General features: G+C 43.2%; 48 protein-coding genes (2 of these 48 cut by a window edge). 20 read left to right on the top strand and 28 right to left on the bottom strand.

What is annotated here, in order from left to right; all coding sequences use genetic code 11:
* Both folK and Q3W13_RS12095 read left to right on the top strand, forming a co-directional pair.
* Positions 1-376: the 3' portion of a 2-amino-4-hydroxy-6-hydroxymethyldihydropteridine diphosphokinase gene (gene folK / locus Q3W13_RS12090; protein ID WP_302864106.1), read on the top strand. It extends 104 nt beyond the left edge of the window; 376 of the gene's 480 nt are visible here — the last part of the coding sequence; its start codon lies off the left edge, out of view; the stop codon is at positions 374-376.
* 22 nt (positions 377-398) lie between these two features.
* The gene (locus Q3W13_RS12095) at positions 399-776 is read left to right on the top strand and encodes an Hpt domain-containing protein (protein ID WP_302864108.1); all 378 of its coding nucleotides are present in this window, start codon (positions 399-401) and stop codon (positions 774-776) included.
* Between the two features lie 84 nt (positions 777-860).
* On the opposite strand, the gene purS is transcribed toward Q3W13_RS12095, so the two are convergent.
* The 3 genes from purS to rho all read right to left on the bottom strand — a co-directional run bounded on the left by purS (position 861) and on the right by rho (position 3,594).
* Positions 861-1,115 carry a phosphoribosylformylglycinamidine synthase subunit PurS gene (gene purS, locus Q3W13_RS12100; protein WP_302864110.1) on the bottom strand — a complete coding sequence of 85 codons (255 nt, stop codon included), beginning with the start codon at positions 1,113-1,115 and terminating at the stop codon, positions 861-863.
* A gap of 35 nt (positions 1,116-1,150) precedes the next feature.
* A complete protein-coding gene (gene pssA, locus Q3W13_RS12105) occupies positions 1,151-1,894 on the bottom strand; it encodes a CDP-diacylglycerol--serine O-phosphatidyltransferase (RefSeq protein WP_302864112.1) in 744 nt (247 codons plus the stop codon).
* An 89-nt stretch (positions 1,895-1,983) separates the two neighbouring features.
* The gene (gene rho, locus Q3W13_RS12110) at positions 1,984-3,594 is read right to left on the bottom strand and encodes a transcription termination factor Rho (RefSeq protein ID WP_302864113.1); all 1,611 of its coding nucleotides are present in this window, start codon (positions 3,592-3,594) and stop codon (positions 1,984-1,986) included.
* 399 nt (positions 3,595-3,993) lie between these two features.
* Between rho and pyrF the strand changes: the two genes are divergently transcribed.
* Complete coding sequence (gene pyrF / locus Q3W13_RS12115; protein ID WP_302864301.1) at positions 3,994-4,824, top strand: orotidine-5'-phosphate decarboxylase; 831 nt, start codon at positions 3,994-3,996, stop codon at positions 4,822-4,824.
* 91 nt (positions 4,825-4,915) lie between these two features.
* Here pyrF and Q3W13_RS12120 read toward each other — a convergent pair whose 3' ends face one another.
* The 7 genes from Q3W13_RS12120 to trpS all read right to left on the bottom strand — a co-directional run bounded on the left by Q3W13_RS12120 (position 4,916) and on the right by trpS (position 13,417).
* A complete protein-coding gene (locus Q3W13_RS12120) occupies positions 4,916-5,452 on the bottom strand; it encodes a pyridoxamine 5'-phosphate oxidase family protein (protein ID WP_302864114.1) in 537 nt (178 codons plus the stop codon).
* 154 nt (positions 5,453-5,606) lie between these two features.
* Positions 5,607-6,974 carry an exonuclease domain-containing protein gene (locus Q3W13_RS12125; RefSeq protein WP_302864116.1) on the bottom strand — a complete coding sequence of 456 codons (1,368 nt, stop codon included), beginning with the start codon at positions 6,972-6,974 and terminating at the stop codon, positions 5,607-5,609.
* A 178-nt stretch (positions 6,975-7,152) separates the two neighbouring features.
* Entirely contained in the window at positions 7,153-8,991 is a 1,839-nt protein-coding gene (gene yidC, locus Q3W13_RS12130) for a membrane protein insertase YidC (RefSeq protein ID WP_302864118.1), read from the bottom strand.
* A gap of 21 nt (positions 8,992-9,012) precedes the next feature.
* Positions 9,013-10,623, bottom strand: coding sequence for a CTP synthase (locus Q3W13_RS12135; protein ID WP_302864120.1), 1,611 nt, complete (start codon positions 10,621-10,623; stop codon positions 9,013-9,015).
* A gap of 185 nt (positions 10,624-10,808) precedes the next feature.
* Positions 10,809-11,549 carry a 3-deoxy-manno-octulosonate cytidylyltransferase gene (kdsB, locus tag Q3W13_RS12140; protein WP_302864121.1) on the bottom strand — a complete coding sequence of 247 codons (741 nt, stop codon included), beginning with the start codon at positions 11,547-11,549 and terminating at the stop codon, positions 10,809-10,811.
* A 112-nt stretch (positions 11,550-11,661) separates the two neighbouring features.
* A complete protein-coding gene (locus Q3W13_RS12145) occupies positions 11,662-12,276 on the bottom strand; it encodes a deoxynucleoside kinase (protein WP_302864123.1) in 615 nt (204 codons plus the stop codon).
* Between the two features lie 145 nt (positions 12,277-12,421).
* Positions 12,422-13,417, bottom strand: a complete 996-nt coding sequence (gene trpS, locus Q3W13_RS12150; protein ID WP_302864125.1) for a tryptophan--tRNA ligase — start codon at positions 13,415-13,417, stop codon at positions 12,422-12,424.
* Positions 13,418-13,454: 37 nt separating this feature from the next.
* Here trpS and Q3W13_RS12155 point away from each other — a divergent pair, with 37 nt between their 5' ends.
* The 4 genes from Q3W13_RS12155 to Q3W13_RS12170 all read left to right on the top strand — a co-directional run bounded on the left by Q3W13_RS12155 (position 13,455) and on the right by Q3W13_RS12170 (position 16,116).
* Positions 13,455-14,225, top strand: coding sequence for a 1-acyl-sn-glycerol-3-phosphate acyltransferase (locus tag Q3W13_RS12155; RefSeq protein WP_302864127.1), 771 nt, complete (start codon positions 13,455-13,457; stop codon positions 14,223-14,225).
* Between the two features lie 36 nt (positions 14,226-14,261).
* Positions 14,262-14,993, top strand: a complete 732-nt coding sequence (locus tag Q3W13_RS12160) for a 1-acyl-sn-glycerol-3-phosphate acyltransferase (RefSeq protein ID WP_302864128.1) — start codon at positions 14,262-14,264, stop codon at positions 14,991-14,993.
* Entirely contained in the window at positions 14,990-15,280 is a 291-nt protein-coding gene (gene gatC / locus Q3W13_RS12165; RefSeq protein ID WP_302864130.1) for an Asp-tRNA(Asn)/Glu-tRNA(Gln) amidotransferase subunit GatC, read from the top strand. The genes Q3W13_RS12160 and gatC overlap by 4 nt, the downstream gene beginning before the upstream one ends.
* Before the next feature lie 110 nt (positions 15,281-15,390).
* On the top strand, positions 15,391-16,116 hold the full coding sequence (locus tag Q3W13_RS12170; protein WP_302864132.1) for an ABC transporter ATP-binding protein: 726 nt from the start codon (positions 15,391-15,393) through the stop codon (positions 16,114-16,116).
* Positions 16,117-16,144: 28 nt separating this feature from the next.
* On the opposite strand, the gene Q3W13_RS12175 is transcribed toward Q3W13_RS12170, so the two are convergent.
* Genes Q3W13_RS12175 through Q3W13_RS12185 form a run of 3 tightly spaced genes read right to left on the bottom strand, consistent with a single transcriptional unit; the run spans position 16,145 to position 18,594 of the window.
* Positions 16,145-16,768, bottom strand: a complete 624-nt coding sequence (locus tag Q3W13_RS12175; RefSeq protein ID WP_302864134.1) for a hypothetical protein — start codon at positions 16,766-16,768, stop codon at positions 16,145-16,147.
* A 53-nt stretch (positions 16,769-16,821) separates the two neighbouring features.
* The gene (locus Q3W13_RS12180; RefSeq protein WP_302864136.1) at positions 16,822-17,589 is read right to left on the bottom strand and encodes a hypothetical protein; all 768 of its coding nucleotides are present in this window, start codon (positions 17,587-17,589) and stop codon (positions 16,822-16,824) included.
* Positions 17,590-17,592: 3 nt separating this feature from the next.
* Positions 17,593-18,594, bottom strand: coding sequence for a chitinase (locus tag Q3W13_RS12185; protein ID WP_302864138.1), 1,002 nt, complete (start codon positions 18,592-18,594; stop codon positions 17,593-17,595).
* Between the two features lie 213 nt (positions 18,595-18,807).
* Between Q3W13_RS12185 and Q3W13_RS12190 the strand changes: the two genes are divergently transcribed.
* The 3 genes from Q3W13_RS12190 to Q3W13_RS12200 all read left to right on the top strand — a co-directional run bounded on the left by Q3W13_RS12190 (position 18,808) and on the right by Q3W13_RS12200 (position 20,061).
* A complete protein-coding gene (locus Q3W13_RS12190; RefSeq protein WP_302864139.1) occupies positions 18,808-19,359 on the top strand; it encodes a cob(I)yrinic acid a,c-diamide adenosyltransferase in 552 nt (183 codons plus the stop codon).
* Between the two features lie 215 nt (positions 19,360-19,574).
* Positions 19,575-19,796 (top strand): DUF2795 domain-containing protein, encoded by a 222-nt coding sequence (locus Q3W13_RS12195; protein ID WP_002996718.1) that lies wholly within the window; start codon positions 19,575-19,577, stop codon positions 19,794-19,796.
* A 115-nt stretch (positions 19,797-19,911) separates the two neighbouring features.
* Positions 19,912-20,061, top strand: a complete 150-nt coding sequence (locus Q3W13_RS12200) for a lmo0937 family membrane protein (protein WP_302864222.1) — start codon at positions 19,912-19,914, stop codon at positions 20,059-20,061.
* Between the two features lie 67 nt (positions 20,062-20,128).
* On the opposite strand, the gene Q3W13_RS12205 is transcribed toward Q3W13_RS12200, so the two are convergent.
* Entirely contained in the window at positions 20,129-20,848 is a 720-nt protein-coding gene (locus tag Q3W13_RS12205) for a 2-C-methyl-D-erythritol 4-phosphate cytidylyltransferase (protein ID WP_302864223.1), read from the bottom strand.
* Positions 20,849-20,914: 66 nt separating this feature from the next.
* Positions 20,915-21,964, bottom strand: a complete 1,050-nt coding sequence (queA, locus tag Q3W13_RS12210; RefSeq protein ID WP_302864226.1) for a tRNA preQ1(34) S-adenosylmethionine ribosyltransferase-isomerase QueA — start codon at positions 21,962-21,964, stop codon at positions 20,915-20,917.
* Between the two features lie 248 nt (positions 21,965-22,212).
* On the opposite strand from queA, the gene Q3W13_RS12215 reads away from it, so the two are divergent.
* A complete protein-coding gene (locus Q3W13_RS12215) occupies positions 22,213-23,460 on the top strand; it encodes an ABC transporter permease (RefSeq protein WP_302864230.1) in 1,248 nt (415 codons plus the stop codon).
* A gap of 22 nt (positions 23,461-23,482) precedes the next feature.
* Here the strand turns inward: Q3W13_RS12215 and Q3W13_RS12220 are convergent, their stop codons facing one another.
* The gene (locus tag Q3W13_RS12220) at positions 23,483-26,764 is read right to left on the bottom strand and encodes a PAS domain S-box protein (RefSeq protein ID WP_302864231.1); all 3,282 of its coding nucleotides are present in this window, start codon (positions 26,762-26,764) and stop codon (positions 23,483-23,485) included.
* A gap of 155 nt (positions 26,765-26,919) precedes the next feature.
* On the opposite strand from Q3W13_RS12220, the gene Q3W13_RS12225 reads away from it, so the two are divergent.
* A complete protein-coding gene (locus Q3W13_RS12225; protein ID WP_302864233.1) occupies positions 26,920-28,209 on the top strand; it encodes a citrate synthase in 1,290 nt (429 codons plus the stop codon).
* Between the two features lie 238 nt (positions 28,210-28,447).
* Here Q3W13_RS12225 and Q3W13_RS12230 read toward each other — a convergent pair whose 3' ends face one another.
* The 3 genes from Q3W13_RS12230 to Q3W13_RS12240 form a co-directional block, all read right to left on the bottom strand.
* Positions 28,448-29,464 (bottom strand): SusE domain-containing protein, encoded by a 1,017-nt coding sequence (locus Q3W13_RS12230; protein ID WP_302864236.1) that lies wholly within the window; start codon positions 29,462-29,464, stop codon positions 28,448-28,450.
* Positions 29,465-29,536: 72 nt separating this feature from the next.
* Entirely contained in the window at positions 29,537-31,132 is a 1,596-nt protein-coding gene (locus Q3W13_RS12235; protein ID WP_302864238.1) for a RagB/SusD family nutrient uptake outer membrane protein, read from the bottom strand.
* A 32-nt stretch (positions 31,133-31,164) separates the two neighbouring features.
* The gene (locus Q3W13_RS12240) at positions 31,165-34,137 is read right to left on the bottom strand and encodes a SusC/RagA family TonB-linked outer membrane protein (RefSeq protein WP_302864240.1); all 2,973 of its coding nucleotides are present in this window, start codon (positions 34,135-34,137) and stop codon (positions 31,165-31,167) included.
* Between the two features lie 349 nt (positions 34,138-34,486).
* On the opposite strand from Q3W13_RS12240, the gene Q3W13_RS12245 reads away from it, so the two are divergent.
* A complete protein-coding gene (locus Q3W13_RS12245) occupies positions 34,487-35,620 on the top strand; it encodes an alpha/beta hydrolase (RefSeq protein ID WP_302864242.1) in 1,134 nt (377 codons plus the stop codon).
* A gap of 118 nt (positions 35,621-35,738) precedes the next feature.
* On the opposite strand, the gene Q3W13_RS12250 is transcribed toward Q3W13_RS12245, so the two are convergent.
* Positions 35,739-38,975 carry an amidohydrolase family protein gene (locus tag Q3W13_RS12250; protein WP_302864243.1) on the bottom strand — a complete coding sequence of 1,079 codons (3,237 nt, stop codon included), beginning with the start codon at positions 38,973-38,975 and terminating at the stop codon, positions 35,739-35,741.
* A gap of 146 nt (positions 38,976-39,121) precedes the next feature.
* Here Q3W13_RS12250 and Q3W13_RS12255 point away from each other — a divergent pair, with 146 nt between their 5' ends.
* Positions 39,122-41,029: an ATP-dependent DNA helicase RecQ gene (locus Q3W13_RS12255; RefSeq protein WP_302864245.1), complete on the top strand. Its 1,908-nt coding sequence runs from the start codon at positions 39,122-39,124 to the stop codon at positions 41,027-41,029.
* 535 nt (positions 41,030-41,564) lie between these two features.
* Entirely contained in the window at positions 41,565-42,161 is a 597-nt protein-coding gene (locus Q3W13_RS12260; protein WP_302864248.1) for a DUF2807 domain-containing protein, read from the top strand.
* 101 nt (positions 42,162-42,262) lie between these two features.
* Here Q3W13_RS12260 and Q3W13_RS12265 read toward each other — a convergent pair whose 3' ends face one another.
* On the bottom strand, positions 42,263-43,354 hold the full coding sequence (locus tag Q3W13_RS12265; protein WP_302864249.1) for a PDZ domain-containing protein: 1,092 nt from the start codon (positions 43,352-43,354) through the stop codon (positions 42,263-42,265).
* Between the two features lie 655 nt (positions 43,355-44,009).
* On the opposite strand from Q3W13_RS12265, the gene Q3W13_RS12270 reads away from it, so the two are divergent.
* Entirely contained in the window at positions 44,010-45,344 is a 1,335-nt protein-coding gene (locus tag Q3W13_RS12270) for a hypothetical protein (RefSeq protein ID WP_302864250.1), read from the top strand.
* Positions 45,345-45,411: 67 nt separating this feature from the next.
* Here Q3W13_RS12270 and Q3W13_RS12275 read toward each other — a convergent pair whose 3' ends face one another.
* Positions 45,412-47,544 (bottom strand): tetratricopeptide repeat protein, encoded by a 2,133-nt coding sequence (locus Q3W13_RS12275; RefSeq protein ID WP_302864252.1) that lies wholly within the window; start codon positions 47,542-47,544, stop codon positions 45,412-45,414.
* A 329-nt stretch (positions 47,545-47,873) separates the two neighbouring features.
* Between Q3W13_RS12275 and Q3W13_RS12280 the strand changes: the two genes are divergently transcribed.
* The 3 genes from Q3W13_RS12280 (at position 47,874) to Q3W13_RS12290 (ending at position 50,586) form a co-directional block, all read left to right on the top strand.
* Positions 47,874-48,962, top strand: coding sequence for an aromatic ring-hydroxylating dioxygenase subunit alpha (locus Q3W13_RS12280; protein ID WP_302864254.1), 1,089 nt, complete (start codon positions 47,874-47,876; stop codon positions 48,960-48,962).
* Between the two features lie 337 nt (positions 48,963-49,299).
* On the top strand, positions 49,300-49,833 hold the full coding sequence (locus Q3W13_RS12285) for a YceI family protein (RefSeq protein WP_302864256.1): 534 nt from the start codon (positions 49,300-49,302) through the stop codon (positions 49,831-49,833).
* Between the two features lie 132 nt (positions 49,834-49,965).
* Positions 49,966-50,586: an L-threonylcarbamoyladenylate synthase gene (locus tag Q3W13_RS12290; RefSeq protein ID WP_302864258.1), complete on the top strand. Its 621-nt coding sequence runs from the start codon at positions 49,966-49,968 to the stop codon at positions 50,584-50,586.
* Positions 50,587-50,653: 67 nt separating this feature from the next.
* Here Q3W13_RS12290 and trpA read toward each other — a convergent pair whose 3' ends face one another.
* The 4 genes from trpA to trpD all read right to left on the bottom strand — a co-directional run bounded on the left by trpA (position 50,654) and on the right by trpD (position 54,309).
* Positions 50,654-51,424, bottom strand: coding sequence for a tryptophan synthase subunit alpha (gene trpA / locus Q3W13_RS12295; RefSeq protein WP_302864304.1), 771 nt, complete (start codon positions 51,422-51,424; stop codon positions 50,654-50,656).
* A gap of 90 nt (positions 51,425-51,514) precedes the next feature.
* Complete coding sequence (gene trpB, locus Q3W13_RS12300; protein WP_302864259.1) at positions 51,515-52,696, bottom strand: tryptophan synthase subunit beta; 1,182 nt, start codon at positions 52,694-52,696, stop codon at positions 51,515-51,517.
* Entirely contained in the window at positions 52,697-53,320 is a 624-nt protein-coding gene (locus Q3W13_RS12305; RefSeq protein ID WP_302864261.1) for a phosphoribosylanthranilate isomerase, read from the bottom strand. It lies immediately after the preceding gene.
* Entirely contained in the window at positions 53,320-54,309 is a 990-nt protein-coding gene (gene trpD, locus Q3W13_RS12310; protein WP_302864263.1) for an anthranilate phosphoribosyltransferase, read from the bottom strand. Before trpD ends, Q3W13_RS12305 begins: the two co-directional genes overlap by 1 nt.
* A gap of 292 nt (positions 54,310-54,601) precedes the next feature.
* Here trpD and Q3W13_RS12315 point away from each other — a divergent pair, with 292 nt between their 5' ends.
* Positions 54,602-55,576 (top strand): ion channel, encoded by a 975-nt coding sequence (locus Q3W13_RS12315; RefSeq protein WP_302864264.1) that lies wholly within the window; start codon positions 54,602-54,604, stop codon positions 55,574-55,576.
* Positions 55,577-55,586: 10 nt separating this feature from the next.
* Here Q3W13_RS12315 and Q3W13_RS12320 read toward each other — a convergent pair whose 3' ends face one another.
* Both Q3W13_RS12320 and Q3W13_RS12325 read right to left on the bottom strand, forming a co-directional pair.
* On the bottom strand, positions 55,587-56,753 hold the full coding sequence (locus Q3W13_RS12320) for a response regulator (RefSeq protein WP_302864266.1): 1,167 nt from the start codon (positions 56,751-56,753) through the stop codon (positions 55,587-55,589).
* 263 nt (positions 56,754-57,016) lie between these two features.
* Positions 57,017-57,671: the 3' portion of a hypothetical protein gene (locus tag Q3W13_RS12325; RefSeq protein ID WP_302864267.1), read on the bottom strand. 590 nt of this gene lie beyond the right edge of the window; the window shows 655 of its 1,245 coding nt (coding positions 591-1,245); the start codon falls outside the window, past its right edge; it ends in the stop codon at positions 57,017-57,019.

Genomic DNA, 57,671 nt, shown 5'->3' on the forward strand with positions numbered 1-57,671 from the left:
AACCTCATCAATATACGAAACACAATCGTGGGGTAAAAGCGATGCTCCGGATTATTTAAACCAGGTGATTGTTTTGGAAACTGAAGCGACTGCGCAGGAAGTGCTGGATAAGATACTGAACATAGAGTTAATGCTGGGCAGAAAACGGGAAGAGAAGTGGGGCTCTCGCACGATTGATATCGACATATTGTTTTATGGGGATGAGATCATTAATGAAGAAGGGTTACATATTCCCCACCCCGAACTGCATAACAGGCGGTTTACACTGGAACCGCTGAAAGAAATTGCTCCGGACTTACGACACCCTGTTTTTGGGAAAACAATAACTGCAATCAAAAATGAACTTAAAGATAACTTGATTGTAAAAAAATTATAATTTTGAAAAATACAACCGTTATATGCCACACGTATTTCCCGAACATGATTTAGACCTAACCTTTCTATTCGAAATTGCCGACGGCAGCGACGAGTTTATCGTTGAGTCAATAGACATGTTTCTGCAACAGACGCCGGACCTGCTTAATACCATAACATCCGCCATAGGCAGCAATGACTGGACATTAGCCGCGCAGGCATCACACAAGCTAAAACCTAATCTGGGTTTCTTTGGTATGCCGCAAAGCCAGGCCAACATTCAGGAGGTTGAACTTATGGCTAAAGCCGGCGCACCGGATCCTGACTTGCTTCTGTCTAAATTTAATGATGTGAAAGGCGTAATCAATGGTAATCTGGACAGACTCGTAAAAATTAAAGCCGATATTGAAGCCGGTTTGTAATAAATAGCCGGGTGAAAAGAGCTGTTAAACACAAAAGCATCCTTTTTTCAGGATGCTTTTGTGTTTAGGGTATATCTTAGAAAATCAGATTGCCTTTAAACTAAACGTATAACTTTCCATAATCAAATTGGCCAAAAGGCTTTTGCAGGCGCTGTCGACTTTACTGTGCGCCGCTTCTTCATTTTCTGCATCAATCTCAAGTGTAACGTGCTTGCCGATGCGTACATTATGAATTTCGGATAAGCCAAGGTTTTTCATGCTACCGGTTACTGCCTTACCTTGCGGGTCGAGGATCTCTTTTTTTGGCATTACGTCAATTTCAGCCTGGAATTTTTTCATTAGTTTTACTTGAGTATTATTTCTGCTCCGCAGCGCTATCCGTTTTTTCGGGAAGTGTCCATGAAGCCTGGATTTAAAAATTTAAATTGAATAACAGACAGGGCGATATAAAATAGTATTACGACCGGAACTGCCGCAAATTTAAAAAATAGTATCAGTATTGCCGAAAAAAGCAGCAGCAAATAGCGTGAAATATTTTGATTGAAATCCGTGCTCTTGAATTTTAGCGACATCATCGGAACCTCGATAACCAGTAAGGTGCACATCACGACAATCAGAATTGAAAGTATCCATGGATTTTGCAGCGGGGCCGAATAAAACTGGTTATGGTGATCCAGTATAAGCGGAAACGAGGCGATAAGAATGGCGTTGGCAGGCGTCGGCAGGCCGATGAAATTCTCCGCCTGACGTGTATCCACGTTAAACTTAGCCAGCCTTAAAGCCGAAAACACGGGAATAAGAAAAGCTATGAAATTCAGGTAATCGCTGATTTTGTCTATCTGACGCGCCTGCAGCATTATCTGGTACATAATTACTGCTGGTAAAACCCCAAAGCTAACCATATCTGCCAGCGAATCTAAATCCTTCCCGATACCTGAAAAGGACTTAAGCACGCGCGAGGCGAGTCCATCAAAAAAATCAAAAATAGCCGATAGAAAAATGGCGTACGAAGCGGCAATCATTTCGCCTTTAAAGGCTAAAACTATACCTATGCAACCACTAAAGAGGTTTGCACAGGTAATAGCATTGGGCAAGTGTTTTTTAACGCGGTTCTTCATTCGGCTATGAAGGTATCAACTATTTATTAAATAAATATGAAGATGCTATATTAACTTTATGCTAATATAACTTCATAAACACTTATTTATTACGAATTCATTGAAATCAAAAACTCTTCGTTAGTTTTAGTGCCCCTTATTTGTGCCTGTAAAAATTCCATCGATTCCTGAGAATTCATATCAGCCAGGTGATTGCGTAAGATCCATATGCGCTGTAAGGTCTCACGGTCAAGCAACAAGTCGTCGCGGCGGGTGCTTGAAGCCGTAATATCAATAGCCGGGAATATACGTTTGTTGGACAGCTTACGGTCAAGCTGAAGCTCCATGTTACCTGTGCCTTTAAATTCCTCGAAGATAACCTCGTCCATTTTAGAGCCGGTTTCAGTTAACGCAGTAGCGATAATGGTCAATGATCCCCCATCCTCGATGTTACGTGCTGCACCGAAGAAACGTTTCGGCTTATGCAGGGCATTTGCATCAACACCACCAGATAAAATTTTACCTGATGCAGGCGCTACCGTGTTATAAGCGCGTGCCAGGCGAGTGATAGAATCGAGCAAAATAACTACATCGTGACCGCATTCTACCATACGTTTTGCTTTTTCAAGTACAATGTTGGCGATCTTAACGTGACGCTCTGCCGGTTCGTCAAATGTTGATGACACTACCTCGGCACGTACGCTGCGGGCCATGTCTGTAACTTCCTCCGGGCGTTCGTCAATCAGTAATATGATCAGGTAAACTTCCGGGTGGTTTTTGGCTATTGCGTTAGCAACATCCTTCAGTAACATCGTTTTACCGGTTTTAGGCTGTGCAACAATCAAACCGCGCTGACCTTTACCAATTGGTGAGAACAGGTCCATAATGCGGGTGGAGTAGTTATTGGGGTCGGTAAACAGGCTTAATTTTTCTGATGGGAAAAGCGGTGTGAGGTGATCGAACGGCACACGATCACGCACTTCGGCGGGAACACGGCCATTGATGGCTTCCACACGCACCAGCGGAAAATATTTTTCGCCTTCTTTCGGCGGCCTGATACTACCGCGAACAGTATCGCCGGTCTTCAGGCCAAACAGTTTTATCTGTGATTGAGAAACGTAGATGTCGTCGGGAGAAGTGAGATAATTATAATCCGACGAGCGAAGGAATCCGTAACCATCAGGCATAATTTCCAAAACGCCTTCGTTTACAATCACATTGTCGAAATCCATGTTAACAACAGGCTCCTGTACTTTCGGCTGACTGGGTTGGTTGTTCACCCGGCGTTCAAACTTTTGAGGGCGGCCTTCGGTAATCACGTCATCGCCTTTTTCAGGATCCTCATTTTGTACTGAGGATGCGGCTGTTATTTCTGCATTTTCAGGCTCGTCCTGGGCGGTTTCATCATCGGGCATATCAAACAAACTGGCGTCATCCAATGGAACCTCAACGCGGGGTGGTTTGGCTGCGCCCTTAACTACCCTTGTACGTTTACGTGCTTTCTCGCCAGCCGGTGCTGCTACAGACGGCTCAACAGCTGCATAATTGCTGTTCACAATATCCTGCTGCATGCGGGCTGCCTCAATTAGCTGCTCCTGTTCAACAATTCTTTCTATTAATGATGCCTTTCTAAGCTCATCGGCTTCGGCAACGCCTAAATTTCTTGCAATTTCTCTTAACTCTGAAACGAGTTTATCGTTCAATTCGTTCGTATCAAACATATTATGAATTATAATTCAATGGGGTTTTAATATTTATCTGGTCGCAGTTGTTTTTCAATAGTATCGTGGTAGTCGCGGCATTTATAGTCGGGCTTTCAAGCTATAACCCAATTCAGGGTAATATTATTTTAGCTAATTCTATTTATATTATTAATGGAGATGTTTTCTGTGAAATAAACTAAAATGCAACTTTGTTATGCAACATCTAAACCCAGGTAATAATTTACTAAAATAACGTGGAGTTTTAAATTGTTTCTTTAGTACAAGAAAAATTCATCTGAAAACACTGCAATGTTAGTCAATAAATTCAATATTTCAAATTATTTAAAAAAATATCCCCGGCTGGTAGCCAGTTCGTTTAAATTTTAGTTTTTTTGGTGTTTAAAACTACCGCACATGATATCCCGCAAGTATCTTATTGAACAAATCAAACAAAAAAAATCATTTTTATGTGTTGGACTCGATACAGATGTCGACAAGATACCCGCATTTTTAAAAGAATATCCCGATCCGATATTTGAGTTTAACAAAAGGATAATTGATGCCACCCAAGACCTGTGTATATCCTACAAACCCAATGCCGCATTTTACGAAAAGCATGGCGTAAAAGGGCTTCAGAGCCTGATAGCAACCTGGAAATATCTGCCTGAAGAATGCCTGAATATCATCGACGCCAAACGCGGCGATATGGGAAATACCTCCGGTATGTATGCAAAAGCTTTTTTTGATGAATCGGCGGCGGGGATGAGCTTCGATGCTATAACCTTATCGCCATACATGGGCCATGACGCTATATCGCCGTATTTGGAATATGAAGATAAATGGGTAATCATCCTGGCGTTGACCTCCTCAGCCGGGAGTGAGGATTTTCAATACTTAACTACCGAAAACGGGCTGCTTTATGAAGCTGTAATAAAAAAAGCCAATACCTGGGCCAACGCCGACAGAATTATGTATGTGGTTGGCGCTACAAAAAGCACCGAGTTTACCAATATACGCAAATATGCGCCTGATAACTTTTTGCTGGTACCTGGTGTCGGCGCACAAGGCGGTAACCTGGCCGAAGTTTGCCATTATGGAATGAATAGCGATTGCGGCCTGATTGTAAATGCATCGCGCTCCATCATTTATGCCTCCGACGGAGAAGATTTTGCCGATGCCGCCCGTGCAGAGGCTCAAAAAGTCCAGCAGCAAATGCAGGAAGAACTGGAAAAAGCAGGAATTATTTGAATGACGATTTACAATTCTATCATTATAGATAAGGGCATACAAATAATCATTCGTAGCCCTTATTTCCTTCCACGAGTTTCTGATATCTAACTTAAACCTCCAGTTTTCCTTCAACAGAATCATCCAGCGTTTTGCCAATGGCGGCTCCGGCCAGCATTTTTACAAAAGCAATTGCGTTACCGTGCTTGTTATCCCAATAATATCCTTCTATGGGTTCAACTTTTACTATCGATATGCGCGGGTCGTCTTCACCTTCGGTAAACCATGTTTTCATTATTGGCTCCCAAAGCTTTTTAATTTTTTCTTTGTCCTCGCTTACAGAAGCTATTCCGTAAATATTAAGGAAATCCGAATGCGCCGAACCCTGGAACAGCAAGTGCACAAACGGGTCGTGCGAGACTTCGTCATTTTTATGACTGTCGTTCGCGCTCAGGAACCAAAAATTCCCTTCGTCGTCAATCTCCTGCACCGCCATGGGCCGGGTGGTTAAAGGCACGCCTGTTTTTATGTTGGTGCAAAAAAAGCAGGTTTTGTTTTGATAAGCCAGTTCCCTGATCTTTTCAATAGCTTCGGGGCCGTTAAGGTCTTTAGTATTATCTTCTGGTTGTTGTTTGTTGATGCTGTCCATAACAATGTTTTTAATAGGTATGTATGTTAATAACCACCGGCTAAAACTATTGTTTAGGAAAATTAATTAGAATGATAAAACATGTAGTTGTGTGAAAGTTTAGGAGCAGTGCAACACAATACGTAGTTTTTAAAAACTTCTTAAGTCTTAAAGGTCAACCCGCAAATATCATTTTTCTGTCCGGAAACTTAACTGCGTAATTATCTACCATGTTCCTGATGTAATCATTCCCGGGGTAAGGTTTCAGCTGTTCTTTTAGCTGCTCCAGGGAATCGCCATTGTAATAGTGAGAGATATAGCCCATACCATAAAACTTCCCTTTTTCAATCAGCAGGCAGCTGTGCTCATCGTCGGTACGACCGGCGTCGCGGATAGCAAAGGTTGGAAGCGCTTTATTTAGCTGGCTGATGGCCTGGCCTACACGCTCATTATAGTCCTGTACACTCTCGTGTCCTTCGCATGCGCAGTTTCCGGTATTGGCCCCTGTGCAACTGGCGCTGTTGTTTTGTATAAAGCAGAGCTTAGGACAAAGCCGGAAAGTATCGATTAGTTGCATTAAAATACCTCGCCCTTCAAACAAAGTATTGCAGCTGTAAATGGCGCCGGTCATTTTCCGGTGTTTGTCAACAGCCAGGCGGATATAGCCCCGCTGGTCTTCAAAGGCGTAAAGACTGAACGCGTGCTCAAATCTTTTAAGTGAGCGGTTGTATTTTGGCCACAGGCGCTTTATTTCGACGGCTTCAAGCACAAAAGCTACAAGCTCTGTCCCGCAAGCTTCGAAAGTAATGTGATGTATATTTCTTAAAAACTCCTGCCGTTGCGGACCTGGGTTATTGCCGGTAAAATGGCTGCAAACCCTTTTTTTCAGGTTTTTAGCTTTTCCGACATAGATGACTTTTCCTTTTTCATTGTGGAAATAATATACACCGGGGCATTGCGGCAAGGCATCCACATCCTGTTTTGGCAGATTGGCTGGCAGGACCTGTTCCTTCGAGTTTTGTTTTAAAGCGGCTGTAATGTGGTTATTAGTATCTTTTTGCAGCAGCAGCGAAAACAATTGTGCGGTTGCCTCAGCGTCCCCCGCGGCCCTGTGCCGGCTTTCGTTATCGATATTTAAGTGCCTGCATAGTTTGCCGAGGCTGTAGGAGGGAAGGCCGGGCATGATCTTACGTCCGAGTCTTACTGTGCACAGCTTATTGCAGCGCAGATCATACCCAGTAGCAGCCAGGTGGTGCCGCACAAATGAATAGTCGAAATTAACATTATGCGCAACAAATATTTTATTATTCAGCAAGTGATAAATGTCATGCGCCACGTCTTCAAACGGCGGCGCATTTTGAACCATATCATTAGTGATGCCGGTTAGCGCGCTGATATAAATGGGAATATCCCGGCCGGGATTGACCAACGTAGTGTAACGCTCAACCACTTTTTTGCCGTTATGTATGCAAATAGCTATCTCCGTTATGCCGTTTGCGCTGGCATGCCCGCCCGTGGTTTCTATATCGACTATCGCATACATCGATGTAAAATTAGAAAAGTTTTTGCTAATAAAATTAGTTTAATTGAAAATTGTTGTAGTGTTGGAAAGTCGAAACGTCGTAAAACCTGGCAGAAAGGAGAGGCCAAAAAAATAACCCGGCAACATTTTACCGGGTTATTTTTCCTGTTAATAGGGTCAATATTTCAACTTTAAAAAATCATTTCTTCTTCTGTGCAGCTGCCGCTTGTTGCTGTTTCATCATTTCTTCCATACGGGCCTGGAAACCTGATTTCTTTTTCTTTACTTCCGGTTTCTTTTTGTTGTCCTGTATTTGGGCATGAATTTTCTTGTCGTCAACCATCAAACGGATAATATATTGCTGAAGGAAAGTCATCATGTTGGCCAGGAAGTAGTAATAATTCAAACCTGAGGGGTAGCTGTTCAGCGCCCCAAGGAAGATAATAGGGGTGATGTACCCTATATATTTCATCTGCCCGCTGGCGCCTGATATCTGGTTGTTGAAATACGTGTAAATTAATGTCGACACGGTCATCAGCAAACACATTAAGCTGATGTGGTTACCTATAAATGGAATGTTTGTGCCGAATGTGATTACCGAATCGTAGGTGGAAAGGTCATGCATCCAAAGGAAGCTTTGACCGCGAAGTTCGAACAAACTTGGGAAAAAGCGGAAGAATGCGAAGACAATCGGCATTTGTATCAGTAAAGGCAAACATCCGCCTAACGGATTTACGCCGGCCTGTTTATAAAGTTTCAGGTATTCCTGTTGTAACAGTGTTGGGTTATCCTCGCCAACTTTTGCCTTGATCTCGTCCATCTCCGGCTTTAAAATTCGCATCTTAGCCATCGAAAGGTACGATTTGTAAGTCAACGGCGATAAAACAAGCTTCAGGATAAGTGTTAGAGCCAATATGATAATACCATAGTTACTGGTGAATTGGCTCAAGAAGTTGAATACCGGCAATACCGAAAACCTGTTGATATAAGCCAGGAAGCCCCAGCCCATATAAACTTGTTTTTCTAAATGGTAGCCCTGTGTCTTCAGGAAGTTGTATTTATTGGGGCCGAAGTAAAATTCCATCGGATAACTGCCATCGCTGCTTTTGGGGATAATCACACCGGCCGTCATCTGTTTAGAATCTATTGTGTCCTGAACGTTAGTAACAACGCTCAGCTTCGATCTGGTAAAGCCTTCTTTAGCAATCAAAACGCCCGAGAAAAAGTGCGCCTGGAACGATACCCACTGCATCTTTTTGTCGGTTATCTCTTTCGAATCATCTTTTCCTTCACTCAGATAGTCAACATCATTATCGGTGTTCATGTAATATACGGTAGAATACCGGCGTTCCTGGTCGATATCTTTTTCCTGCCTGCGCATACTGGCCGACCAGTCCACATTTAATGAGCTTGTATTGGCAATTACCTGGTCCAGCCCGGTTGTTTTAACAGTGAGGCCAACTTTATAGCCGGTACCTTTCAGCGAGTAGATATAATCCACGTACTGGGTAGGACTGTAGTTCAGTCGCATGGTGAGCGTTGACGAATCTTTTTCAGCCACCTGTAAATCACCGCTGGTGGGTGTAAAATATAGCTTATCGGTGTTAATGCTGTTATTACCTGCGGTGAAATTTAAGCCGAAACGGTTCTTATCACCATCAAATAATATAAGCGGCTTTTTGTTAAAGGTTTTGTAGTCTTTCAGTTCAACCGAATAAACTTTACCGCCCTGCGTGCTCAGTTTTACACGGATGTCTTTATTTTCAAGTGTAACAAATTTCTGCGTGCCGATGGTTGCTGCACCAAAAGGGCTTTTCAAAACTGCCGAGTCAACAGGCTTATTAGCAGTTTTAGCACCAGAAGTGTCGGCTTTGGCGGCAGTTACAGCAGGTGATTTTATCTGGCCTCTTTTTACAGAGTCGGCATGGGCTTGTATTTTTTCTTTTTTAAGGTCAGCCTCACTTGGCTTCATAAAAAAGAATGAAGCTCCCATTATCACCATGATCAGGAATAATCCTGTGAATGTATTCTTATCCATTTCTAAGTATCGTACAAATAATTATTGCTTACGGGCATAGGCCATCGAAGCGGCGACAAAGTTAATAAAAAGTGGGTGCGGATTAGCAACTGTTGATTTTAATTCAGGATGGAACTGCGCGCCGATAAAAAACGGATGGTTTCTTAGCTCAACTACCTCAACCAGATTATTTTCAGGGTTGAAGCCGGTTGGCAGCAGTCCTGCATTTTCGTAGTCCTTCAAATAATCGTTATTAAACTCATAGCGATGCCTGTGGCGCTCACTGATGTGCGTTTTGCCATAAAATTTTTCGGCCTTGCTGCCTTTCTTTAAATCGCATGCATAAGCGCCCAAACGCATGGTGCCGCCCTTGTTTACTACCTTTTTTTGTTCCTCCATCATGCTGATCACAGGGTGGACGGTATCAGGGTTCATTTCGGTACTGCTGGCGCCTGAAAGGTTCAGTACATTTCGCGCAAATTCAACTACGGCACATTGCATTCCAAGGCAAATACCAAAGAAAGGAATGTTGTTTTCCCGTACATAGCGTATGGCTTCAATCTTTCCTTCAAAACCGCGTTCGCCAAAGCCGGGGGCAACCAGCACGCCGTGCAGACCCTTCAGTTTTTCAACGGCATTACCCGGAGTAAGTGTTTCCGAAGGAATATATACGACCTTCACCTTCGCTTCATTTTTAGCGCCGGCATGAATAAACGCCTCTGCTATAGATTTATAGGCGTCAGGCAATTCCACATATTTACCTACCAGGCCAATTCGCACTTCGAAGGTCGGGTTTTTCAGCCTGCCTAAAAAGTCTTTCCAATGTTCCAGGTTTGGCTCATTTTTATGCGGAAGCTTTAGCTTGGCCAAAACGGTTTTATCCAGCTGTTCCTTCAGCATCAGCAATGGCACGTCGTAAATGGTTGAAGCATCAATCGACTCTACAACAGCATTCACGTTTACGTTACAGAACAAGGCTATTTTCTTGCGCAGATCGGTATTTAAATGATGTTCGGTACGGCACACCAGGATGTCTGGCTGTATACCGTACTCCAAAAGCATTTTTACTGAGTGCTGTGTTGGTTTGGTCTTTAACTCGCCGGCAGCCGCAAGGAATGGAATAAGTGTTAGATGTATCACCAGCGAGTTACCAGAACCCACTTCCCACCTGAACTGGCGCACAGCCTCGATATATGGAAGCGACTCAATGTCGCCCACAGTACCGCCTAATTCGGTTATAACGATATCAAAATCGCCGCTTTCACCCAATATCCGGATGTTGCGTTTAATCTCATCAGTAATGTGTGGTACAACCTGTACAGTTTTGCCAAGGAACTTGCCCTCGCGCTCAGCATTGATCACATTTTGGTAGATACGGCCGGTGGTAATGTTATTTGCTTTGGAGGTAGGGGTATTCAGGAAGCGCTCGTAGTGGCCAAGGTCCAGGTCGGTTTCGGCGCCATCTTCGGTAACATAACATTCGCCGTGTTCATAAGGGTTCAGTGTTCCCGGGTCGATGTTAATATAGGGATCGAATTTTTGGATGGTGACGCGATAACCGCGCGATTGAAGGAGTTTAGCTAGTGAGGCAGAGATAATACCCTTGCCCAATGACGATGTAACGCCGCCCGTAACAAATATGTATTTAGTCATGTTTTTTTTTGTTTGACCGGTGTTTTATACCGGATCAAATTCTTTGTGTACGGGATACAAAAGTAAGAAAATTTTTTGGGGTTGAGGGGGAGATTTGAAAATTTGACGATTAGAGAATTTGCCGATGCGGAAGAACTGGAAATCAGGAAGGATAAGCTTCAGATTCTTAATTATAACCGATTTGATCATTCCGAAATCTGCGAAATCACCTTTTCCAAATCCTCCGGTGTATCTATCGCATGCGTCTCTAATTCCGTTTCAGCAACTGTTATACGATAACCGTTCTCTATCCAGCGTAATTGCTCCAGGCTTTCGGCTTTTTCTAGTGATGATATGGGGAGGGTGGTTATCTGCTGCAAAATGTCTGCGCGATAACCGTAAATGCCAATGTGTTTAAAATAAGTAAAGCAACTAAGCCAATCTTTCTGCTCCTGTCCACGGATATGCGGCAGGGGAGATCGTGAAAAATAAATGGCTTCGGATAGCTTATTGATTACCACCTTTGGCGAGTTAACATTAAACAACTCCTGCTCAGTTGCAACGCGCTTAATTAAAGTAGCAATTTCCGTATCAGGATTGTTAAAACACGCCGCCAGCTTGCTGATCTGCTCCGGGTCGATAAACGGTTCATCACCCTGAATATTGATGATGACGTTATATTGCGGATGCTGCCGGGCCACTTCTGCACAACGGTCAGTGCCGCTTTGGTGGTCGGGCAAGGTCATTATCGCATTTCCTCCGAAACCCACCACATGGTCGTAAATGCGGGTATCGTCTGTGGCGACAATAACTTCGGTTAAATGAACGCATTTTTTTGCCTGCGCATAAACCCGTTGTATCATACTTTTCCCGGCAATGTCAACCAGTGGCTTACCGGGGAAGCGGGTAGAAGCGTAACGGGCGGGGATGATGCCGAGGACTTGCATAAGTATTATAGTTGTATGAGTTGTAGTGGTTGAAAAGGTTGTATAAATTTAAGGAAGCCATATGCGATTATCTGTCTAATTACCTACAACACTTACAACCTTTTCAACAGCGCTAAAACAACCCGTGTATATCCCTTTCAATCATCTGCACGATGGTCGCCAGGTCTTCGGTGTTATTGGCAAAATCAATGTTATCTTTATCGATTACCAACAGCTTTCCTAAACGATATCCTTTAATCCACTTGTCGTATTTCTCGTTCAGTTTGGATAAATAATCCAGCCTGATGCCGCTTTCATATTCACGGCCCCGGCGCTGAATATTATTTACCAATGTGGGTACCGATGCTTTTAAATAGATCAGCAAATCGGGCGCTTTGATAAACTCGGTAATGTTTTCAAATATGGCGGTATAGTTTTCGTAATCGCGGGTAGTCATCAGCCCCATATCATGCAGGTTCTCTGCAAAAATGTGAGCATCCTCGTATATGGTACGGTCTTGTATAATGTTTCTGCCGCTTTTCTGTATGTCTATGATCTGTCGGTAGCGGGTATTCAAAAAATATATCTGCAGGTTAAAGCTCCAGCGCTTCATATCGCTGTAAAAATCCTCCAGGTAGGGGTTGTTATCAACAGCCTCATACAGCGGATCCCAGCCGTAATTTTTTGCCAGCAATTCGGTAAGGGTGGTTTTACCGGCGCCTATGTTTCCTACAATAGCAATATGCATATTCTGTTTAGTTCGTTGTTAATAGTTCAAGGTTAGTTCATAGTTTATGGAAGATCGTTCATAGTCAAATCTGCATATACCACTTGTCTAAAAATGAAGTCACGCCTAATATACACCATGAACCATGAACTATCAACGATGAACACTAAAAATTTCGGAAGCCGATAATTTCCCTTACGTCCCTGATCGTTTTTTGGGCGCTTTCGCGTGCCTTTATGGCGCCGTGACGGGCAACCTGGCGCAGGTAAGCAGCATCATTCGAGATATCGTTTATCTTTTCTCGTATCGGCGCAGTTGCTATCGTAATATCTTCTGCAAGCTGCTTTTTTAAATCGCCGTACCGGATCTGGCAGGTATTATAAAGGTTGTCAAAATGCTCGTAGGTATCGGCTGAGGATACTACTTTCATAATATCGAAAAGATTCTGAATTTCAACCGGTTTTTCTGAGTTTTCTTCTGTCGGGCCACTATCGGTAACAGCCTTCATCACCTTTTTACGGATAACTTCCGGCGAATCCGACAAGAAGATCGCATTTCCTTCTCCTTCAGATTTGCCCATTTTCCCTTTTCCGTCAAGCCCCGGTATTTTAACCAGGTTTTCGCTGAAGTTGAAGGCGTAAGGTTCAGGGAAATATTCGTTATTGTAAAGCCTGTTGAAGCGATTGGCAAAGGTGCGCGCCATTTCCAGGTGTTGTTCCTGATCTTTACCAACAGGTACTTTTGTTGCGCGGTGCAGTATAATATCAGCGGCCATTAAAACCGGGTAAGTTAATAAACCGGCGTTAACGTTATCTGGATTGGCCCTTACCTTATCTTTAAATGAAGTTGCGCGTTCAAGTTCGCCCAGATAGGCGTTCATATTCAGGAACAGGTAAAGTTCAGCGGTCTCGGGCACATCCGACTGTAAATATATAGTAGCTCTTTCCGGATCGATGCCTGCAGCCAGGTACTCTACCAAAACCTGTCTTACATTTCCATGCAAGTCGGCAGGGGTAGGGTGGGTAGTTAATGAATGAAGATCGGCGATGAAAAAATAGCAGTTATATTGATGCTGCATTTTTACAAAATTTTGTATCGCGCCGTAGTAATTTCCTAAGTGCAGGTTCCCGGTTGAACGGATGCCACTAACAACAGTTTCCATGGTGCGAAAGTAAGTAAATTTTATATTTTTGGTGGCGATGAAATTAATCTTGAAGAAGGCGCACGTTTATCTTTACGTGTTCAGCGTTGCCTTATGTTACTTTGCGCTCTGGCCTGCATTCTGGTATTTTTCACGCAAGCCATCAGGTTACCGCAAGCTTAATGCTTTAAGGCGCGCATGGGGCTTCATAAGTTCAGGCGCTGTCGGGTTTATTTATAAATTCGACCACGAGGAGCCGATAGATTGGAGCCGGCCATATATAGTTTGTCCGAACCATACATCGAACCTCGACATCACGGCGATGTGTGTGCTGGTTAACGCTAACTGCAGCTTTATGGGTAAGGAAGAGTTGAAAGATGGCCTGGTAACTGGCTTGTTTTTCAGGACGGTTGATATACCTGTAAACCGCGATAGCAAAATGTCATCTTACAGGGCGTTTAAAAAAGCGTCCGAGAGATTAAAAGAGGGAGTTACGCTGATCATTTTCCCCGAGGGAAAAATCAGTGATGATTATCCGCCCACACTGCACGAATTTAAGAATGGCCCATTCAGATTAGCCATCGAACATAAAATACCGGTCATCCCGGTATCATCTGCTAACACATGGAAACATCTGTGGGACGATGGCACTAAGTATGGCACCAGGCCCGGCGTCTGCAAATTTCGGGTACATAAACCGATAGAAACGGCAAATTTGACAGTCGGCGACGCGGACTTACTGAAGGACAAGGTTTATGAAATAATCAGCAGCGAATTAAACCGTCCTGCAAAGCGAAAGACCGTAAGCGTTACGGCCAAAGCAACTTAACTCAACTCAATCAACTTTTTTATAAATTTGGCGCCGATGATACGCGCTTTAAGGAAATTTCACACGCATTTTTACCGGATCAGTGTCGCCCTGTTTTTTGTACTGGTTAAGCCCATTCTGTATTTTCTATCCTTAAAACAATCGCGGTATAAGTACATCAATGGCTTCAGGCGCTTCATTATCTTTTGCAGCACTACCATTTCCGGAATATTTTTTAACATCGATTACGAGGCGCCTGTAGACTGGAAACGCACTTATATTATCGTAGGTAATCATACCTCCAATCTTGACATATCAGCTATTAATCTTGCGGCAAAGAACAACCATTGTTTTATAGGTAAAGAAGAATTGTTAAGCAATTTCGTGTTAGGTTATTTCTTCAGAACAATCGATATCACCGTTAATCGCGACAGTAAAATATCTTCTTTTAAAGCTTTTAAAACAGCCGGCGAAAGATTGAAGAATGGCGTAAGTGTGGTTATCTTCCCTGAAGCGACCATTCCCAAGGACTATCCGCCCGAGATGATCCCTTTTAAAAACGGGGCATTTCGCCTGGCTATCGACCTCAAAATACCTATATTGCCCATAACATCGATGAATACCTGGAAAGTTTTGTGGGATACCGGCAGCCAGTTAGGCAGCAGGCCGGGTATTTGTGATATATTTGTACACAAACCTGTGGAGACAGCGCACCTGACATTGGAAGATGCCGAAGAACTGGAACAGCAAGTACACCATTTAATTAAACATAAATTGGAATCGGCATGACTATAGACAAAGAAACAGTTGATAAAATAGCGCACCTCGCCCGCCTTGAACTAACCTCCGAAGAAACGGACGATATGATGAAGGATATGAGCAAGATTCTTGACTTTATGGCCAAACTGAACGAAATAGATACCTCGGGCGTTGAGCCGCTGGTTTACATGACCGACGAAGTAAACGTGCTTCGCGAGGATGTTGTGAAACAAGAAATAACGCACCAGGAAGCCCTGCAAAATGCGCCTAAGCATGATGATGATTATTTCCTGGTTGCCAAAGTGATAGAGAAATAAGGATCAGTCCGGGGGATTTGAAGCAAAACTCACCATACAGTTTCTTTGTTTACTTTTACGACTTCTTGTGTAACAAACCTACCACTTCGCAGTCAAACGACAAAAAACACATGCAACCACTCATTACCCTTAAAGATATCGGACGGAAATATGTTATCGGCACTGAAATAATTCATGCGCTTAAATCTGTTTCGTTAACTATCAACAAGGGGGAGTTTGTGGCATTGATGGGGCCGTCAGGCTCGGGTAAATCCACCCTGATGAATATTTTGGGTTGTTTGGATACCCCGACTAAAGGGGAGTATATACTGAATGGCATTAATGTTAGCCACATGACCGACAACCAGCTGGCCGAAGTAAGGAATGAGGAAATCGGGTTCGTATTCCAGACCTTTAACTTATTGCCGCGTAATACTGCACTGGATAACGTGGCCCTTCCTTTGGTTTATGCGGGTGTTAGTAAGGAGAAACGCCTCGAACGTGCGAAAACCAGTTTAGAGAATGTCGGGCTTGGCCATCGTGTAGACCATAAGCCCAACGAGCTTTCGGGCGGCCAACGCCAGCGTGTTGCAGTGGCCCGGGCGCTGATCAATAATCCCTCAATTATCCTTGCCGACGAACCTACCGGTAACCTCGACACCAAAACATCGATTGAGATTATGGGCCTGTTAGAGGACATCCACAAAAAAGGCAATACCATTATCCTGGTGACGCACGAAGAAGACATCGCCATGCACGCACACCGCATCGTACGTATGCGCGACGGTTTGGTAGAAAACGACTACGCGAATACCAATATTATTACTGTCGACAGAAGTAAGGCAACGGCTGAGTAAAGGAGTTTGTCTGGGGTTAATCAGATAATCAGCAATTTGAGCATGTCCGCGTGATAAACTCCGCCAGGTGGATAGCTTTTTCGGGTGATAGTGGATCGTGATTTCCTGCAATAAGCGAGTGTTCTACTATCTCAATTAAAAAATTATCGCCCCTTGTATCCATTACAGCATTGCGGAAGCTGCGGTTAATACCTTTTTGGGCTTTGTCATAATCGTTTACTAAAACATAAAAGGTATCACTAAACGGTTTATCTTCCGGAAAATCCAGCTCAACCGGATGAACTAGCTCAATGATTTTATCGCTTAGCGTCTCGCGTCGTATTAAAACACGGCCGAAATCTTGTTTCAAATAAGCTAATGCCCAAATATGATATTCAAGACCAGCGGATAACTGTATTGATTTGCCATAACTTCTTCGTTCCCTTTCAACAAAAAGAATATAGCAGTCGTTATTGTTATCTTGTTTTATAACAAATGACTCACGTACGTTAACGCTCAGGCTGCCGTTAAATACCTCAAACTGCTCCAGGTGAAAATCAATCTGTCCTGTAAACTCAACCGGGAATCTCGATTTTAAGGCTGTGTAAACCCCATTAAACGTGTCTAAATCTGCACTGCAAAGGCCGGTGGTATCAAAGGGGTAGTCAGTCATTGCTTCCAATTGAATCAAAAATAATTAATGTGACCTAAAAACAGAAATTAAAGCTATTTCCACCATTTTGCATTCTCGGTTTCTTTTGCATTTTGATAGGCCGGTGAATCATGTGTCAAAAGATCCCTAAGGGTTTGCCAGCCGTTTTTCAGATATTTTGTATTTGGCGAAAATTCTCCGGCGCCTATATCCAGGTCGCCACTCTGGGGTATCCGGAAGTCGCCCCAGTTACAGGCTTTAGTGATGTGGCTGGTGTAAGATGTCCATTTACCGGTAAATTCGTTATTCGAAAATCCGTCAGCTTCAATTTCAAGGTTGTCATACTTAATGTTGTTGTTCCGATCGACATAAAAGTCGGTCTTAAATTCACCCGAAAATATTCCTGAATGCAGTTGTCGTCTGTCTTCCCTAAGTATATATCTTCCGGTTAGCCGGTACTCCCCTTTGATGCCGGCGTGGGTGTACTTACCGTCAACGCCCATTGCTATGCGTGGATATTGTTTGATGGAAATTATTTTGAGCTTACCATTAAATTTACACATCGTACCCTTTACCATTGATTTCCCATAAACATCAAAAGTTAATGGCATTTCACCTTTCTTTACCGTGATAAATTTAATGCGCAGCCGCTGGTAATCACCTCCAATAAAACCATAAACAGAAGAGTTTTCCGTTTGGACAAATAATGGTGAAAAATCACTCTTCATTAGCGAAGCAATTGAAGGCGCAGGCTGCGATATATTATGCTTGAGAGGTATAGTTTGCGCAGTCACCAAAAAAGTCGTAAAAGTTAAGATATAGCCTAGGATGATTTTTTTCATTTTTTAGTTAAACGGCCTCATTTTTCCACATGAGCAGGCACAATTATCGTCAGTGATACCAAATGCCTTTAAAAAGTGCTGATAAAAGCCTATGCGGTCGTTCATGCTGAATATGTTTTCGCCTTTATTACATTCTACTTCCCCGTTAATAATATTGATGGTCATGCCAAATCCGGGCAAACGGTTGGCGGCTTTGTCGGCTGCGGTAGGCTGCCATTTGCCAATCATTACATCGTGTGCTGATGGCTTGGCGGTTTGCGGTGTCATCCAGAAATAAATTGCAGTTTTAAATGCTGTAACTGCGTCGTTCTCCACCTTTTCAGGATTTTCAAGTAATATTTTTTTATCGCCAAAGATACAATCGGAGGCATAACCGTAGTTGCCGTTGTAGCTTAATTGCAATGGCCCGCGTCCATAATATTTTTTGCCGGGCACTGCTGGGTACGCGTCATTTTCAGTTACATAAGGAAGCGAGGTGTTGTTCTCGTGGATAAACATCAGGCCGTCGTTATACTGGCCATTTTCGCCGTGACGGGTTTCATGGGCTATATTGGCAAAAAAGGCCGCCAGCTCTCTTTTATTAGTTTGCAGGTCCTTTTCGTTACAAAAGTTACCGTAGTCAATAACGTAACTGCTATCGGGTTTCTTTTTGGCCCAATCTTCGTTCCAGTCCTCGTCCTGGCGTACGGTGGAAGATTTACCGGTAGCCTTATCTGTGCGAATAAACTGGTACACAGATACTGCCCGGCGGGTTATCTTAACCGAAACCTGGCCCAATTCATTTACTGCCTGTGTAAAAGCAGTATAGGTATAAAATTTATCGCGCATCGGAAAGAGATCATTAAACTGCTTTTCGGTCAGCAACCTGGTGATCGATCCCTTCTGTGCGGCGGAAGGTGTATAATCTGGGGCGGTTTTACTGTTATTGCTGCTGGCGCATTTGAGGCTTAATAAGAGCGCGGCGCCAATGACAAACGTGGATGTTATAAACAGGGGCTTTTTCACGGTAGAATGTTTTTAAGTATCAAAGTTGAGAATAAAATTTTTATAATCATCAGTGCCTGGAATGTTTCTGTTTTATAACGTTGAGAACTTTTACAGATCAACCCCTCGCATCTGAAATCAAAATCATAACTTCGGTAGCTTGTCGTTTTCCTTTGCAATAAATAACTATTCTGGCTTTAATAGGAGAAATTTTTAAACGTTTTTTAATCTTAAATGAAAATATATACTAAAACCGGGGACAAGGGCCTTACCTCACTGATAGGCGGCGCCCGTGTGCCTAAGCACCACATCCGCATTGAAAGCTATGGCACCGTTGATGAACTGAACTCTTATATCGGCCTTATCGCCGATCAGGAGATCACCTGGCATGATAAAGAAATTTTAAAACAGGTACAGGACAGGCTGTTTACCATCGGTTCGTCACTGGCTGCCGATCCTGAAAAATCCAAAATGGTAATTCCCGATCTCTACCAGTCAGACATAGAGTTGCTGGAGAAGGAAATGGATGATATGAACCTTCAATTGCCCGAACTCCGGCATTTTATTTTGCCGGGAGGCAGCAATACGGTTTCTTATTGTCATATCGCGCGTTGCGTGTGCCGACGGGCTGAGCGCATAGCCGTACATCTTGCAGAAGAAAGTACTGTAGACGAAAAGGTGATTATCTACCTGAACAGGTTAAGTGACTATCTGTTTACGCTTGCCCGGAAAGTAGGTCACGAAAACAATGTTCCGGAGAATAAATGGATGCCGAGAGGATCATAACGGGTGAGTCAGGGCTTCCTAGTCACCCGTCATTAGTAATGCCGTTTGAAGCGTAATCTGCACCATTCTGCCTATGATACAGCCGCTTATTGCGAGCCATCAAATATGAGCCATGAACTGCTACAATTAAATGAAAAAAAATGTTGATAATCGACTGAAAAATATTATACTTTTGCCAAAATTGTAAATTCACCAATAAATTAAATTATATAGATATGTATTGGACACTTGAACTTGCATCACACCTTGAGGATGCGCCCTGGCCTGCGACTAAAGATGAACTGATTGATTATGCTATCCGCTCCGGAGCTCCGGTTGAGGTTATTGAAAATCTTCAAGCTCTGGAGGATGATGGTGAGCCGTACGAAAATATAGAGGAAATATGGCCTGATTACCCTACAAAAGATGACTTCTTTTTTAACGAAGATGAGTATTAAAAAACTTTAAATCGATAAAAGACCCCGCTCAACGGGGTTTTTTTGTAGGTATTCTTTTTTGGAATGGTTTTGGTTACCGGTGAAATAACATTTATCAACTAAAACTTTTACAAAAATGAGAAGCTTACTTTATTTAATCGCAGTAATCCTGGTAATCGGCTGGATCTTTGGATTTTTTGTTTATCCGGTAGGCGGCGGCCTTATTCACGTTCTTTTGGTAATTGCCGTTATAGCAGTACTTTTAGGAATTATACGCAGGGCATAGGTAATAGTCCATACAAACGGTCTATAGCGGTTGGTTTTATAAAATCAATCGCTATAGACCATTAGAATTAACTACAGTCTCTTAAAAGCATTTCTGCAATCGCAATATCTTCCGGGAATGTTATTTTAATGTTCCTGTGGTCACCCTCGGAGAGGTTAATTTTGATGCCCAATTCTTCAACTACGCTGGCATCGTCTGTAAATTTTACATTGTATGCCTGCCGGTAAGCTTTCTTTAACTGTGCCGATTGGAACGTCTGCGGGGTTTGTACAAGGTAAACGTTGTCTCGTAGCAAGCTCTTTGAGACGCCGTTTTCCATCAGTCTCACCGAGTCACGGCTTTTTACGGCTGTTATCGCATTGCCCAATTCCGCGGCGATTTGATAAGAGTTTTCAATTATAAATTGGCTGGTTAACGGACGTACCGCGTCGTGAACGGCGATCAAAGCATGAATGTTATCATCAATTGCATCAAGTCCGTTTTTTACAGAATGAAAACGGGTTTCTCCCCCTGCGACCAATTGATGCGGGGTAATAAATTGACGCTCAACGCAAAGCTGTTTCCAAAAAGCATGATAGGCTGACGGAAGAACCAGAATAATTTCCGGCGTAACGGCCGATGTGGAAAACGCATTGATTGTATGCATCAAAACCGTCTTGCCACTAAATGGTAAAAACTGTTTCGGAACGATTGATTGCATACGCGTGCCCGTCCCCCCGCCGACAATAATGACGTATTTTTTTGATGCGAAATACGGATTGTGTAATGTGGGATCTGCGGACGTCATATTGCTAAAATAAAAATGTGAGATACGATTTTATTCATACCTCACATCTAATATCTCAAATCTATTTTAGATTAACAGCATGGCATCGCCGTAGCTGTAGAAACGATATTTTTCCTTTACAGCAATCTCGTAAGCATTCATTACATTTTCGTAACCTCCGAACGCACAAATCATCATCAGTAATGTTGACTCAGGGGTATGGAAGTTGGTTATCATAGAATTGGCTATGCTGAAATCGTATGGAGGGAAAATAAACTTACTGGTCCAGTCGTTAGCCGGCTTCAGTGTTTTATTTGCTGATACGGCCGATTCTATGGCACGCATTGAGGTAGTACCGACAGCGCAGATCCTTTTTTTGCGTTCGATGCCCCGGTTTACAATATTTGCCTGCTTTTCTTCAATAATAAACTGCTCAGAGTCCATCTTATGTTTAGTAAGGTCCTCAACCTCAACCGGGCGGAAAGTACCTAAGCCAACATGCAGCGTAACTTCAGCAAACTCAACGCCTTTAAGTTCCAGGCGTTTCATCAGTTCGCGGCTAAAGTGCAAGCCTGCGGTAGGTGCGGCAACCGCGCCTTCATGCTTGGCAAAAATTGTCTGGTAACGCTCTTTGTCTTCGGCAGTAGCTTTCCGTTTGATGTACTTAGGAAGAGGGGTTTCTCCTAATATTTCAACATTCTTACGGAACTCCTCGTCGGTACCGTCAAATAAAAAGCGAATAGTACGGCCGCGTGAAGTAGTATTATCTACTACCTCGGCGATTAAAAGGTCATCGTCGCCGAAATACAGCTTATTACCAACACGTATTTTACGGGCAGGATCAACCAATACATCCCATAATCTTAATTCTTTATTTAGCTCGCGCAGCAAAAAAACCTCGATGGTAGCGCCGGTTTTTTCCTTGTTGCCATACATGCGGGCCGGGAATACCTTGGTGTTGTTAAGGATCATTACGTCCTTATCATCAAAATAGTCCAGGACGTCTTTGAATATTTTGTGCTCAATTTTGCCTGTCTCACGGTGTAAAACCATTAATCTTGATTCGTCTCGGGTACCGGCTGGAGTGTGGGCAATCAAAGATTCAGGCAGATTAAATTTAAATTGAGATAATTTCATGTTAAAATATACGAATTTTCAAGGGTGCGAATGTACGATTTTTTTTTGTGATTTTATTGATTTTTTAACAGATTACACGGACAGCCTTATCAATACAATTGATAATTAATAATAGTTTGAAATAATGTAACTAAAATTAAATGCGGTAGTCTAAAATTATCGGGTCTTGATATCGGCAGGGATTTGCGGAAATCAAATTTTTTTAGTCGGTGAGATCAATTTTACACAATCGGTGAAATCATAGAATCATGATAATCTTGAAACTTATAAGGGAGAGTTTTTTGTTTGCCCTGGATGCATTGCGGCAGAATAAGCTACGTACCTTCCTGTCATTAACAGGCGTTACCATTGGTATTTTTACTATCATAGCCGTTTTTTCGGCGGTGGATACACTGAAAAACAATCTGCAAAAAAGCGTTAACAAACTGGGCAGCAATAGTATCTACGTTCAGAAATGGCCATGGGTTGGAGGTAACGACTTCCCCTGGTGGAAATATATGCAATGGCCCGACCCGAAGCTGCGGGAGTTTGATGCCCTTCAGAAGCGCAGTCAAACCGCTCTGGCCATATCGTATGAGATTAATATTGACAACCGTATCGTTAAATATAAAAGCAACACTGTTGAGGGTGCGCAGATAGATGCCGCCTCGCAAGACCACGATAAGACATGGAATTTTGATTTTGAAGACGGACGTTATTTTACCGAGCTTGAATCGAAATCAGGCAGCCCGGTAGTAGTAATAGGCCATGACATTGCAACTGATCTTTTCCCGGATGGGGGCGCGGTCGGTAAGGAGTTGAAAATAATGGGCCGCAAAGTTAATGTCATCGGCGTATTTAAAAAAGAAGGGAAAGATATGCTGGGTATTTCGAGCGATAAAGAAATACTGATGCCGCTGAACTTTGCGAAGAACGTTATTGATGTGCAGAGCGGAAATTATGGCCCGCAGATAGTAGTACGCGGCAAACCCGGCATTAGCGATGTAGAGGTTGAAAGTGAAGTGCGTGGCATTATGCGTTCTGTACGGAGGCTGCGTCCGGGTGTAGAGGACAATTTCTCGTTGAATAAAACCACATTATTGTCCAATCAGCTGGATATTGTTTTCGGTATACTGAATAAGGTAGGGGGCTTCATTGGCATCTTTTCAATATTGGTTGGCGGTTTCGGTATCGCTAATATTATGTTTGTTTCCGTTAAGGAGCGTACGAATATAATCGGCATACAGAAATCACTTGGTTCAAAAAACTATTTCATATTACTGCAGTTCCTGATCGAGTCAATAGTACTTTGTTTGATGGGTGGCCTGATAGGGCTTGCGATGGTTTACGGGGCCACGGCCGCGGTAAAAGCCGCGACGGGTTTGGCCGTGGTGCTTGACATTGCCAATATTATACGGGGCATATCCTATTCAGTAATTATCGGGATGTTATCCGGCATTATTCCGGCTTATTTTGCAGCCCGGCTTGACCCGGTTGAGGCGATAAGGTCTAATTAAGCAACGAGCGGATTTATTGCATTCATTCAGCCTGGTCAACTATTTCGCCAATAGTATAATGCCTGGCTATTTTGTCATATAGTACATCCGGCACAAATGGCTTGGTTAAGTAGCCATGCATACCTGCGGAAAGCGCTTTGCTATGGGTTTCAGGCATGGCATCTGCTGTAAGTGCAATTATGGGTGTTGAGGCATCGGTTTGCCTGATGATTTTAGTTGTTTCAAAACCGTCCATCTCCGGCATTTGTAAGTCCATTAATATCAGGTCGTAAAGGTTTGTTTTTAATAAATTTATTGCCGCTTCGCCACTAATAGCTTCATCCACCTCAATCATCCATTTTTTAAGGAACTTTGACGCTATCATCAAATTCATTTTGTTGTCATCCACAACCAAAACGCGCATGCCCTGCAAATTGCGCCGGGATACTGCCGGTGCAGAAGGAGCAGCAATCGCCTCATTATTTTGTGACTGTAATGCGATATCAAATTTGATGGAGAACGAAAATTCGGTGCCTTTGCCGGGTTCACTCGTTACCGATATTGTGCTTTTATGAAGTTCTATTAACCGTTTGGTAATTGCCAATCCTAAGCCCGTTCCTCCATAGTCATTTTCGTGGCTTTGTGACTCCTGCATAAACGGATCGAAGATCATTGCAAGGTTTCCCGGCTCTATGCCTATGCCGGTATCCGCAACACTGAATTTGATAGTTACATTTTTTTCATTTATGGCTTCTTTTATAAGCTGCAGGCTTACTTTGCCTTTATGTGTAAATTTAACTGCATTGCTTAGCAGGTTATTTAACACCTGTCCAAGCCTCACCGGGTCGCCAATTATGTTTTCAGGTATGTTGTTGTCTGTAAATAAGTCCAGTTCAAGGCCCTTTTCAGCTGCCTTCGCATAAAACGACTGTTTTATTTTCTGTGCGAGATTTAACAGGCTAAATGATTGGGCATTCAGATCAAGTTTACCGGCTTCGATTTTATTGTAATCTAAAATATCATTGATGATAGCCAGCAGGTTCTCACCCGAAAACTTCAGTATGTTCAGGTACTCCAGTTGCTCCGGCAGCGGGTTTTCACTGAGCAGCAAATTGGTTGTACCAATAACAGCGTTCATCGGCGTCCGTATCTCATGGCTCATAATTGATAAAAACTCTGATTTGAAATGAGATGATTTTTCAGCCTGTTCTTTCGCCGATATCAACGCCTGGGTTGCTTTTTGCCTGTCGGTTATGTCTTCGCCTATTCCGGTTATTTCTTTAATTCTTCCATAATCATCATAGCTCACTGTATTTTGCCAGCTGATTATGCGTTCGTCGCCATTGCGGCAAATTACGGGGCTGATAAACTGGGCCTTGAAAGAATTATTGATAAACGCCTGGTATAATTCTTCGCGTTCCCGCCGGGGCACGAATTTATCCAGCCAGTTTAAGCCCATTAGCTCATCTTGCAAGTAGCCGAGCGTTTGCGCCATTTGCCGGTTACAAAAAATAATATTCCCTCTTTTATCAATCGATATAGCAGGCATTTTTATCGTTTCCAGAACCAGCTTGTATTTGTTCTCAGAGCGTTGGTATTCTAATTCTGCCTGCTTTCGGTCTGTTATATCCTGGATTGTTCCTATCACTTTCCGCACGGTACCGTCATCGCGTCTTAATAGCTTACCTACTATAATACTTAAATATTTTACATTTCCGTTAGGCGTAATGATCCGGAATTCGTAGGATGTATGGGTAATATTTGAAATATTCTTTAACTGCTGCTTAAGTATGTGCCTGTCATTAGGATGGGCATATTTAACCAGTAACTTAACAATGCTGTCTTCTTTTACTTTATCCGGATCAATTTCGAAAATGTTATTTATTTCGTCGCTCCAGGTGAGCTTGTTTAAGGCGATATCCCAATTCCAGTTCCCTAATTTGGCAATAAGCTGTGCCTCGAGCAACTCGGTCCTGCTCAGCTTAATCTTTTTTTCCGTTAGCTTGGTTTCGGTTATGTCCTGTAAAACCCCGGTTATGCGCCTCAAATTGCCGTTTTCGTCTTCTACCAATTCGCCTTTTAATACCTTGATATATTTCAGTTTACCAGAAGGGGTTATCAGCCTGTGCTCAAATGCATTTTTCCCGATATCCTGGATGTTTGTAAAATAAGCGTGCGCCACATCGCGGTCGTCAGGATGAATCAGGCTAAGGTAATAGTCAAAAGTTTCAGCGCCTTCAGGAATCCGGTCAATCTCAAGTATGTTATATAAGCTTTCTGACAAATAAGTTTCCCTCGCAGTAATATCAAAGTACCAGTTGCCAATTTTTGCGATAGATTGCGCCTCAAGTAACAGGGTCTCATTTTCTTTAAGAGCATCGGCATATTTTTTTTGTTCAGATATGTCTGTTACAGATGCAGACAAGCGGTGAGTATAATTGCCGGCCCTGTCAAAAACGGGGGTTATCCGGGCTACAAGCCATTGCCCGGTACCAAAGTCCGAAGGATAAGTTATTGAAGCAGGCTGGTGCGTCTTGATAACGTAATCCATAGCATTATTAAACTTTTCTGCCTTTTCATCACCTAAAACGTCATTTAACGTTTTGCCGATCAGGCTCGCCGGATCAATTACTCTCCCCTCAATACGTCTGAACCACGCATTCAAACATACTCTGCTTTCATCAAATTCAAAAATTATGTCGTTCAGCGAATTAATCAGGGCGTCGAGTTTTTTACTGCTCTGCCGTAGCTCTTCATCATTAATTATCAGGCTTTTATTAAGGTCGATCACGTTACTTAAAGCCTTATCGAATCGCGCCTTATAAGCGGTCGTTACCAAAAACGATACATAAGCTATAAGCGTAAATGTTATCAGCAAAACCACCAATACGCTCATGGATATATATAGCTGCCGGGCCGTTATGTATGCTGCAACAATGGCCAATAAGTTAAAACAGCATAGCGCTATAAACTCCCGGCGTTTCCGGCAAAACAGCGTGAGCGCTATAAAAATAGTTATAGCACTAAAGAGGTAAACGTGGTTAAAGCCATTCCGGCTTAACAATATGCCGTTATTAATTACCAGGAAGGCGGTGATGGTTAAATATTGGCCCGCAGCACTCAAAAACTTCAGATTCAATAGTGAGAAAGTCAGCGCTGCAAGACAGATGGTACTGCAAATCAACCGAAGCCAGATAGGATCGTAAGAGTTGTAAAAGCAAAGGTAGTGGAGCGCCGGACTAGCGATAAAAAGTCCAATCAGCAGCAGTTGGATGATGGTATTGTCGTTTTGTGTAAATGATAAAAACTTGCTTTTAAACGACATTTTGACCGGCTTTTATTAAACGTGATAATTAGTTTCTGTAAAATGTATCAAATTCTGACAATGATTTAACATGAAATTTTTACAATTGTCATAGGTCTTAAAGGCCATTAATACGCGGATTTAGTTACATTTGTTGCAAATAAAAATATTTTCCTATGTCGGATACAGCACAATTAAAGATTGGCGATAAAACTTACGACCTTCCCGTAATTGAAGGTACTGAAGGCGAGAAAGCGATTGATATTTCTAAATTAAGAGACCAAAGCGGCTATGTTACCTTTGATATTGGCTATAAAAATACGGGTGCTACCAAAAGCGCTATCACGTTTCTGGACGGTGAGCGGGGAATATTAAAGTATCGCGGGTATCCGATAGAACAGCTTGCGGAAAAATCGAGTTTTATTGAAGTAGCTTACCTGCTTATCCATGGCGAATTGCCGACTGAAACACAACTGAAGCATTTTCAATACGAGATCAGCAGGCATACGCTGGTACACGAGGACATGAAGAAGTTTTTTGATGGCTTTCCGTCAAAAGCTCATCCGATGGGCCAGTTATCATCACTGGTATGCGCATTGTCGGCCTTTTATCCGGAATCTCTAAAATCGATACAGTCTGAAGAAGAACTCCATTTAAGCATTATAAAAATGCTGGCAAAAATGGCTACCATAGTTTCGTGGATATATAAAAAATCGCTAGGGCATCCTTTTATTTACCCGCAGAACAAATATGATTATGTGACCAATTTTTTGCACATGACATTCGGCCAGCGTACTGAGCAGATTGAGATTGATCCGGTAATTGTAAGCGCGATGAATACGCTTTTGATCCTGCATGCTGATCATGAGCAAAACTGCTCAACTTCTACTGTGCGCATCGTAGGATCGTCGGAGTCCAACCTTTACGCATCTGTTTCGGCGGGTATTTCTGCACTTTGGGGGCCACTGCACGGCGGTGCAAACCAGGCGGTGATAGAAATGCTGGAGAAAATAAAGGCCGATGGGGGAGATACCGACAAATGGATAGCCAAGGCTAAAGATAAAAACGATCCGTTCCGTTTGATGGGGTTCGGTCACCGTGTATATAAAAACTTTGATCCGCGCGCTAAGATCATCAAAAAGGCATGCGACGATATTTTGGAGAAATTGGGTATAGATGACGAGGTGCTGGATATTGCTAAAAAGCTTGAAGAAGTAGCGTTGAAGGATCCTTACTTTGTTGAACGCAAACTTTATCCAAACGTCGACTTTTATTCAGGCATTATCTACCGTGCGCTTGGTTTCCCGACAGATATGTTCACTGTGCTGTTTGCGCTTGGCCGCCTGCCAGGCTGGATTGCGCAATGGAAAGAAATGAAAGAAAACAAAGAGCCGATCGGCCGCCCGCGCCAGATATTTGTTGGCGCTACAACAAGAGATTATGTGGAGATGAAAGACCGTAAATAATCGAAGGTTCAAAGTTCATAGAAGAGAACAAATTTTATAAAAGATGGTCCGTAATTCAGGTGAGTTACGGACCTTTTTTTTGGGGATGTCGTTGATTGGGGTAATGAATGATACAGACTTATTATCCATATGCAAACCGGAGCGATTTTTTTTAAAATCGTTGAATCATAAATCCAATAAAAAAGCCCGCCGGTTTTTAACCGGTCAGGCCTTTCAATCAATCCAATCAACTCTGTTTTTACAGTTTCGTTAACGTATAAGTATTATTAACCACGTCTAAAACAATTTTATAGTTGCCGGTAGCGGTGATGCTTATGTTGTCGCCGCCCTGGGTTAAGGTTCCGTTGCTCCCGCCAAGATTCACCCCCCAGTCATGCTTAAACCTGAATTTAATTGCACCACCGGCAGTTAAAGGAACAGTGCCCTCCCACAGATTGGTGGTATTGTTATATTTTAAATCGGTGTCGCCGCCCCAGCCGCCTGGTGATGCGTCGCCAATAACGCTCCATTGTGCGTAGGCGAATGCAATTGTATTCTTATTTTCATCAAGTGTGATTTGGTATGAACCATCACCTGGCGCTGTTAAATTGCCGCCAGACAGGCTTACATTGCCGCCACCGGCATCGCCGTATGCGTTATTCCAGTTTTTAGCTGTTGTAATTTTAAAGCCTAAATCAGCACCGGTAAACAAGATGATGCCAGTATAAATGCCGTCACCTTTAGCAGATGTCAGGCTATCGGCCACGGCCGGGTTCCATCCCTGGTAAGCGCCGGGAACATACACGTATGATACCAATGCAAAAGGCGTTACAGTTATCGACATTGTATTTGAATAGACCGGCGCAAGGCTGGCGCTCAACTGAGATTTTAAGCGTACGCTAACATCTGACGCAGAGCCGGTTGGCAAGTGTAATGCCAGCATCAGAGCATTAAAATCAACGGTAGTAAAGCTTTGTGATAATTTTCCGGCGCCGATCACAAATTCTTTTGGCGCAGCAAAGTTGTCGCTTTTAGCATCGATTTGTAATGTATTTGACACTGCTGCTTTGTAACCAAAATCAGCCGAAGTGAAATTGAATGTCACCGCAGTTTTGTCGAGATCAGCTTTTGTCAGCACGATTGCGTTTGATGAAGCTTGCAACGTGCCGGCTTTTCCGCTCGTCGCCACAACCTTCATCTCATCCTTTTTACAGGATGCCAGCATCAGCAGTGCGATGCTGCCAATTGCTAAAGATTTTGTAAAAATCGTTTTCATATTTTCTTTTCTAATTAAATTTCGTCTTAATTATTTGAGCAGGGCGTAGTATAAAACGCCCTGCCTGATTTTTTATTTATAGCCGGGGTTTTGAACCAGGGTAGGGTTGTTAATGATGTCGGTTGAAGGGATCGGCATTAGTTTCAGGTTATCAGATACACCAGTACCATTTTTAACGCCGCCTTTCCACTGCCATACATAAGAGTCGCCGGTAAATTTACCAAAACGAATAAGGTCGGTCCTTCTCTGACACTCAAACAGTAACTCACGGCCACGCTCGTCAAGTATAAAATTTAATGACAAGTCATTTGTAGAGGCAAGATTACCAACCACGCTTCCGTCATAAGCCCTTGTTCTAACCTTGTTTACGTATAATAATGCCTTGGCTAAATCACCGCCGCCGCGAATAGCAGCCTCAGCATAGATCAAATACACATCAGCTAAGCGGAACATCGGAAAGTCAGTGTCAGGAAAGTTGCCAGTATTATCTGTACCTGCCACCCCGGCCGAAGTTACGTTCCTGAATTTCTGGATAGCATAGCCATCGGTAAAGGTATATTCATCGTCGATGTCCAATTTCTGTCCGTCAGTGAAAAACATTGCCCTTTTATCGGTGTTGCCGCTGATATCGTTAAACAAAGCCACGTATTGTTTAGTAGTGCGTAAACCGGCCCAGCCACCGTTGATACCAAAAGCAGCGGGGTTCATGTTGCCGCCAACAGAAGCGTGAATTAAATAAGTCATACCACCATATCCTTGGGTATGAATACCGTCAGACTCGATCGGGAAAATGATCTCTTTCGAGTTGTTATTGTCCGCCAAAAACAAATTTTTGAAGTGTGGTTCAAGAGAGTAGGCGTTTGAATTAATTACTTTGTCGGCATAGGTTGCAGCATCCGCGTAACGGGCAGTGCCGGTGTAAACTTCGGCGTTCAGGTACAATTTCGCCAACAAAGTCCAGGCGGCAGCTTTATCTGCACGACCATACTCAAAGCGTGGAGCGCCTAAATCGCCATCGATTGCCTTTAATTCGCTTTCAACATAGGCAAACAAATCTTTACGGGATTTTTGTTTTGGGAAAAATACGCCGACATTGTCGTCTTCAGTAACAAACGGAACGCTGCCAAATAAATCTATAGCATGATAATAAGCTAACGCTCTTAAAAAACGTGCTTCAGCGCGATACTGTTTAGCCGTCGTCGCATTCTGTCCGGTAATACCGTTTTCTGCCAGTTTGGCATCGCTTGTTTGGCGGATAAACTCGTTATCCAAAGATATTTCGTAGAAAATACGGTCATACATTGCACGGATGAACTCATTTTGCGAATTCCAGGTCATATCATGCAGGTTGTGAACTGTACCGTCATTCCAGACAATGTGGGCTTCGTCAGTAGTCAGCTCTTCCATATTGAACAGCTCACGGAGGTAATTTGAGAAACCTTCGTCAATACCTGCCACATCCGGGTTACCGGCGGGGCCCTGCTGGCCGCTTAAGGCAAAAGCTGTATAAAGCTTGGCCAATACGCTTTTGTAGTTATTAAAGTCCTTGTATACGCTTGCCGTAGTTAGCTGTCCCTGTGGCGTCAGGTTTTTCTTACATGATGTAAGAGTGACTGCAACGCTCAATACTGTAACGAACGTTAGCCTGGTTAATAATTTAAATCTCATGTTGATATTATTATTCATAATATGTTAATATTTTAGAATGACGCGTTCAGACCGAGTGAGAACACACGCGGACGCGGATAAATATTGTTATCTATGCCTGATGAAATTTCAGGGTCAAGGCCGGTATATTTGGTTACAACGAATACATTCTGTACGTTGAAAGTCGCTCTCAGGTTGTTTAAGCCAGCCAATCTTCCAAAGTTATAAGTAAGGTTAGCGTTATCCATTCTAAGGAATGACGCGTTCTCAACATAGTAGTCTGAATATAGTTGATAATTCGAGAAACCGGTTTTCAAAATGCTGTTTGGCAGATTGTTAAGATATCCCTGGAATTTCAGGCCTGCATAAGCGCCGTTGCTTGCCTGCACCGCGTTATAAACATAGTTATCAATATTGGCACGTAGCGTAAAGCCCAGGTTCCATTTGCCGTATTGCAGATTTGAATTAAAGCCCATAAATACGGTTGGGTTCGGATGCTTGTACAGATATTTATCATCAACTGTGCTGCCGTTGCCATTTCTGTCGACATATACACCGTTCAGCGGCATACCGTTTTGGCCGTAAACCTGCTGATAAACATAGAACTGGTAAGGGGTGTAGCCAGCTTTGAGCAGCTGGATAGTGTTACCCACTCCGCCTGGAATACCGCCAACAGCGATAACCTGGTTAGGGTCTTTCGTTGCAGAGATATTATCAACCACAATTTTATTGAAAGACACGTTATAACCGATATTCCAATTCAGCTTATCGGTTGTAATAACCTTTGCGTTAATATTGAAATCAACACCTTGGGTGTGCAGGTTGCCGATATTTGCATAAACGTGGTTAGTTAGGTTTGTGCCGTCTGCAACCGGGGTATCAAATAATAAATCCTTAGTCTTTTTGTAATAGTATTCAATGCTGCCATTGATTTTACCGTTAAGAAAGCCATAATCGAAAGCTACGTTGGTGGTCGCAGTTTGCTCCCATTTAATTAAAGTATTGTAAGCGTCGGCGCGTAAAGTATTTATAAAAGCGCCGCCAAATTGGTATTGGGCGCTGATGTTACTTGGATCATACACTGCCAGGTAAGGAAACAGCGGACCGATATCCTGCTGACCTGTTACACCATAGCCAACACGGAATTTAAGATCGGAAAGGCTTGTCATGGCCTTAAAGAAAGGCTCTTCTTTTAATCTCCAGGCGAATGAAGCTGATGGAAAATAACCATTCCGGCGTAGATCAGAGAATCTTGATGATCGGTCGTCGCGGATTGTGGCGGTTAAAATGTATTTGTCATCAAATGTAAAAACTAAACGGCCGAAAGGAGATTCAATGTAATATTGGCCGGGAAAGATATTTCCCGCGGCAGAAGTTACATGCGTTTTGTCAGCTGCATAAGTGTCATACGGTTTGGTGTAAAAATGAAAATATTGGTAAGAATAACCGACTTGGAAATCAAGGTGGCTTTTAATGCTTTTGAAATCTTTCACATATCTCAGGTAGTAGTCATTATTGTAGGTGTAATTTTCACTGAAATATTGGCTATACAAACCTTTATAAGTTTGGTTAAAGTTCGATGCAGCGGTCGCTGGGATAAAAGTATTGCCCATACCATCGGTTATATCGCCGCCGAAGGTTGCATTAAATTGTAGTTCTTTAAGGAATGGAAAGGTATAGTTTGCTGATATGCTACCTAATGTCCTGGTGGTATAACCGTTACCAACCTGTTGGTTTAGCAGCCCGAGCGGATTACGCGGCGCCAAAGTACTTGGGTTACCGTTACCGCTTGCATCAAGCCACTCAAAGTAACCGCCATATTTATCATTACCCGAGTATACAGGCTGGGTAGGGTCGAAGTTAACGGCAGCGCCGATTGCTCCCTGATTAGCGAAACGCCTGTCGGTATATGTTTCTTTAATGTTGAAGTCCAGTTTTAGGCTTTCTCTCAGGAAGTTATGGTTCAGATTTAATGCAGCAGTTGTTCTTTTAAGGTTATCTCCTTTTAATACCCCATCCTGGTCTAAATAGCCAATTGACAGGCGGTATGGTAAACCTTTAATGCCGCCGGTAAAGCTTACGTTGTTATCAGTGGTAAAGGCAGTACGGTAAATAAGTTTTTGCCAATCAGTGCTGGCCGCTCCTACCAAACCCTGTTGCGCCGGGGTTAAACCTGCCTCGGAACTGCTGGTGACCTGGCGAAATTCATCGGCGGTCAGGGAAGGTGCTTCCTTGGTAATTTTTGCCAAAGAATTCAGCGTGCTTAAGTTGACGGTGAATTTATCACTTCTGCCTTTTTTGGTAGTGATAATAATAACACCGTTAGACGCCCGCGAACCATAAATTGCAGTAGCCGATGCGTCTTTTAAAACAGTGAATGATTCGATATCATTTGGGTTGATCGTAGCAAGCGCATTGTCGATACCCGCGATGCCCGAATTGCTTACGGGAACGTTATCGATAACGATCAAAGGGTCGTTGCTTGCACTAATTGAAGCACCACCCCGGATACGGATTGTGCTTCCTGCGCCGGGCGCACCGCTGTTTGAGGTGATCTCAACACCAGAAACTTTGCCGGTTATAAGGGCTTCAGGGGTTGTTAAAGGTCCCTGGTTGAAGTCTTTAGAGGTAACAGACACAACAGAACCGGTAAGGTCCTTTTTGCGTTGTGTACCATAACCAACTACAACTACTTCGTTCAAGGCAGTGTTTTGCGCTTTTAATGCGAAATCAACGGTAACTACGGAATTTCCTACAGTCACGGTTTTGGTTGCGGTGTTGTATCCCAGGAATTTAACTGAAACGGTGTAATTACCGGCTTTCAGACCCGTGATAACGTAATCACCATTTGGGTCGGTAGTGGCGCCTAAGGACGTACCATCGATGGTAACAGAGGAGCCGGGTACAGGCAGATTGGTTTCATCAATCACCTTACCTTTTATGCCGCCTGTCTGCGCAAATGCAAATACTGATAACATCAGAAATGCGCACAGGAGAACATACTTTTTTGAGTAATTTTTTCTCATATACTTCTTTAGTTTAAAAATTAAATTGGGGCAATATATGCCGGGTACAATTGGTTTGTTATTTTTGCTTTAACAGCTCGTGCCTAATTTACACTAAGATGTAACAATTGCAAATGTTATATAAAAGATAATTTTAATGACCATAATTCAAGAGAAATTAACTTTTAGGAAATAATAAATTAAGGTAGTTTATTTGAGAAAGTTTTTAATTTTTACCGTTGCTTGAATAAAAAACGACGATTTTAATTTTTCATGGTGTCAAAATTACACAATTAGTCATTTTACTTTTATGCAACCATTTTCCGGGAACGTTCCCGGAAAATAAATGTATGTAAAACATTTATTCCGGATGAAAAAAAAAATTTTCTGCGCGTTTTTACTTTTTGGCCAAACTTTTTTGCTTTTTGGCCAGCAAAAAACGGTCTTTAAAACAGGCAGCTTACCGGCGTCCAAAGCGGCGCCGGGGAGCCTTTTCCTGGCGGGTGATTTTAATAATTGGAACCCCGGTGATAAGGCGTGGGAATTGACGCCTGTTATGGAGGGAAAATATACACTTTCGAAAGACCTGCCCAAGGGCATTTACCACTTTAAGATAACCCGCGGCACCTGGCAAACGGTGGAGTGCAGTCCGGACGGAAAGGCAATTGAAAATCGTACTCTAAAGATTGAAAGAGATACGACGATCACTATCGATATATCCGGCTGGCAGGACAATTTCCCTGAAAAACCGAAAGCGCACACCGCCAGTGCGCAAGTACATATTGTAAGTGACAAATTTAAAATCCCCCAGCTTGGGCGCGAAAGGAGGATATGGATTTATCTTCCGGCAGACTATCAAACGTCAGCAAAAAAATTCCCGGTTATATATATGCACGACGGGCAAAATCTTTTTGATGCTTATACTTCCGGTTATGGCGAATGGGGTGTCGATGAAATAATGGATAAACTTGCAGTGCAACATGAATCCATTGTTGTTGGCATTGACCATGGCGGTGATAACCGTATTACCGAGTATGATCCATATGATTCGAAATATGGAAAGGGCAGGGGGGATGACTACACAGAATTCTTAGTGAAGACACTTAAACCATACATCGATGCACATTATCGCACAAAAAGAGGCGCAGCAAATACAACCATGGCCGGCAGTTCGATGGGGGGCCTGATCTCTATGTATGCTGCAATAAAATATCCGAAGGTGTTTGGTAAAGCCGGAATATTTTCACCGGCGTTTTGGATAGCCCCTGAAATTTACAAATATGCTGAAACACATAAAATTCCCTCAAAATCAGGATTTTATTTCGTATGCGGAGATGCAGAGAGTGACAGTATGGTAACTGATATGAAAAAGATGGCAGATATTGTCCGCTCGAAAAATCCCAATCAGGAAAATTCACCAGTTGTAATAATTAAAGGCGCCAGTCATAATGAAAAGCAGTGGAACGGCGATTTTCCGGCGTTTTATGAGTGGCTCTTTAAATAGGTGTGCGATGTGCGAATTTTTGATGTGCGGATGTTTTGCAATCGGGTCGGCTTGTAAACGTCTCAATACAATCCTATTTAATTTTCATCCGCACATTCGCACATCAGGCATTCGCATATCAATTCCCGTCCTGCACGGTAAACTGGTATGTCTCAGTGTTTCCAACGGGTAAATCAGACACTGAGCCGCGATTGAGCTGCCACCAGAAACGTTGCCTTGGTTTTTCGCGGTTGCCTATTTCATTCATCGAATCTGCGTCGTACAGGCGGCCATTAACCATTACATATTTTATTTTAGTGCTATTATGGATATCTTCCAGCGGGTTTGCATTTAACACGATCATGTCGGCAAGCTTACCGGTTTCAAGCGAGCCGATTTCTTTATCCATGCCCAAATAAGCAGCCCCGTTCAGGGTAGCACAACGGATCGCCTGTATCGGTGTCATACCGCCCTGCGTGAGCATCCATAATTCCCAGTGTGCACCGAGTCCCTGCAGCTGCCCATGTGCGCCCAGGTTTACTTTAGTACCACCATCGGCAATCTGCTTTACATATTTAGAAACTTCAATATGCCCGTAATCGCCATATTCCGATTCGCTACGCCGGCGGGAACGTGCATCTACAATGCTTTGAGGTGTGAAGTTCAGCAAGTGCTCGTTCTTCCATACCTCAGTACGGTCATACCAAAAGTTTTCGCCGAACTGCGTACCGTAGCTAACAATTAATGTTGGCGTATAAGCCGTTTTGCTTGCGTTCCATAATGCCTTTACGTCTTTATAAACAGGCCAAACCGGTATGTTATGCTCGATTCCGGTATGCCCGTCCAATATCATGTTCATATTGGTAAAGAAAGTTGAGCCTCCTTCAGGAACAACCTCCATTTGCAGCTCACGGGCAGCTTCAATTATCTGCTGCCGTTGCTCACGGCGCGGCTGGTTATAGCTTTTAACAGAAAACGCCCCTACGTCTTTTAGCCTCCTGATATTTGAACGTGCATCGTCAAGGCTGTTAATCACAGCTTTAAAGTCGCCATCTGCACCGTATAGTATCGTACCGGTGGAGTAAACCCTCGGCCCGACCATGTTCCCGGCCTTCAGCATTTCATTCTGGCTGAATACCATTTCGGTATTGCTGGAAGGATCGTGCGCAGTGGTAACGCCAAAAGCAAGGTTGGCATAATAGCGCCAGTCCTGCTGCGGCGAAATGCCGTCGGGACTTGTGCCCAGATGACCATGCACATCGACAATGCCGGGCATTATGGTTTTACCTGCAAGATCGTATACTTTGGCGCTGTCGGGTATTGCAATGGCTTCGGCTTTACCTATCGCTGTAATTTTATTTTTACTGACGATAATAGTTCCGTTGTCAATTACTTCGTCGCCTTTCATGGTAATGATGCGGGCATTTTTGAAAACGATAACGCCTGTTGGCACGTCTGTTTTTAATTTCAGGCCAAGATCAGTGCCAATAGTATCTGCTACCGGAGTCTTGTCAGTACCGCCTTCAGCGAACGGGAACGCATTACGGATATCCCTCACAAAATATTTTGGCCCCAATGTCCACATTAGTTTTTGGCTGTCTTTACTCCAATGCAGGTAAGTACCCGCATCCCTGGTAACCTTACTAAGCGGAATGGCTTTATTAGAGGCGGATAAGTTTTGGGCGCTGCCGGTGTATATCATTGGCGTAATGTAGCAGTTATATAATTCCGTAAACGCCATCCATTTACCATCAGGGCTTGGGTTGAATTGCGTTGCATATTTGGAAGTGTACAAGGTGCGCTGATTAGCGCCGGTTGTATCCATCATTTTATAAGCCTTATTTTCGCCCTCGTAGCTTTGATAGTAAATTTTAGAATCGTCGGCAGAATACTGCGGATAGATACCATTATCGATGACCATCTTTGGAATACCACCAGCTGCCGGCATCACATATATACCGGGATTTTTACCGAACGCATATCCCGAAGTACCGTTGCCCTCGCCCTTCCTGAAAACTATCTTGTCACCCTTGTTCGAAAATTTAGGCGAATAATAGTAGCCTTTCTCGGCCGTAAGACGGGTTACCTGGCAGGTAGTCAGGTCAATCTTGTTAACAGAGGCTTTTAGCTCATCCGTCCAGTCAATATACACAAGGGATTTACCGTCCGGGCTAAATGAAGGCTCGTACTCAAAATCAGTCGTTGCTGTTATACGTGTGGGTTTACCGTCAGGCAATGCTTTGGTATAAATATAGCCGGCCGCATTAAAAGCCACCGTTTTACCATCGGGCGAGGTGGTTAGCTGGCGTATCATTTTTACAGTAAACTCATCCTGGAAAACTTTTTGCTGAAAGTGAAGCGCCTCTGTAATTGATTGTGTTGACGTAACCTCAAAAGGAATTTGTGTTGCGTTTAGCGTCGTGATATCCAGGTTCCATATCTTCCCTTTGGCATAGAATATAATCTCGTTGCTATCGGGCAGCCACGCAAAATTGGGATAGACACCAAAAATAGCCCAGGTCTCCTGCTGGTCATGCGACAAGCCGTCGTAAACCGGCCATTCCTCGCCGGTTTGCAGGTCGTGGATGAAAAGCACGGATTTCAGTCTAACGCGCTTCACAAAAGCCAATAGCTTCCCGTCAGGAGAGATCTGGGGACGGCATGCCCCGCCAGCGCCGCCGGTTACAGTTTCTATATCGCCGGTTTGCCGGTTTAACCTGCGAATGGCATAAATGCCTTTATAAGGATCCTTATTATATTCAAAAGAAGGACCGGGCGTCATGTCTTCACTCCAGTATACATATTTTCCGTCGGGCGAGATAATCGGTTCACCTGCGTCCTGCTGATCGTTCTTGCGTTTCGTAAGCTGTATGCCTTCACCGCCGGTTTTGTGATACAGCCACATCTCGCCCGCGCCCAAGGAGCGTGTTGCAGTGAAGTGCTTACGGGCAACCAGGTACTGCCCGTCAGGCGACCATGAGGCGTTATTTAGCAAACGGAAATTTTCTTTGGTGATGGAGTGTTTTGCGCTGCCATCACTGTTCATTACCCAAATATTATCACCGCCTTCCTTGTCGCTGGTGTAAGATATAAGTTTACCATCAGGGCTGAAACGCGGTTGCACCTCCCAGGCCTTTCCGCCGGCCAGCAGCGTAGCTTTGCCACCAGTCACCGGAATGGTATAAATATCGCCCAGCAAATCAAAAATAATTGTTTTGCCATCCGGACTAACATCAAGATTCATCCAGGTGCCTTCGTCAGTATTAATAGTGACTTTTTTTTGCGGCGCACCCGGAGGGCTCTCGACATTCCATTTTTGCGCGGATAAACTAAACGAAAGAGACACCAAAAAGAGCGAAGTAAAGATTGCTTTCATATGCAGGGAAATTACGCCGCGAATTTAATTAAGATTTAACAGGATTTTTGATATTGCCGGGATTAATGACAAATTCAGGATTATCTTTACCGCTTTTAATTTTGCATTAAATTAAAAATCGAAAATCGGGAACCCCAAATAAAACAATGACGCTTCACGAAATATTAAAACAGTATTGGAATCATGATACCTTCCGGCCAATGCAGGAGGAGATCATCAGGTCTGTTTTATTGGGGCATGATACACTGGCCCTGTTACCTACTGGCGGCGGTAAGTCGGTTTGCTTCCAGGTACCGGCATTGGCGAAGGAAGGGATCTGTATCGTGGTGTCGCCGCTTATTGCCTTGATGAAAGACCAGGTGGAAAACCTGAAAGCGAAAGGTATCGAGGCGGTTTCTATTGTTTCCGGCATGAGCAAGCGGGAGATAGACATCGCGCTGGATAATTGCATTTACGGGCAGGTTAAGTTCCTTTATCTTTCGCCTGAGCGGCTGTTGTCGGAATTGGCCCGTGAACGCATCAGCTATATGAATGTTAATCTGATCGCAGTTGATGAAGCTCATTGTATTTCGCAGTGGGGATATGATTTCAGGCCCCCTTATCTGCATATCGCCGATTTGCGGGAACTACACCCCAATGTACCGGTGTTAGCACTTACAGCCACTGCCACAGCAGAAGTACGGCAGGATATTCAGCAAAAGTTGTTGTTTAAAAATGCACAGGTCTTTCAAAAATCCTTTGAGCGTAAGAATATCAGTTACGTGGTTCAAAACACCGAGGATAAGTTTCGTAAGTTGCTTGATATACCCCGGGGCGTAAAAGGCAGCGGGATCGTATATGTACGTACGCGCAGGGAGACGGCTGATATCGCTAAGTTTTACCTGGATAATGGTATAAGTGCTGATTTTTATCACGCGGGTTTGGAGGCTGGTCAGCGCTCGAAAAGGCAGGAGAGCTGGAAAAATAATCAAACTCAAATCATCGTAGCCACCAATGCCTTTGGGATGGGTATTGATAAGCCGGATGTTCGGTTTGTTATACATAAGGATATGCCCGAGAGTTTAGAAGCGTATTACCAGGAGGCGGGCCGTGCAGGCCGCGATGAGCAGAAGGCCTATGGGGTGTTATTGTATAACCGCGCCGACCGGCTTAGAGAGCAAAAGAAATTTGAAGGAAGCTTTCCTGCAGTTGCGGAAGTAAAGCAGGTATATCACCATCTTGCCAACTATTATAGCCTGGCTTATGAAGCAGGTGAGGGGCTGAGCTTCGACCTTGATTTAGGCGATTTTTGCAGCCGGTTTAAATTAGACAGTATTAAAACGATTAATGCATTAAAGTTTTTGGAGCAGGGTGATTATTTGTCGTTTAATGAGAGCGTATTCCTGCCGTCGCGGTTCAGGTTTGAAGTTTCGAACGAGGAATTGTATAACTTCCAGATTCAGAACCCCGGATGGGACGCTTTTATAAAAACGATATTACGCTCATACGGGGGCGCTTTTGATAACTACGTAAGCATTCGCGAATTCGACTTGTCGCGGCGCTCAAACCTTAATGTGCAGCAGGTTATTGAGGGCCTGAAGCAACTGGATGAGTATAAAATATTGAGCTACCGGCAGCAGACTGATATGCCCCAGGTAACCTGGCTTAAACCGCGCCAGCACGCCAATGTATTGTATATTAATAAAAAGCTGATAGATGAACGTAAGGCAACCTATCTTAAAAAAATCGAAGCTGTTTTTTTCTATGCTGAGAATAAAAAGTGCCGCAGCCAGATGCTGTTAACCTATTTTGATGAGCAAGACGCCGAAAAATGCGGTGTTTGTGATGTCTGCCTCGAAGAGAAGCGGCAAAAAAATGCCGCAGAAATATTCGATGACATTACCAGCGAAATAATCCAGCTGTTACATAGCTCGGTTTACGACCTTGCCTCCCTGGTTTCTTCAGCAAGAAGTGGCACTGAAAAGGAAAGGCTTGCCGCCATACGGCAATTGCTGGATGCAGGCAAAATTAAATTTTCAGGGGAAAAGCTGGTTATCAGTCAGGATCACTATTAAAAGACCTTTTTCGGTCTTTTTAGTTGTAAACGTACTGCACAGCATATAAGAAACCGTTAATTAGTGCGATGCACCCCAAGAATTAAATGTCGTTTTCGGTTAATTGGTTGATAGAAAAGTCTGCACTTTGTCAAATAATCAGTCTTATCACAAAAACTGACGCGCACAAGTACAAAAAAATCTCGACTCAAACTCTTTTTTACGCCGCGGAAAATCATTTTTTTCTTAAGGCATGCTTGTTTCAGAAATGATTTAAGAAAGGGATCAGGGCTGGTAAATTATAATAAGCTGCTGTAAATAAGTGTTATAAAGGGGTTGTTTTTGAAAATTTGTGGCTTAAAATTAAAAGTGTAAAACTGACACTAAGATGAGAAAAGTTGGTAGATAAAATTGCGACCTTTGCAGACGAAAATAGGGCGTTGGTCTATTAAACAATAAACCTGTGTAACGTTTTAAAATAAGCCTCGTCTTATCGATGTATTTAAAATCAAAAACAATACAACAATTGAGAATCACAATAATAAATAATAAAACAATGAAAACCAAAATTTTTTCCATAATCACAATTTTAGCTGTTATTTTAGGTTTTACCGCTACTGCTAATGCCTCAGCTCTTAAAGACGCCTATACTGTTTTAAGTGACATCAGCGCTATAAACAAGATTGAAGTTCACGGTAATGTTGAGCTGTTTATCTCTGACGCAGCTACAGACCAGGTAAAGGTTTACGACAACTATTATTCAGAGAGCGCACTTGTACAGAATAAAAATGGTGTGTTAAGCATCGCTTCATACAAAAATCAGAAACTGGTAGTTTGGGTTAGCGCGAATGACCTTCGCTCAGTTTCTGCTTATGACAACGCCGAGGTAAAATCATTCGGTAACATCTCGAAAATAGAATTTAACGTTGAGTTGCATGACAATGCCTCTGCTAAACTAAATCTCGACGCTTTTAATGCAAGTGTAACTGTGAAAGATAACGCTAAGGCCGACTTAACAGGCTCTGCAAACCAATTGAACCTTAACAGGGACATTGAGTCGAATGTAAAAAGCAACAACTTCGCTGCCATTCACCGCAACGAAAACAGAATAAGCTTCGCTGCTGATCTCAGCAACGAGTCTTTTGGTATGTAAGCCGACTTTTGCAAAAGTTCAACATATATCACGGGAGCCACTTGTTTTGTGCAAGTGGCTTTTTTTATCAGCGCAAACATGGAAAGAACACTTTTTGCGGATTATATTCTTCTTTTTAGTGTTATAATCACATTGTCATAGCGCTTGTCGTGATAAACTTCCAGCAGCAGGCTGCGGTCGTCCTGTGATTTAAAAAGGTTATCTACTTCTTCCAGCGTCATGTTGGCTATGGGTTTAAAGTTTATTGACACGATCTCGTCATCTTTTTCAAGGCCAATTTTATCCCCGGCTGAGCCAGGTTCAACCCTGCTGATGATTATCCGCTTAAAACCATCGCCGTCGGCGTAATATTCTAAACCGCTCATGTCTTGTTCAAACGGCTCTTTAAAATTTGGGCCGGGCTTTAGGTAGATAGCGCCACCGTGATAATCAAAAACCACAGTAAATTTTTTTAGCAGGCCGATACCCAGATTGCCATCCCGTTTTACGTTAATATATTTTTTAATCGAATCGTCCTGCGGAAAGGAGGATATTACATTCCTGATTTTATATTTACCCAGTTCAATTCCGTTTATGCGGCTTATAAAGCCATTTATCGGGCCGCTGAAACCAACTCCCAGATTTGCGTGGATACATTTTTTTTCCAGGTTCGTCTTGTCGGATATGTTCTCGAGCGATAGCGGGTGCCCAGCGCCCAGGTCTACCACAAGTTTACTTTGCTTTACTATGCCTCCCGGCATATCTACGCTGGCTTCCAGGTATGGTTTGTGGTCTTCAATTGTTATCGGTATCCGTTCGCCTTTGGCAAATCGCCTGGTGTCTTGCGGACGGTAGGCCGTAAGTGTAGAGTCGCTGAAGTTTATTTTAACCGCCAGGTTGTTAAAAAATTCATACCCCAGTAAGCCATGTATCGGCATTCCGGCATAGTTTGAAAGACCAAACTGATCTTTGGTAAGAACGGCTGCGTTAATGCCATAGCTGGTAAGCCCGGGGATGCCGACGTCCAGTGTCGGCGACGCAAAGGCCTCGTATGAATCGTTTTCGCCAAACCCCCGCAATTTCAGCCTGTGGGACATTGGTATTTTGAGTGTATCGATCAGGTTAGGGTCGGTAATTATCATCAACCCCACCCCTGTATCCATTATAAAGTTAAACGGGCCTTTATGGTTGATCTTTAATTTTACAACAACCATATTGCGCACCAGGCTAAATGGTATGGATACCTTGTTACGGTGCGGCTGTAAATCGAATTGTGCGTATGCCGTTGTGAAAAAAAAGCAATTTAAATACAACAGCCACAACAAAAACCGGTGTGTATTTTTACAGAACATAACACAAAAATTAAGTATATATAACCTTTTCGGGGACGGTTGCTGCGCAAACGCTTAAGCGCAGCTGCCGAACCCTGCTATTCAAGTGTTTTCGTAAGTTGGTTACCCTCGAACGGGTGTGTTATAATGGGCGGAATGTCTATCAATATTACGAAAAAAAATGTATTATTCCAAGCCAAACATGTGCTGATCTTGCCATTTTACGGAAGGCGATTTAAATGCTAGCCGCTGCCATCCCTCAACGGGCCTTTAATCGTATAAAGAAAATTCATCGGTAAAAAAAACAATCAGGTTAATAATCGGTGGCACTCCTTAGTTAAAGAATTGTACATTTATAATTGATATTATAAAGTTAGGCACCCTGAATCGCTGATGCTATTCATGCGTTATACAAGTTGGTACAAGTTTGTACAAATCGCCGCTCTTATCTTTATCTTATATTTTTGCTTGCTTTTGATGCCTTTTTAAATTCCCCAATATAACGGACGTTCGGGAAGTGATGTTAACCACAATCAAAATGCATAACGACGAGTATTACATAGAAAAAACAAAAAAACTATTTGAGATAGCTACCGGATGGGGTGACAGCAGCGATTGGACGAACCAGGATTTTGTAGTGTTGAGTGAAAAAATACAGGAGAAAACCGGTGTCGCACTAAGTCACGTCACGCTTAAACGGGTTTGGGGAAAGGTTAAATACGATAGCTTGCCTAATACACACACGCTCGATACGCTGGTACAATTTCTCGGATACGAAAGCTGGCGGGCGTTTAAATCCCAAAATGGGAATGGCGGATTTGTGCCTGCAACTCAAGGGGCATCTGCAGATGTTCCGATAACCGGAGAGGTTGCGCAGCCGGAATTTATAAAAAAGCGAAATCCATATCTGAAAGCAGGAATTTTATTGGCATGTGCATCGGCGATAGCCATATCGATATTGTTTACAAGAAAGAAACACCCGCCCGCTATTTCTGACGATGATTACAAATTCAGCAGCAAAAAAGTGGTTTCCGTCGGCTTACCAAATTCAGTAGTGTTTAATTACGATGCAACTAAATCTCCTTACGATTCTGTCATCATCCAGCAATCGTGGGACCGGCATTTGCAGGTGAAGGTCTCGAAGAACGAGCATCAGCACACTTCAATTTATTATTACCCGGATTATTACAAGGCCAAACTTATAGTAGGCAACAGGATAGTAAGCATGCACCGCTTGCTGATAAAGTCGGACGGATGGCTGCCTGCGGTTACACAAGCCCCGGTACCCGTATATTTTAAAAAGGATGAGGCTATAGCTGACGGCAAAATATCACTGTCAACAGATCAGTTAAAGGCAAAAAATGTAAAGCTCCAGCCAAACGCTTCGGATGTTTTGTACGCAAATGTGCGGGACTTCGGCGAGATATACAGCGATAATTTCATTTTTGAAACGGCTGTAAGAAATGACTACCGGGAAGGGGCTTCGGTTTGCCAGTTAAGCAAAATTTATATTTTGTGCGAAGGCACCGCCATCGGCATACCGCTTTGCGCAAAAGGCTGCATTTCAAATCTCGACCTGCTTTTTACCAATTACTATGCATCGGGCAGGCATGTTGATCTGTCTGTTTTTGGGGTTGATTTCAGTTCATGGGTGAAGGTGAGGGTTGAAACCAAAAATCGCAAAGCCCAAGTATTTCTGAATGATAAAATGGTATTTGCCGTTAATGAAGATATCATCAAATCAAAGATAATTGGTATCGACTATACTTTCCAGGGTACCGGCTCGGTTGATTACGTAAAATTAGCTAACGGCAAAGTGCATTACGAAGATGATTTTAATGATGCGTCGGGAGGAACGCTGAGGCAGAACTAAGCGTCAGGACAAAAAGAGTTGTATGATCTATCCTCGTTTTATCCCGGCTCTTTATTATTGACTCTTCTTATTTGCAGTATTTTTTCAGTTCATCCGGAGCTTCCCTGGAGCCTAATTCAGCGGCTTTAGTTAAATCCTGGCAACCGCTGTGATCGTTCTCCTTTAGCTTGGCTACGCCGCGGCTTAACCAGACATAAGGGTTACGCGGGTCCAGTTCAATCGCGGCGGCGAAATCTTTTAACCCGGCATCATAGTCGCGCAGAAACATTCGGGCCTTTGCACGCAGAACAAAATTGCTGGCGTCTTTAGGGCTAAGCTTCATAGCCTGCTTAAAATCACCATTCATAGCTGCGGTATCCTTCATATAAGCCTCGGCAAGACCACGGTAGGCATAAGTTTTAATATTATCAGGATTGATCAACAGTACACTGATATAATCATAAACAGCGCCTTCGTAATTCTTCTGAAGCATTTTAAGATTTGCCCGGTAAAAATAGGCTTCATCGTTATTTTGATCTTTTTCAATCGCCCGGCTGATGTCAACCGCCGCACTGTCATATTGCTTCATTTCAATTTTAACGTTTGCACGGCCACTATAGGCTTGAGACATAGCGTTCGAATCAACAGCTATAGCCCTGTCAAAATCGATCATAGCCCCGCGTGTATCGCCAACTCCGGCCATTGCACTGCCGCGCAAAACCAAAATCTTACCATTTTTTGTGTACGGCGTAACAACTCTATTGAACAACGCTAATGCTTCGGAATATTGCCTGTTGTCGATCAATATTTTACCGAGACGTAAATATGCATCCTGGTTTTTGGGGTCAAGCTCAACTTGCTTTTTAAAATCGGCAATAGCGCCGGCCCTGTCGCCCATGCGGCTTTTAGCAATTCCCCGGTTTAAATAAGCATCCGGGTTGGCGGGCTGCATTTCAATAGCAGTGTTAAAATCATCAATGGCGCCGCTGTAGTCGGCCAATAATATCTTCATCTCGCCGCGGCCAAAATATCCCTCAAAGTTCTTTGGGTTCATTTTGATTGCCGCGTTATAATCCTCCAGGGCCCCCGTGGTGTCTTGCAAGCCTCTTTTTGCCTTTGCACGGGTTATATATACATAGCCATCGGTGTACTTGTTATAATTTACTGCATTGTTTGCATCTTCAAGGGCGCCGTCATAATCTTTCTGATCAATTTTTAGTTCGGCACGATTTTGAAAAGCGCCGGCTAAATGTGCGTCCAGGGCGATGGCTTTGTTGTAATCGGCCATCGCAGCGTCCTTGCTGTCGCTTTTGCTTTCCGAAATGCCACGATATAAATAGAGCTCCGCATTCTTAGGGTCTTGTGCAATTGCCTTATCAAAATACTCGATAGCGGTTTTATTGTCCGAGCTGTTGCTGATGGCCTTCGCCAGGTAATAGTACAGATTAGGCAGTCGTGGATTCATAGACATCGCTTTTTTATAATCCTCAATAGCGCCTTTATAATCTGTTAAGTTGGTTTTAGTGTTGCCCCGGTAAAAAACTGCTTCTGCATTATTGGGGTTCATCCTCAGCGTGGTAGTATAGTCTGCAAGCGCACCGCTATAATCGCCAATGGTACCTTTAGAATTTGCCCGGTAATAATAAACGTCGGCGTTGTTTGGATTAAGCCTGATCGCCTCATCGTAGTCGGTTATAGCCCCTTTATTGTCGTTGATATTTGCTTTGGTAACGCCCCTGTATTCGTAAAGCTCCGGATTGCTTGGCGTAATGGAAATTGCTGTTGTAAAGTCAGCGATAGCCCCGGTATAGTCGCTGGAATTTACTTTAGCATTTGCCCGGTAGTGGTAAATATCGGCAGTATGTAAACCCAATTCAATCGCTTTGGTAAAATCATTGATGGCCGCCTTGTAAGCTTTTGCGTTTGCTTCGGCGTTAGCACGGTAGTAAAAAGCCTCGGCATTCCCCGGATCGATAGTAACCACTTTTGAGTAGTCTTCCACAGCTTCATCGTATTGTTTGCTGTTGCTGTAGGCGTTGCCACGGTACAGGTAGGCTTTAACATTATTGCTGTTAAGCTCAATGGCTTTGGTAAATTCTGGTATAGCCGCGGTATAATTTTTTTGCGCCGACAGCTCGTTTGCCTTCCGAAGGTGCTCGTCGGAGGTTTGGGCCAGGGCCAGGTAAGGTAGTAATGAAATTATAACTAAAAGTTTTTTCATAATTATGCTACATAAAATTGGCAATAAACACGCCAAACATTATCTACAACTTTAACGGAATGATAAAACGTTTTTTTGTAAGCTATTTTTATGCCCCGCAGCAGCAAAAATCAGCCGAAATTGAACTTATAAGCAATAATTACACCTGTTGTGTAATTTTTGCCCCTTTTGCCATTCGGGCATGTAATACGCAAATACGCTGCAAATGGTTATATTTTTACAGGCAGGGGATTACTTTCTCATTTTGGGGATTTATAATCCCTGTAATATTTAATTGAATTGGGTAGATTGCCTGTATTTTATAATTCTTTCTACTAAACGAACCTTTTATGCCACAGTATTTTGTTGATGCCGATATATCCAAAGCGAAGACACTTCATTCTGCTTTTTATACTGATCCGGAGATATTTGAGCAATGTAAAGAGCTGATATTTTCCCCATCCTGGCAATTTATCGGCAGTGCCGGGCTGGTTGAGGAACCTGGTGAGGTTTATCCTTTTACTTTACTGGAAAGCTACCTGGACGAACCGCTTCTTCTGACACACGATAAAACCGGCCAGATCAATATACTTTCAAACGTTTGCACGCATCGTGGTAATTTGGTTGCAGATAAAGCCTGCAGGCTGAGCAACCTGCGTTGCCGCTACCATGGCCGCATGTTCGGGCTTGATGGAAAGTTTCAGTCAATGCCGGAATTTAAGGAGGTTGAAAACTTCCCGTCCGGGGACGATAACTTACCAAAGCTCGCATCCTTTAAATGGGGAAAATGGATTTTTACTTCGCTTAATGAAAAATATCATCCGGACTTATTTTTCCGCGATATGACAGAACGCGTAAGCTGGCTGCCGCTGGAAGATTTTAAATTTGATCCGTCCTTGTCGCGCGTGTTCAATGTAAAGGCCAATTGGGCGCTTTATTGCGAAAATTATCTCGAGGGTTTTCATATCCCATTTGTGCACGCAGGGCTGAATGCCGTAATTGATTTTGGCGAATATGCCACTGAGCTATTTTTTCCGTATTCCAGCCTGCAGCTTGGCATGGCTAAAACCAATGAAGAGTGTTTCGATTTGCCTGCTTCATCGCCAGACTATGGTAAAAATGTAGCAGCTTATTATTTCTGGGTGTTCCCCAATATGATGTTTAACTTTTATCCCTGGGGACTTTCGGTTAACGTAGTTGAACCGGTCTCCGTTGGTGAGTGCAGGGTGAAATTTTTCTCCTATGTTTGGAACGACTCAAAATTGAACCGGGGAGCAGGAGCAGGACTGGATAAGGTAGAGCAGGAGGATGAAGAAATTGTTGAAAATGTACAGCGCGGCGTGCGCTCCCGTTTTTATAATCACGGCCGGTATTCAGTTATCCGGGAGCAGGGAACGCATCACTTTCACCGTATACTTACCCAATTTATAACTACCTGAAAAAACTTGACACCACCTTCACTTAGCGTTCCATTTTTTTGCGGAACACCCGGAACGCTATAAAATATACTCATTATCAGTTACTTATAGTTTTGGTATTGTAAAATACTGATAATCAATTAATTGAATATTTGATATTTTTCGTTCCAATGAAGTCTGCGTCTTATCGTCAATATCATACAATTATTAAATTATCTTTTTGTGAACAAAAAGGCTGTTTTTGGCATTGTTTAAGTGGATTGTAAGGCAAGTGTAATATTGATAATGAAAAATAGATGTTTAAACATATATTATTTATCTTTGTTATGAATTTAAAACAATCAAAAAAATTAAGATCATGGCAACTACAAAATGGGCAATAGACCCAACACACTCAGAGGTTCAGTTTAAAGTTAAACACCTTGTTATATCTACAGTTACTGGTTTCTTCAAGAGCTTTGAAGGCACTATGGAAACCGAAGGCGACAATTTTGAAAACGCCGATATCACATTCGCGCTGAATATCGATAGTATTGATACTAACCAGTCGCAGCGCGACGCGCATTTAAAATCAGCTGAGTTTTTTGACGCTGAAAAATATCCGCAGATCACTTTTAAATCAACTTCGTTCACCAGCACAGGTGATGACGAGTATGAGTTAAAAGGCGACCTGACCATAAAAGACGTTACCAAACCGGTTACCCTGGCTGCAGAATTTGGCGGTACTGCTGATGACTTTTACGGCAACACTAAGGCAGGTTTTGAAGTTACCGGTAAAATCAATCGTAAAGAATTTGGTTTAACCTGGGATGGTGTTACCGAAGCAGGCGCCATTGTAGTAGGCGAAGACATTAAATTGCTGATCAACATCCAGTTTGCAAAGCAGAAATAAGTTCGTCGGTTGGATTTGGGCTGACTGAGTGGATTGAAGTTAGTGAGCCTTAATGATACCATAAAAGCCATTTGTTAATACAGATGGCTTTTTGCTTTACAACCTTTTTGCAAGTATCTTTGTTATACCATCATGCTAATCAAAATCTACCCCGAAAACCCGAACCCAAAAGCTATAGAACAGGTTGTTGAGGTGTTGCGCAAAGGCGGACTTATCATTTATCCTACAGACACCGTTTATGGCCTTGGCTGCGATATTACCAATCACCGGGCTATAGAGGCTATTTGTAAAATCAGGAACATCAAGCCTGAGAAAGCCAATTTTTCATTTATTTGCTATGATTTAAGCCATATATCGGATTATATAAAGCCTATCGATAACCATACTTTCAGGGTGCTGAAAAAAGCCCTGCCGGGACCCTTTACGTTTATATTTAATGCCAATCATAACGTGCCGAAGCTCCTCAGCTCCAACAAAAAAACTGTTGGTATAAGGGTACCCGATAACAATATTGCCCGCGAGATAGTAAAACAACTGGGTAACCCTATCGTTTCCACGTCGATAAAAGACGATGACGAGATCATCGAATATTCAACCGACCCGGAATTGATTCACGAAAAATATGAAGATATGGTCGACCTGGTGATTGATGGGGGCTATGGCGAAAATATTCCCTCAACCGTTGTCGATTGCACCGAAGGCGACTTCGAAATTATACGCGAAGGCAAAGGAGAGTTGGAATTGTATTTGTAAATCCTGGCAATGCGATACGTTGAATACAAGACTTTGCCTTTAATTTAAAAAATTTCAGTAGTCTCTGCTAAGGCCTTATCGACTGAACAAAACCCGGTATTTTTTCAAGGTACTCTTCCGTTCCCAAAAGCTTTACAAAAGCACTGCCCACAATAGCCCCGGCAGCATACTCGCAAGCTTTGCTAAACGATTTGCTGTCAGTTATACCAAACCCGATTATCGCCGGATTCTTCAATTCCATCGCTTTTACACGTTTGTAGTAGTCTTCAATATTTACGGACACATTTAAATTACCGCCGGTGATGGATGATGAGGATAACAGATAAATGAAGCTGTTGGTCAGTTCATCAATTTTACGGATCCGCTCTTCGGATGTTTGCGGGGTTACCAGGAATATATTGCTCAGGTTATTGGCTTTAAAGTAATCAGCGTAAAGGGTTTCATACTCATACATCGGCAGATCAGGCACAATTACGCCATCAACACCAACATCGGCCGCTTTTTTGCAAAAACGCTCTACGCCATATTGTATCATCGGGTTGGCATAGCCCATTAATAAAATAGGAATTGATACCCTTTTGCGCAGATCCGCCAATTGCTCAAACAGACGGCTAAGGGTCATGCCGTTTTCAAGCGCTTTTTCCGAACTGTGCTGAATTGTTGGTCCGTCGGCTACCGGGTCGGAATAGGGGAAGCCTATCTCCAAAAAATCTGCACCGGCTTTTTCCAGCGCCTCTGCAATATCAAGCGTAGTATTCAGCTCCGGGTAGCCGGCTGTATAATAGATGGACAGAAGGTTATTCTTTTTACGGGAAAAAAGTTGATTTAAGCGGTTCATATTTAGTCGATAGTCCATAGACCATAGTCCATGGTGAATTTTGTGTTATGCTATTTACTATGGTCAATGGTCTATCGACCATTGACTCTCTCAATATCCAAAATATTTAATATAGGTATCCAGGTCCTTATCCCCGCGGCCCGATATGCAGATCACTACGTTATCATCGGAATTGAATTTCATTTTTTCTAAATGCGCCAGGGCATGCGAGGTTTCAATAGCGGGGATGATACCCTCCAATTGGCAGCAAAGCAGGCCGGCCTGCAAGGCTTCATCGTCTGTGGCATTTACGTATTGCGCCCTGTTAATTTTATAAAGGTGTGCATGCTGCGGGCCAATGCCGGGATAATCCAGTCCCGCCGAAACAGAATAAGGTTCAACTACCTGGCCGTCATCAGTTTGCATTAAAATGGTGCGGCTGCCGTGTAAAACCCCCTCCCGGCCAAGGAATGTGGTTGCAGCTGAATGCCCGCTGTCTACGCCTTTTCCCGCTGCCTCAACGGCGATCAGCTTTACACTTTCATCATCCAGAAAATGGTAAAACATACCCATGGCATTGCTGCCGCCGCCAACGCAGGCCAAAGCATACTCAGGCAACTCTTTACCGGTTTGCTCCAGCAGTTGTCTTTTAGTTTCGAGTGATATGATTGATTGAAAACGAGCGACCATGTCCGGGTAGGGGTAAGGGCCGACTACAGAGCCAATAATATAATGCGTGTCAACCGGGTTGCCGATCCAATCGCGCAGGGCCTCGTTGGTCGCGTCTTTTAACGTTTTGCTGCCCGATGTTGCAGGAACCACTTTAGCGCCGAGCATTTTCATCCTGGCTACGTTTGGCGCCTGGCGGGCCATGTCTATTTCGCCCATATAAACCACGCACTCAATGCCCATCAGGGCACAAACGGTAGCGGTAGCTACCCCATGCTGACCGGCGCCGGTTTCGGCTATAATGCGTTTTTTGCCAAGACGTTTCGCTAACAATATCTGCCCGATGGCATTATTTATCTTGTGCGACCCGGTATGGTTTAAATCCTCGCGCTTGAAGAAGATATTAGCGCCGTATTTTTCCGAATACCTTTTGGCATAATATAATGGAGAAGGCCGGCCTACATAGTCTTTCAGTAGTTGCTCAAATTCCAGCTTAAACCCATCGCTGTTGATGATCGGCAGGTATTGCTGGCGTAATTCTTCCACATTAGGATAAAGCATTTCGGGGATGTATGCCCCTCCGAAATCGCCATAATATCCTTGTTCGTTGACCCCGTATTTCATTTATATGCTTTGTTTAATTGTGCTGAATGTTTTTTCTAACTGCCTGATATCTTTTAACCCGGGCGATGTCTCAAATTTGCTGTTTAAATCAATCCCGTAAAAGGCAGGGTGCGTAATGTTCTTTACTTCTTCTATATTAACCGGGCTCAGTCCCCCGCTCAAAAAGAATGGAGTTTCCATTTCGTATTTATCCAGGATATTCCAGTCGAACGTTAAACCCGAGCCGCCATGCGCACTTGTTTTGGTATCAAAAAGAAACAGGTCGGCTTTGTTTTTATATTTTTCCAGTTGCTTAAAATCAAAGTGCTTATCTATTCCGAATGCTTTAATTACAATCGCCTCGTCTTTTAACGATTTGCAAAACGCGGGACTTTCATTACCGTGCAGCTGTACAAAGTCAAAGTCATATTTGCCGATCACCTTACGGATAGTACCTGCATCTTCATTAACAAAAACGGCAACCTTATTAATTGTTGCAGGCAGCCCGCTAAGTACATCCATCGGCAATTCATCGGCAAACCTTGGCGAGTTTTTATAAAATATAAAGCCCATGTAGTCGGGAGCTAAAGCCGCTAAGGCTTTAATATTATCAGCATCCCGCATGCCGCAAACCTTTATCTTCATCAATTAGCTACTAAAGTTTTAAAACTGTTTAATGCTTTTTTGCTGATCAAAGATTCTTCAGCTTCATAAAAACAATCGGCAAATGTTTTCTGCGGATTGATGGTATTGATGGCCAGAGCCGCATTGCAAACAACCACGTTAGTTTGCGCTGTTGTTGCTTCGTTGTTCAGTACTTCCATAAAAATACCGGCTGATTCGCTGATCGTGCTTCCGCCTAAAATATCTTTCGGGTCAAGCTTTGTAAAACCGAGGCCTTCTACGCTGTTGATCTTCTCGCCGGCTTCTGAAAAAGTTTTGAAATCGCAGGTCAGTGAAACCTCATCATATCCCTCAAGGGCGTTCAGGATCGTGTATTTAACGTCCGACTTTTGATACAGATAAGCATAGATCCTCGCCAGTTCAAGATTAAATACGCCAACCAGCTGGTTTTTGGGTTTGGCCGGATTAACCAGGGGGCCAAGCATGTTAAAAAATGTCTTCACGCCCAGTTCCCGGCGGATAGGGGCAACTGTTTTCATTGCCGGATGAAAAAGCGGGGCGTGCAGAAAACAAATATTTGCCTTGTCGATATTCGACCGCAATTTATCCCGGTCATTAGTGAACGCATAGCCTAAAAATTCCATCACATTTGACGAACCGCAGCCCGACGACACACCATAGTTACCGTGTTTGGCCACCTTGTATCCTGCGCCGGCCACTACAAAAGAGGCCAGTGTAGATATGTTGAAAGTATCTTTGCCGTCCCCGCCGGTACCGCACAGGTCAATTACTTCTCCGGCCTCCAGTTCAACGGGCAGGCAAAGCTCCAGCATCGCATCGCGAAAGCCTTCCAGTTCGTTAACCGTAATGCTGCGCATACAATAGGCCGTCATGAATGCTGCCATTTGCGAGTTGTTGTATTTGCCCTGCGCGATGTCTGTAAGAATCTGCTTCGATTCTCCGCGGGTGAATGTCTTGTGTTCGAATAAGTGGTTTAATATCGCTTTCATACCCCTTAGCCCCCCAAAAGGGGAATTTTGATGTTTATTATTAATTATATGTTACCCCTGTTAATCATTCTCCTTTAGGGAGCAGGGGCAAACAAAAAGGGCTGCCTAATGGCAACCCTTCTGATATGTTGAAAAAACAAAAATGGAATTGCCTCACGATTACTCGTTAAGCCACCACCAATTGTTGTTTAATACTTTCATTATTGTTATGCGTTACAAATATGGAAATTGTTTTTACTAAAAGCAAGCAGAATGATATTTTTACGGAAACAGAAATGGCAGGGAACTTGTAATGGCCAAAAAAGAACGTAAAATAAACCCGGAAGACGACTTAGGCTTTGGGCCGCAGCCGGTTATAAAAAATCAACCGCTGATGAACAAGGATGGCTCGCCCAACGTGCGCAGGGTGGGTTTATCTTTTTTTAGTACGGCTAATAACTATCACACGCTCATCACCATGAGCTGGGCAAAATTCTGGGTAGTTATTTTAAGCGGATACCTGGTTGTTAATATCGTTTTTGCCTTTATCTATACCGCACTTGGTCCGGGTACATTGGATGGTACCGAGTCGCATACCTGGTTCGGACATTTTATGGATGCGTTTTTCTTCTCGGCGCAAACCATGTCGACAGTAGGGTATGGGCATATCAGCCCGAAGGGGATGACGGCAAACAGCGTAGCAGCGTTTGAGTCGATGCTCGGCTTATTGGCATTTGCATTGGCAACCGGCCTGCTGTATGGACGGTTCTCAAGGCCGTCGGCGCAAATTATTTACAGCAAAAACATTCTTATAGCGCCTTATGCGCCGACAGGGAAGGCCGTGATGCTGCGTTTGGCCAACCATCGCCGCAACATGCTTATCGATCTGGAGATCGAGATTGTTTTCTCTTATAACGAGGTCGTCGACGGCAAAACTGTGCGCAGGTTCTACCCGCTGGAGCTTGAGCGCAGAAAAGTTAGTGTACTTACACTTAACTGGACGGTGGTACATCCGCTTGATGAGAATAGTCCGCTTAGCGATATGACTAAACAGGACCTTATAGATTCCGAAGCAGGCTTTGCAATTTTGCTGCGGGCTTTTGATGATACCTTCTCACAAACCGTTCATTCGCGCACGCAATACCAGGCACACGAGATAATATGGGGCGCCAAATTTACACCCGTATTTAACCGGGACGAAGACGGAAGGATAGCTCTGGATCTGAGTAAGATAAGCGATCATGAGCCGTTTGCGCTGGAAGATGAAACGGTAAAGGCTAAGGGCTAAGGGCTAAGGGCTAAGGAACCGAACAGTAGTCACCTTTTCCTTCGTTTAAGAGCAAATCGGCCTGTTTCGGCAGGCTGAAATAAAATTTTGCGCCCTTATTCAATTCTCCCGTGGCCCAAACCTCCCCGCCATGTTTATTAATGATCCGCTTTACCAGGGCGAGGCCGATGCCGGTACCGTCAAACTCCGCCTTTGAATGCAGCCGCTGGAATATGCCAAATAGCTTACCAGCGTGTTCATTATTGAAACCTACCCCATTATCCGCAACCACATAAATAAAGTACGCATCATTTTGCTCGGAATAAATCATCACAACAGGACTATCAGATTTTGATGAGTATTTGATTGCGTTTGACAGCAAATTTATCGCCACCCGGTATAAAAGCGCCCGGTCTGCATTTGCTGTGGGCAGGGGTTGTATATCTATCCTTGCATTATGCGTTGTAATTGAATTTATTTCTGTAAGCGCCGAATTAAATAGCTCGTTCATATCAACCCCGGTTTTAACGGTATCTTTTCTTCCAAGCCTTGAAAATTCCAACAGGTCATTGATCATTACACCCATCCCCTTTGCATTTTCCTGGATAACGCTAAGCAAACGTTTCCCCTCGGCATTCAGGTCGGCGCTATGGTCCTCTTCCAGCATTTGGGCAAAGCCATTGATTGCCCGGAGCGGGGCCTTTAGGTCATGCGATACGGAATAACTGAAACTTTCCAGCTCCCGGTTTACGGCTTTAAGTTCGGCGTTGCTTTTTTGCAGGTCCTGGTTTACACGGAAAAGAGCCAGCTCCTGCTGATGTTTTTCGATAAAAAATTTTACTTTGTTTATCAGTACCTCAGGTTGAAAAGGCTTGGTGATAAAACTGAAGGCGCCTTTTTCATAACCTTTGAAAATATTGAGGTTATCCGTGTATACCGCGGATATGAAAATAATGGGAAGGGATGCGGTCTTTTTATGCTGTCTTAAAATCTCGGCCAGTTCGTAACCATCCATTTCCGGCATTTGAATATCGAGTAAAGCCAGGGCAAAGTCATAGTTCAAGGTTGCGCGGAGCGCTTCGTTACCACTATCGGCGGTAACCAGCTCTACATCCAGGTCTGCCAGCACTGCCGACAACACCAGTATATTTTCGGGCTTATCATCAACGATCAGTATTTTGGGAGTGATTTCAAACATGGTTTAGGTTAAAATCTGAAAGATATATCAGCAATATATAAACTGCTGCGGATAATTGAAAAAATCGATTAATAATTTATTCCTGAACGTTGGGTGTTTAAATTAATAGTTTGTAAATATTAATCAAAAGTAAAAATTATTCATATATATCGAGCAGAAGCCCTCAAAAAAATAAAAGGGCTTTAGCCGCGGCGTTTGAACTTCCCAAAGCTAAAAACCCGGTACGAAACTATATGCTCAACAAATAGCGTATGGGCGAAAATCTATTTAAACCCGAATACCAGCGGTAATATAAAAGTCACCAGGATTGTCCATGCAAAATAAACAGGCAGATAAAACGCAATTGATCTTCTTACGCCGGATAAGTCCTTTTTTCGTGTTACTGCTTTAAAAAGATTAGTGGTTACCAGCAGGAGATTGACTAAAATTAAAATATTGCCACCAAGTACCGTTACTCTATTAGGCGTAAAACCCCACTCAGAAATCCGGAAGACAATGGCAGAAAGTGCCACACCGTTAACAACTATGGTCACTATCGAGAGCAGTAAAAGTATCCATGTCTCCGCATAGCTTTTGTCTGTTTTAGAAACCCCGGCAATTGAAAAGAAAATTATGGCCATTACGCCAACCAGCAAAGCATTGAAAATCATCAGGAATTCCCTGTTGTTATAAGGGTCTTTACCTGAATAAATTATGGCTATAAGGTAAGCCAGCAGCATAACCAAAACCAGCGGGCTGAATATTTTCGCAATAACCGGCGAGACTTTGCCTACCAGCTGCGGGTTGGTTTGCGTTAGGTAAGTGCCGACCACCGGCGCTGCTGCCAGCCCGAAGATCGCTATGTTCTTGAAATAAAAGTCCTTGATGTCCAACCCAATTAATGAAAAAAGGCCAACGGTTACACCGCTCATAATAGCG

It is taken from the genome of Mucilaginibacter sp. L3T2-6 (assembly GCF_030519355.1).
In the GTDB taxonomy this organism is placed as follows: Bacteria; Bacteroidota; Bacteroidia; order Sphingobacteriales; family Sphingobacteriaceae; genus Mucilaginibacter.

What these genes read in the sequence shown, in the direction of transcription:
- queA (WP_302864226.1), bottom strand. Translation starts at nt 21,964, where the DNA reads ATGAAATTATCTCAATTTAAATTTAATCTGCCTGAATCTTTGATTGCC.
- Q3W13_RS12175 (WP_302864134.1), bottom strand. Translation starts at nt 16,768, where the DNA reads ATGACTGACTACCCCTTTGATACCACCGGCCTTTGCAGTGCAGATTTA.
- trpS (WP_302864125.1), bottom strand. Translation starts at nt 13,417, where the DNA reads ATGGAAACTGTTGTTAGTGGCATCCGTTCAACCGGGAACCTGCACTTA.
- Q3W13_RS12255 (WP_302864245.1), top strand. Translation starts at nt 39,122, where the DNA reads ATGACGCTTCACGAAATATTAAAACAGTATTGGAATCATGATACCTTC.
- Q3W13_RS12145 (WP_302864123.1), bottom strand. Translation starts at nt 12,276, where the DNA reads ATGCATATTGCTATTGTAGGAAACATAGGCGCCGGTAAAACCACCCTT.
- Q3W13_RS12320 (WP_302864266.1), bottom strand. Translation starts at nt 56,753, where the DNA reads ATGTTTGAAATCACTCCCAAAATACTGATCGTTGATGATAAGCCCGAA.
- Q3W13_RS12315 (WP_302864264.1), top strand. Translation starts at nt 54,602, where the DNA reads ATGGCCAAAAAAGAACGTAAAATAAACCCGGAAGACGACTTAGGCTTT.
- trpA (WP_302864304.1), bottom strand. Translation starts at nt 51,424, where the DNA reads ATGAACCGCTTAAATCAACTTTTTTCCCGTAAAAAGAATAACCTTCTG.
- Q3W13_RS12305 (WP_302864261.1), bottom strand. Translation starts at nt 53,320, where the DNA reads ATGAAGATAAAGGTTTGCGGCATGCGGGATGCTGATAATATTAAAGCC.
- Q3W13_RS12205 (WP_302864223.1), bottom strand. Translation starts at nt 20,848, where the DNA reads ATGACGTCCGCAGATCCCACATTACACAATCCGTATTTCGCATCAAAA.
- trpB (WP_302864259.1), bottom strand. Translation starts at nt 52,696, where the DNA reads ATGAAATACGGGGTCAACGAACAAGGATATTATGGCGATTTCGGAGGG.
- gatC (WP_302864130.1), top strand. Translation starts at nt 14,990, where the DNA reads ATGACTATAGACAAAGAAACAGTTGATAAAATAGCGCACCTCGCCCGC.
- Q3W13_RS12225 (WP_302864233.1), top strand. Translation starts at nt 26,920, where the DNA reads ATGTCGGATACAGCACAATTAAAGATTGGCGATAAAACTTACGACCTT.
- Q3W13_RS12095 (WP_302864108.1), top strand. Translation starts at nt 399, where the DNA reads ATGCCACACGTATTTCCCGAACATGATTTAGACCTAACCTTTCTATTC.
- Q3W13_RS12275 (WP_302864252.1), bottom strand. Translation starts at nt 47,544, where the DNA reads ATGAAAAAACTTTTAGTTATAATTTCATTACTACCTTACCTGGCCCTG.
- Q3W13_RS12180 (WP_302864136.1), bottom strand. Translation starts at nt 17,589, where the DNA reads ATGAAAAAAATCATCCTAGGCTATATCTTAACTTTTACGACTTTTTTG.
- pssA (WP_302864112.1), bottom strand. Translation starts at nt 1,894, where the DNA reads ATGAAGAACCGCGTTAAAAAACACTTGCCCAATGCTATTACCTGTGCA.
- Q3W13_RS12280 (WP_302864254.1), top strand. Translation starts at nt 47,874, where the DNA reads ATGCCACAGTATTTTGTTGATGCCGATATATCCAAAGCGAAGACACTT.
- Q3W13_RS12235 (WP_302864238.1), bottom strand. Translation starts at nt 31,132, where the DNA reads ATGAGATTTAAATTATTAACCAGGCTAACGTTCGTTACAGTATTGAGC.
- Q3W13_RS12260 (WP_302864248.1), top strand. Translation starts at nt 41,565, where the DNA reads ATGAAAACCAAAATTTTTTCCATAATCACAATTTTAGCTGTTATTTTA.
- Q3W13_RS12190 (WP_302864139.1), top strand. Translation starts at nt 18,808, where the DNA reads ATGAAAATATATACTAAAACCGGGGACAAGGGCCTTACCTCACTGATA.
- Q3W13_RS12250 (WP_302864243.1), bottom strand. Translation starts at nt 38,975, where the DNA reads ATGAAAGCAATCTTTACTTCGCTCTTTTTGGTGTCTCTTTCGTTTAGT.
- Q3W13_RS12285 (WP_302864256.1), top strand. Translation starts at nt 49,300, where the DNA reads ATGGCAACTACAAAATGGGCAATAGACCCAACACACTCAGAGGTTCAG.
- Q3W13_RS12265 (WP_302864249.1), bottom strand. Translation starts at nt 43,354, where the DNA reads ATGGTTGTTGTAAAATTAAAGATCAACCATAAAGGCCCGTTTAACTTT.
- rho (WP_302864113.1), bottom strand. Translation starts at nt 3,594, where the DNA reads ATGTTTGATACGAACGAATTGAACGATAAACTCGTTTCAGAGTTAAGA.
- Q3W13_RS12270 (WP_302864250.1), top strand. Translation starts at nt 44,010, where the DNA reads ATGCATAACGACGAGTATTACATAGAAAAAACAAAAAAACTATTTGAG.
- trpD (WP_302864263.1), bottom strand. Translation starts at nt 54,309, where the DNA reads ATGAAAGCGATATTAAACCACTTATTCGAACACAAGACATTCACCCGC.
- Q3W13_RS12170 (WP_302864132.1), top strand. Translation starts at nt 15,391, where the DNA reads ATGCAACCACTCATTACCCTTAAAGATATCGGACGGAAATATGTTATC.
- purS (WP_302864110.1), bottom strand. Translation starts at nt 1,115, where the DNA reads ATGAAAAAATTCCAGGCTGAAATTGACGTAATGCCAAAAAAAGAGATC.
- Q3W13_RS12195 (WP_002996718.1), top strand. Translation starts at nt 19,575, where the DNA reads ATGTATTGGACACTTGAACTTGCATCACACCTTGAGGATGCGCCCTGG.
- Q3W13_RS12245 (WP_302864242.1), top strand. Translation starts at nt 34,487, where the DNA reads ATGAAAAAAAAAATTTTCTGCGCGTTTTTACTTTTTGGCCAAACTTTT.
- Q3W13_RS12135 (WP_302864120.1), bottom strand. Translation starts at nt 10,623, where the DNA reads ATGACTAAATACATATTTGTTACGGGCGGCGTTACATCGTCATTGGGC.
- Q3W13_RS12155 (WP_302864127.1), top strand. Translation starts at nt 13,455, where the DNA reads ATGAAATTAATCTTGAAGAAGGCGCACGTTTATCTTTACGTGTTCAGC.
- Q3W13_RS12125 (WP_302864116.1), bottom strand. Translation starts at nt 6,974, where the DNA reads ATGTATGCGATAGTCGATATAGAAACCACGGGCGGGCATGCCAGCGCA.
- Q3W13_RS12220 (WP_302864231.1), bottom strand. Translation starts at nt 26,764, where the DNA reads ATGTCGTTTAAAAGCAAGTTTTTATCATTTACACAAAACGACAATACC.
- yidC (WP_302864118.1), bottom strand. Translation starts at nt 8,991, where the DNA reads ATGGATAAGAATACATTCACAGGATTATTCCTGATCATGGTGATAATG.
- Q3W13_RS12230 (WP_302864236.1), bottom strand. Translation starts at nt 29,464, where the DNA reads ATGAAAACGATTTTTACAAAATCTTTAGCAATTGGCAGCATCGCACTG.
- Q3W13_RS12120 (WP_302864114.1), bottom strand. Translation starts at nt 5,452, where the DNA reads ATGGACAGCATCAACAAACAACAACCAGAAGATAATACTAAAGACCTT.
- Q3W13_RS12200 (WP_302864222.1), top strand. Translation starts at nt 19,912, where the DNA reads ATGAGAAGCTTACTTTATTTAATCGCAGTAATCCTGGTAATCGGCTGG.
- Q3W13_RS12290 (WP_302864258.1), top strand. Translation starts at nt 49,966, where the DNA reads ATGCTAATCAAAATCTACCCCGAAAACCCGAACCCAAAAGCTATAGAA.
- Q3W13_RS12215 (WP_302864230.1), top strand. Translation starts at nt 22,213, where the DNA reads ATGATAATCTTGAAACTTATAAGGGAGAGTTTTTTGTTTGCCCTGGAT.
- kdsB (WP_302864121.1), bottom strand. Translation starts at nt 11,549, where the DNA reads ATGCAAGTCCTCGGCATCATCCCCGCCCGTTACGCTTCTACCCGCTTC.
- Q3W13_RS12160 (WP_302864128.1), top strand. Translation starts at nt 14,262, where the DNA reads ATGATACGCGCTTTAAGGAAATTTCACACGCATTTTTACCGGATCAGT.
- Q3W13_RS12240 (WP_302864240.1), bottom strand. Translation starts at nt 34,137, where the DNA reads ATGAGAAAAAATTACTCAAAAAAGTATGTTCTCCTGTGCGCATTTCTG.